General features: G+C 35.9%; 53 protein-coding genes and 1 riboswitch (1 of these 54 running past the window's edge). Of the genes, 42 read left to right on the forward strand and 11 right to left on the reverse strand.

Annotation, left to right across the window (positions count from 1 at the left end):
* Window positions 1–84 precede the first annotated feature (84 nt).
* Window positions 85–735 carry a YesK family protein gene (locus H9632_RS06700; protein WP_191703343.1) on the forward strand — a complete coding sequence of 217 codons (651 nt, stop codon included), beginning with the start codon at window positions 85–87 and terminating at the stop codon, window positions 733–735.
* A gap of 125 nt (window positions 736–860) precedes the next feature.
* On the opposite strand, the gene H9632_RS06705 is transcribed toward H9632_RS06700, so the two are convergent.
* The gene (locus H9632_RS06705) at window positions 861–1,097 is read right to left on the reverse strand and encodes a DUF2651 family protein (RefSeq protein WP_191703344.1); all 237 of its coding nucleotides are present in this window, start codon (window positions 1,095–1,097) and stop codon (window positions 861–863) included.
* A 317-nt stretch (window positions 1,098–1,414) separates the two neighbouring features.
* Here H9632_RS06705 and H9632_RS06710 point away from each other — a divergent pair, with 317 nt between their 5' ends.
* From H9632_RS06710 to H9632_RS06755, 10 genes are all read left to right on the forward strand, one after another.
* Window positions 1,415–2,935: a transglycosylase SLT domain-containing protein gene (locus H9632_RS06710; protein WP_191703345.1), complete on the forward strand. Its 1,521-nt coding sequence runs from the start codon at window positions 1,415–1,417 to the stop codon at window positions 2,933–2,935.
* 87 nt (window positions 2,936–3,022) lie between these two features.
* Window positions 3,023–3,385 carry a hypothetical protein gene (locus tag H9632_RS06715; protein ID WP_191703346.1) on the forward strand — a complete coding sequence of 121 codons (363 nt, stop codon included), beginning with the start codon at window positions 3,023–3,025 and terminating at the stop codon, window positions 3,383–3,385.
* A gap of 27 nt (window positions 3,386–3,412) precedes the next feature.
* Complete coding sequence (locus H9632_RS06720; RefSeq protein WP_191703347.1) at window positions 3,413–4,348, forward strand: hypothetical protein; 936 nt, start codon at window positions 3,413–3,415, stop codon at window positions 4,346–4,348.
* 287 nt (window positions 4,349–4,635) lie between these two features.
* Window positions 4,636–5,184, forward strand: a complete 549-nt coding sequence (locus H9632_RS06725; protein WP_191703348.1) for a DUF2179 domain-containing protein — start codon at window positions 4,636–4,638, stop codon at window positions 5,182–5,184.
* 225 nt (window positions 5,185–5,409) lie between these two features.
* Window positions 5,410–5,871, forward strand: coding sequence for an RND transporter (locus H9632_RS06730; protein ID WP_191703349.1), 462 nt, complete (start codon window positions 5,410–5,412; stop codon window positions 5,869–5,871).
* Window positions 5,872–6,100: 229 nt separating this feature from the next.
* Entirely contained in the window at window positions 6,101–6,949 is an 849-nt protein-coding gene (locus H9632_RS06735) for a DUF6612 family protein (protein WP_191703350.1), read from the forward strand.
* Window positions 6,950–7,116: 167 nt separating this feature from the next.
* Window positions 7,117–8,619 carry a lmo1851 family serine protease gene (locus H9632_RS06740; protein WP_191703351.1) on the forward strand — a complete coding sequence of 501 codons (1,503 nt, stop codon included), beginning with the start codon at window positions 7,117–7,119 and terminating at the stop codon, window positions 8,617–8,619.
* Window positions 8,620–8,688: 69 nt separating this feature from the next.
* Window positions 8,689–9,588: a CobW family GTP-binding protein gene (locus H9632_RS06745; RefSeq protein WP_191703352.1), complete on the forward strand. Its 900-nt coding sequence runs from the start codon at window positions 8,689–8,691 to the stop codon at window positions 9,586–9,588.
* Between the two features lie 178 nt (window positions 9,589–9,766).
* Window positions 9,767–10,468 (forward strand): CAP domain-containing protein, encoded by a 702-nt coding sequence (locus H9632_RS06750; protein WP_191703353.1) that lies wholly within the window; start codon window positions 9,767–9,769, stop codon window positions 10,466–10,468.
* Window positions 10,469–10,969: 501 nt separating this feature from the next.
* Complete coding sequence (locus H9632_RS06755) at window positions 10,970–12,046, forward strand: undecaprenyldiphospho-muramoylpentapeptide beta-N-acetylglucosaminyltransferase (RefSeq protein WP_191703354.1); 1,077 nt, start codon at window positions 10,970–10,972, stop codon at window positions 12,044–12,046.
* 73 nt (window positions 12,047–12,119) lie between these two features.
* On the opposite strand, the gene H9632_RS06760 is transcribed toward H9632_RS06755, so the two are convergent.
* Window positions 12,120–12,668, reverse strand: a complete 549-nt coding sequence (locus tag H9632_RS06760; RefSeq protein ID WP_191703355.1) for a GNAT family N-acetyltransferase — start codon at window positions 12,666–12,668, stop codon at window positions 12,120–12,122.
* A gap of 384 nt (window positions 12,669–13,052) precedes the next feature.
* On the opposite strand from H9632_RS06760, the gene dapF reads away from it, so the two are divergent.
* The 9 genes from dapF to H9632_RS06805 all read left to right on the forward strand — a co-directional run bounded on the left by dapF (window position 13,053) and on the right by H9632_RS06805 (window position 25,617).
* A complete protein-coding gene (gene dapF / locus H9632_RS06765; RefSeq protein ID WP_191703356.1) occupies window positions 13,053–14,018 on the forward strand; it encodes a diaminopimelate epimerase in 966 nt (321 codons plus the stop codon).
* A 25-nt stretch (window positions 14,019–14,043) separates the two neighbouring features.
* A complete protein-coding gene (locus H9632_RS06770) occupies window positions 14,044–16,077 on the forward strand; it encodes a sensor domain-containing diguanylate cyclase (protein ID WP_191703357.1) in 2,034 nt (677 codons plus the stop codon).
* Between the two features lie 113 nt (window positions 16,078–16,190).
* Window positions 16,191–16,862, forward strand: a complete 672-nt coding sequence (locus tag H9632_RS06775) for a response regulator transcription factor (RefSeq protein WP_191703358.1) — start codon at window positions 16,191–16,193, stop codon at window positions 16,860–16,862.
* Window positions 16,859–18,265 (forward strand): sensor histidine kinase, encoded by a 1,407-nt coding sequence (locus tag H9632_RS06780; RefSeq protein WP_191703359.1) that lies wholly within the window; start codon window positions 16,859–16,861, stop codon window positions 18,263–18,265. Before H9632_RS06775 ends, H9632_RS06780 begins: the two co-directional genes overlap by 4 nt.
* A gap of 314 nt (window positions 18,266–18,579) precedes the next feature.
* Window positions 18,580–21,387, forward strand: a complete 2,808-nt coding sequence (locus tag H9632_RS06785) for a 2-oxoglutarate dehydrogenase E1 component (protein WP_191703360.1) — start codon at window positions 18,580–18,582, stop codon at window positions 21,385–21,387.
* A 96-nt stretch (window positions 21,388–21,483) separates the two neighbouring features.
* Entirely contained in the window at window positions 21,484–22,737 is a 1,254-nt protein-coding gene (gene odhB / locus H9632_RS06790) for a 2-oxoglutarate dehydrogenase complex dihydrolipoyllysine-residue succinyltransferase (RefSeq protein ID WP_191703361.1), read from the forward strand.
* Between the two features lie 140 nt (window positions 22,738–22,877).
* Window positions 22,878–23,063: riboswitch (Lysine riboswitch) on the forward strand.
* Window positions 23,064–23,180: 117 nt separating this feature from the next.
* On the forward strand, window positions 23,181–24,011 hold the full coding sequence (locus H9632_RS06795) for a transporter substrate-binding domain-containing protein (RefSeq protein ID WP_191703362.1): 831 nt from the start codon (window positions 23,181–23,183) through the stop codon (window positions 24,009–24,011).
* Between the two features lie 121 nt (window positions 24,012–24,132).
* Complete coding sequence (locus H9632_RS06800; protein ID WP_191703363.1) at window positions 24,133–24,879, forward strand: amino acid ABC transporter permease; 747 nt, start codon at window positions 24,133–24,135, stop codon at window positions 24,877–24,879.
* Between the two features lie 3 nt (window positions 24,880–24,882).
* Window positions 24,883–25,617, forward strand: a complete 735-nt coding sequence (locus H9632_RS06805; RefSeq protein ID WP_191703364.1) for an amino acid ABC transporter ATP-binding protein — start codon at window positions 24,883–24,885, stop codon at window positions 25,615–25,617.
* Window positions 25,618–25,731: 114 nt separating this feature from the next.
* Here H9632_RS06805 and H9632_RS18955 read toward each other — a convergent pair whose 3' ends face one another.
* The gene (locus tag H9632_RS18955; RefSeq protein ID WP_263618315.1) at window positions 25,732–25,857 is read right to left on the reverse strand and encodes a hypothetical protein; all 126 of its coding nucleotides are present in this window, start codon (window positions 25,855–25,857) and stop codon (window positions 25,732–25,734) included.
* Window positions 25,858–25,978: 121 nt separating this feature from the next.
* Between H9632_RS18955 and H9632_RS06810 the strand changes: the two genes are divergently transcribed.
* Window positions 25,979–26,176 carry a DUF6501 family protein gene (locus tag H9632_RS06810; protein WP_191698974.1) on the forward strand — a complete coding sequence of 66 codons (198 nt, stop codon included), beginning with the start codon at window positions 25,979–25,981 and terminating at the stop codon, window positions 26,174–26,176.
* Between the two features lie 48 nt (window positions 26,177–26,224).
* On the opposite strand, the gene H9632_RS06815 is transcribed toward H9632_RS06810, so the two are convergent.
* Both H9632_RS06815 and H9632_RS06820 read right to left on the reverse strand, forming a co-directional pair.
* Window positions 26,225–27,337, reverse strand: a complete 1,113-nt coding sequence (locus H9632_RS06815; protein WP_191703365.1) for a toxic anion resistance protein — start codon at window positions 27,335–27,337, stop codon at window positions 26,225–26,227.
* 3 nt (window positions 27,338–27,340) lie between these two features.
* Window positions 27,341–27,988, reverse strand: coding sequence for a 5-bromo-4-chloroindolyl phosphate hydrolysis family protein (locus tag H9632_RS06820; protein ID WP_191703366.1), 648 nt, complete (start codon window positions 27,986–27,988; stop codon window positions 27,341–27,343).
* A gap of 313 nt (window positions 27,989–28,301) precedes the next feature.
* On the opposite strand from H9632_RS06820, the gene H9632_RS06825 reads away from it, so the two are divergent.
* Both H9632_RS06825 and H9632_RS06830 read left to right on the forward strand, forming a co-directional pair.
* On the forward strand, window positions 28,302–28,592 hold the full coding sequence (locus H9632_RS06825; RefSeq protein ID WP_191703367.1) for a DUF1033 family protein: 291 nt from the start codon (window positions 28,302–28,304) through the stop codon (window positions 28,590–28,592).
* Between the two features lie 210 nt (window positions 28,593–28,802).
* Window positions 28,803–29,003 carry a cold-shock protein gene (locus tag H9632_RS06830; RefSeq protein ID WP_191703368.1) on the forward strand — a complete coding sequence of 67 codons (201 nt, stop codon included), beginning with the start codon at window positions 28,803–28,805 and terminating at the stop codon, window positions 29,001–29,003.
* 149 nt (window positions 29,004–29,152) lie between these two features.
* Here the strand turns inward: H9632_RS06830 and H9632_RS06835 are convergent, their stop codons facing one another.
* The gene (locus tag H9632_RS06835; RefSeq protein WP_191703369.1) at window positions 29,153–30,757 is read right to left on the reverse strand and encodes an ABC-F family ATP-binding cassette domain-containing protein; all 1,605 of its coding nucleotides are present in this window, start codon (window positions 30,755–30,757) and stop codon (window positions 29,153–29,155) included.
* A 219-nt stretch (window positions 30,758–30,976) separates the two neighbouring features.
* Here H9632_RS06835 and H9632_RS06840 point away from each other — a divergent pair, with 219 nt between their 5' ends.
* From H9632_RS06840 to H9632_RS06855, 4 genes are all read left to right on the forward strand, one after another.
* A complete protein-coding gene (locus H9632_RS06840; protein WP_191703370.1) occupies window positions 30,977–32,158 on the forward strand; it encodes an MFS transporter in 1,182 nt (393 codons plus the stop codon).
* Window positions 32,159–32,245: 87 nt separating this feature from the next.
* On the forward strand, window positions 32,246–33,370 hold the full coding sequence (locus tag H9632_RS06845) for a hypothetical protein (protein WP_191703371.1): 1,125 nt from the start codon (window positions 32,246–32,248) through the stop codon (window positions 33,368–33,370).
* 262 nt (window positions 33,371–33,632) lie between these two features.
* Window positions 33,633–35,396: a DNA helicase RecQ gene (recQ, locus tag H9632_RS06850; RefSeq protein ID WP_191703372.1), complete on the forward strand. Its 1,764-nt coding sequence runs from the start codon at window positions 33,633–33,635 to the stop codon at window positions 35,394–35,396.
* Window positions 35,397–35,672: 276 nt separating this feature from the next.
* Window positions 35,673–36,920 (forward strand): helix-turn-helix domain-containing protein, encoded by a 1,248-nt coding sequence (locus H9632_RS06855; RefSeq protein ID WP_191703373.1) that lies wholly within the window; start codon window positions 35,673–35,675, stop codon window positions 36,918–36,920.
* A gap of 92 nt (window positions 36,921–37,012) precedes the next feature.
* Here the strand turns inward: H9632_RS06855 and msrA are convergent, their stop codons facing one another.
* Window positions 37,013–37,534 carry a peptide-methionine (S)-S-oxide reductase MsrA gene (gene msrA / locus H9632_RS06860; RefSeq protein WP_191703374.1) on the reverse strand — a complete coding sequence of 174 codons (522 nt, stop codon included), beginning with the start codon at window positions 37,532–37,534 and terminating at the stop codon, window positions 37,013–37,015.
* A 231-nt stretch (window positions 37,535–37,765) separates the two neighbouring features.
* Here msrA and H9632_RS06865 point away from each other — a divergent pair, with 231 nt between their 5' ends.
* The 3 genes from H9632_RS06865 (at window position 37,766) to H9632_RS06875 (ending at window position 40,481) form a co-directional block, all read left to right on the forward strand.
* Window positions 37,766–38,704 (forward strand): LCP family protein, encoded by a 939-nt coding sequence (locus H9632_RS06865; protein WP_191703375.1) that lies wholly within the window; start codon window positions 37,766–37,768, stop codon window positions 38,702–38,704.
* Between the two features lie 74 nt (window positions 38,705–38,778).
* Window positions 38,779–40,008, forward strand: a complete 1,230-nt coding sequence (locus H9632_RS06870) for an AI-2E family transporter (protein ID WP_191703376.1) — start codon at window positions 38,779–38,781, stop codon at window positions 40,006–40,008.
* A gap of 83 nt (window positions 40,009–40,091) precedes the next feature.
* Entirely contained in the window at window positions 40,092–40,481 is a 390-nt protein-coding gene (locus H9632_RS06875; RefSeq protein ID WP_191703377.1) for a cysteine synthase, read from the forward strand.
* A 352-nt stretch (window positions 40,482–40,833) separates the two neighbouring features.
* Here the strand turns inward: H9632_RS06875 and H9632_RS06880 are convergent, their stop codons facing one another.
* Window positions 40,834–41,997, reverse strand: coding sequence for an aminotransferase class I/II-fold pyridoxal phosphate-dependent enzyme (locus H9632_RS06880; protein ID WP_404829010.1), 1,164 nt, complete (start codon window positions 41,995–41,997; stop codon window positions 40,834–40,836).
* 162 nt (window positions 41,998–42,159) lie between these two features.
* Here H9632_RS06880 and H9632_RS06885 point away from each other — a divergent pair, with 162 nt between their 5' ends.
* From H9632_RS06885 to H9632_RS19055, 6 genes are all read left to right on the forward strand, one after another.
* Window positions 42,160–42,960 carry an ATP-binding protein gene (locus tag H9632_RS06885; RefSeq protein WP_191703378.1) on the forward strand — a complete coding sequence of 267 codons (801 nt, stop codon included), beginning with the start codon at window positions 42,160–42,162 and terminating at the stop codon, window positions 42,958–42,960.
* 170 nt (window positions 42,961–43,130) lie between these two features.
* Window positions 43,131–44,495: an FAD-binding oxidoreductase gene (locus H9632_RS06890; RefSeq protein ID WP_191703379.1), complete on the forward strand. Its 1,365-nt coding sequence runs from the start codon at window positions 43,131–43,133 to the stop codon at window positions 44,493–44,495.
* 11 nt (window positions 44,496–44,506) lie between these two features.
* Window positions 44,507–45,487 carry a TRAP transporter substrate-binding protein gene (locus H9632_RS06895; protein ID WP_191703380.1) on the forward strand — a complete coding sequence of 327 codons (981 nt, stop codon included), beginning with the start codon at window positions 44,507–44,509 and terminating at the stop codon, window positions 45,485–45,487.
* A 15-nt stretch (window positions 45,488–45,502) separates the two neighbouring features.
* Entirely contained in the window at window positions 45,503–45,970 is a 468-nt protein-coding gene (locus H9632_RS06900) for a TRAP transporter small permease (protein ID WP_191703381.1), read from the forward strand.
* Window positions 45,970–47,238, forward strand: coding sequence for a TRAP transporter large permease (locus tag H9632_RS06905; protein WP_191703382.1), 1,269 nt, complete (start codon window positions 45,970–45,972; stop codon window positions 47,236–47,238). The genes H9632_RS06900 and H9632_RS06905 overlap by 1 nt, the downstream gene beginning before the upstream one ends.
* 16 nt (window positions 47,239–47,254) lie before the next feature.
* Complete coding sequence (locus tag H9632_RS19055) at window positions 47,255–47,959, forward strand: FadR/GntR family transcriptional regulator (protein WP_191703383.1); 705 nt, start codon at window positions 47,255–47,257, stop codon at window positions 47,957–47,959.
* A gap of 64 nt (window positions 47,960–48,023) precedes the next feature.
* Here H9632_RS19055 and H9632_RS06915 read toward each other — a convergent pair whose 3' ends face one another.
* Entirely contained in the window at window positions 48,024–48,824 is an 801-nt protein-coding gene (locus H9632_RS06915; protein WP_191703384.1) for an enoyl-CoA hydratase/isomerase family protein, read from the reverse strand.
* A 170-nt stretch (window positions 48,825–48,994) separates the two neighbouring features.
* Between H9632_RS06915 and H9632_RS06920 the strand changes: the two genes are divergently transcribed.
* Together H9632_RS06920 and H9632_RS06925 are read left to right on the forward strand one after the other, a co-directional pair.
* On the forward strand, window positions 48,995–49,858 hold the full coding sequence (locus tag H9632_RS06920; protein ID WP_225223722.1) for a tyrosine-type recombinase/integrase: 864 nt from the start codon (window positions 48,995–48,997) through the stop codon (window positions 49,856–49,858).
* Between the two features lie 79 nt (window positions 49,859–49,937).
* Entirely contained in the window at window positions 49,938–50,342 is a 405-nt protein-coding gene (locus tag H9632_RS06925; RefSeq protein WP_191703386.1) for a hypothetical protein, read from the forward strand.
* Window positions 50,343–50,535: 193 nt separating this feature from the next.
* Here the strand turns inward: H9632_RS06925 and H9632_RS06930 are convergent, their stop codons facing one another.
* The gene (locus tag H9632_RS06930) at window positions 50,536–51,948 is read right to left on the reverse strand and encodes a magnesium transporter CorA family protein (protein ID WP_191703387.1); all 1,413 of its coding nucleotides are present in this window, start codon (window positions 51,946–51,948) and stop codon (window positions 50,536–50,538) included.
* Window positions 51,949–52,222: 274 nt separating this feature from the next.
* On the opposite strand from H9632_RS06930, the gene H9632_RS06935 reads away from it, so the two are divergent.
* The 3 genes from H9632_RS06935 (at window position 52,223) to H9632_RS06945 (ending at window position 55,558) form a co-directional block, all read left to right on the forward strand.
* A complete protein-coding gene (locus H9632_RS06935; protein WP_191703388.1) occupies window positions 52,223–53,164 on the forward strand; it encodes a tyrosine recombinase XerC in 942 nt (313 codons plus the stop codon).
* A gap of 148 nt (window positions 53,165–53,312) precedes the next feature.
* On the forward strand, window positions 53,313–53,465 hold the full coding sequence (locus H9632_RS06940; RefSeq protein ID WP_191703389.1) for a transcriptional regulator: 153 nt from the start codon (window positions 53,313–53,315) through the stop codon (window positions 53,463–53,465).
* Window positions 53,466–53,857: 392 nt separating this feature from the next.
* A complete protein-coding gene (locus tag H9632_RS06945; RefSeq protein ID WP_191703390.1) occupies window positions 53,858–55,558 on the forward strand; it encodes a putative bifunctional diguanylate cyclase/phosphodiesterase in 1,701 nt (566 codons plus the stop codon).
* Window positions 55,559–55,625: 67 nt separating this feature from the next.
* Here H9632_RS06945 and H9632_RS06950 read toward each other — a convergent pair whose 3' ends face one another.
* Window positions 55,626–57,002: a nucleoside-diphosphate sugar epimerase gene (locus tag H9632_RS06950; RefSeq protein WP_191703391.1), complete on the reverse strand. Its 1,377-nt coding sequence runs from the start codon at window positions 57,000–57,002 to the stop codon at window positions 55,626–55,628.
* 507 nt (window positions 57,003–57,509) lie between these two features.
* Between H9632_RS06950 and H9632_RS06955 the strand changes: the two genes are divergently transcribed.
* A protein-coding gene (locus H9632_RS06955) for an rRNA methyltransferase (RefSeq protein WP_191703392.1) crosses the window boundary here: on the forward strand, window positions 57,510–57,671 show its 5' portion. It continues 213 nt past the right edge of the window; 162 of the gene's 375 nt are visible here — the first part of the coding sequence; it begins with the start codon at window positions 57,510–57,512; its stop codon lies beyond the right edge, outside the window.

Below are 57,671 nucleotides of genomic sequence, written 5' to 3' on the forward strand. Positions count from 1 at the left end.
ATATACATTTCGAAAAAAATTTTTTGGCACTCAAAAATGGCGTGAGCCATTGATATATCAACATTTATAGAGGGAGGTGTTAAATTGATCTATTTAGTCATGTTGGTTGGATTGTTTTTAGGTATTATATTTTTTGCGTTTGTTTTTATTGCTTCAAAAAGGAGCGGCAAATATTATTTAGCACCAGTCATCACTTTTCTTTTTTCGGGAATGATTGTGGCATACAGCCTATTCTTGGTTGGAGGATTCGAAGGAATGGGTTATTTATTTTTAGCAGTAGGATTTCTTGTAGTTAGTATTGCAGGAACATTGCTGTTACCGTTATTAATCCCGAAGATTAAATCAAAATCTCTTAATAGAAAAGATAAAATTAGTTTGTTCCTTTTACCTATCCTATTTTTTGCAACAATCGGGATAGCCATATTTTCAGAAGATGGCTATTGGATTATTGAACAGGCAAGCGCTGCTCCTGTAGACAAAGAAGGTTACCGAATTTCCACTATCTCTGAAGGAAGCAAAGCAATCACTTTACAATTAGGGGGAAAATACCTCGGAAAAGAAATTGAAGTGGAAAATGTAAGTAAACGAGGGGCGACAGAAATAATTTTGAAATTTGTAGATGGAGGGGATGATGATAAAGTTCCTTTTATACAGATAGGACTATATGAAATAAACGAACCATTGAAAGTACAAACAACGGATGGCGATATTTTTGAATCAATAGGGAGTCCTTGAAAATAAAGTTTTCCAATATAGAATAGAATCTATGGTATATAGTAGTAAGTTAAAGAGTAAGCCAACCCAAATAATGGTGCTTAATGTACGCCAGGATGATAGAGTAAAAGGACTTGTATGTAGCGTTATGCACGAGTCCTTTTACTTTTTTTAGTGTTCATAATACTAGTGATAATCGAGAAAATCGTAAAAATAATCACCCAAAAGAAGAATGTTTCACCAAATGTTGTAAACGTAAGTATTGTTAATACGCTAAATACTATTAATGGAGCGATGAACCATTTTTTAAATAACAAATAACTTATTGATGAAACAGTATATATGATAATAGGTAAAATTAAAAATACTAATAGAAATTCCATACTATCCTCCTAAAACATCAGCTTTTGATAAAACTATGTTAATACTTTTTCGCGTTAAAATTGTAACATAGGAAGTTAATGGTTTATATAGATGTATACTTTTAATGAAAAAATTAACAGTATACAAAGGACAAATTGATCGAATGAAAGCTTTACTCTTTTTTTGTTGAATAGTATCAAATTTTGATAGGAAACATTCAGTGTATCGAGTAACAGAAAAATCGCTGAATTTTCATACTATCTCGAATAGGGTATTTATGGTAACATGTAACTGAATCTTTCAAGTTAGAAAATAAAAGGAAGTGTAATAATCACATATGAAAAAGATATTGAAACCATTGATTAGTGTTGTTGCAATTGGTGCACTCTCCCTATCTATCAATATAAATCAAAATGTATTTGCGGATACATGTGAGTATGATACATCATCAAAGGTAAACCCAGACTATTCCACAATGAACTGTTTGTTAACCGAAACAGCACTGAGATATAATGTGCCTCCTGAAATTGTGAAGGCGGTAGCGGAAGGTGAAAGTGGAAATTGGCGACATTTTGATCAGAATGGCAAAGCGATTGTGACGGCTGATAATGGAATTGGTCTTATGCAAATTACCAATCAAGCGCGCTACGATCAAGAGAAGCTAAAAAGTGATCTTGTCTATAATATTCAGGCTGGCGTAGAGACGCTGGATAAAATGTTTAATCGCAAGGATTTGCCTAGCATCAACGGTGGGGAAAGAGATGTATTGGAACATTGGTATTTCGCTATCATGGCTTATAACGGGACTAAGCCAGTAAATAGTCCAATTGTACAAGCAACTGGTGAAAGAAATGTTAATGCCTATCAAGAAAAAATTCTTGGAATTGTTAAGAAATCAGAATTAATAAACTTAAAGGAACTGCCATTTAAACGCGAACATTTCCAATATGACTCTAACAGCAAGGAAAATATTAAATTTTCAGCTCTGAATTATAAATTTGATTTACCATTAACTGAATCAAAGTATTTTTTTAAAACGAATCAAAAAGTAAGTGCAACAGCTAATCCAAAATTTAGGTCAACACCTACTACGAATAATGATAATATTAAGGGTACTTTAAATAAAGGCGAAATGGTTACCATTACTGGTCCATTTGTATATGATGAAGTTTCAACGAAGAAAAACCATTTTGTTTGGTATCCAGTAAAAAGAAGTGACGGGTCAGAGGGGTATGTAGCTTCAAGTTATTTAGAGTACCCGGAAATGACAACATTACCAATACCGTCTCCAGCAGAGGTAACAAAACCGGACTACGCTGCTTATACTAAAAAGTATGCTGATTTCAACCCTACAGCCTGGTGGAAAGATGATATGATTTGGGCAATCGATCGAGGCTTAATTAAAGGATACAATGATGAATGGAACGCAAAAACTAAGAAATACGAAACCCAGCTACAACCGAACAGACATTTAACGGAAGCTCACTTCTTAACAATCTTCTTCCGTTATGCTCAAAAAGATGAATTAGCAAATGTAAAAGGCACTTCGTCTTGGAGCAGAAGTGGTATATACAACATGGCGGAAAAATACAAAATGCCTGTACTGGCAAATGAAAAGTCCAAAGAATCTAGAGCTCAAGCTGAGAATGGCATTAAACGTGGTAAATTAGCGCAATTGATCGTATCATACCATTTAGGTAAACAAGTAAGTGAAAACGAAGCTATTCAATTTTTCATAGATAATGGAATTACTACTGCTACATCAATCGTTGAATATAAGCCTAACCAAATTTTAACTCGTGCTCATATATCAGCGTTTATTCAAAGATATGAATCATTCGAATTAAAGCAAAAATAATTGAACTAAAAAAACGGTTGCGTTCTTGCAATCGTTTTTCTAATTTTACGGCGGAGGAAATGCATTAGAAAGAGGAGGATAGGTTGCATGGAACCAAAATGGCTATACAGATTAGAGAGTACCATTCCAACGCTAGGGCTTTGGTATAACGAAAAAGGGGACTTCGTTTTAACCCTCGCCGAAATTGAAAACTGTAAAACGAAAGATCTGCCAATGGGGTTTGACGAAAGATATAAACAAGGTGGTAAAGACTGGTTTAGTAGTTGTTCCAATATTGAAGATTTAACGCATTGGTATTCAATTGAAAATGCGAAAGATTTAATTAAGAAAGGCTTTAGGTTTTCGAAATATCTTGCTACTGATTACGTTGAATACGACAAAGAAACCGTTTTTTTAAAAGAGACTTGTTTGGAGAGAGTTACACTAAAGATTGAAGAAATTTTTAAATGAGAAAGTTTGGAATCGGGGTTGTGAAAAATGGATATGGATAATACTCAATACATTGAGCAGTGTATGATAAATTATGAAAAGATTATAAATAAAACAAAAGTAGCAACTAAAGAAAATAACGAAGTATTAGCAAAGCTTATCAAATCAATGTCATATGGACTCATCAAAACCAATTACGATAATTGGCTGGAAGAGTGCTTATTACAGGAAGACTGGCAAAAATTGAATGATTTAATTTTCCAGCAAATGCGTTATCAATTACTTCCGGGATCCAGTGGAGGGTACGACCATTGCCGAAACACTTTACATATTTTAGAGGCATTCGCTTGCGGGGACAATGAGGTAATGGAGCGCATTCTTCCAAATGAGCTGGGTTTAACTAAAAATGGTTACCCGTTTTATGTTGTGATAAGCAATCTCTTAATGGCAATGTGGTATAAAGATGAAACACTAATGAAAAAAGCCCTTGATGCTGCAGAAAAATTTGTTGGTACAAAGAAACCGCAATGGGAGCGTTCGGGAGCTGCATTTCTCATTGCTTTACAAGATGAAGATGTAGAAGCAATGGGAAAACATTTACAAGATTTCTGTTCGGGATATATGCGCGCAGATTTTAATAAGGCGATAAAACGGTTATGTGTACCTGCACATGGTCTTTATTGTTTGGCAAAAAACATATTGCCCTTAGAGCTATTTCAACAGATTAAAATGCCGGAACACAAGAACTTTTCTCAAGAATTCGCTAAGTGGAGAAATGATAATCCGCACCCTAGCTTAAATATATATTTTGAATATCCATCTCCTTTGGAAATCCTTAATCAAATAATTATGGCACCAGTAGCTAAAAGCATTATTTCCCAACCTTATCTTCAGAACGATAATCCACATCATTCACCGCAATTAAAGAAAAAATGGTTTCTTGATGAAGAGGCAATGTTAATGGCCTTTGTTGAAAATATGTAATCTTATTATTTAGATTCACATGTGTTGATCAATTAAATCCTTCCTGTAAAAAAAAGGCAATCTCAGTATTAAAACTGAGGTTGCCTTTTATTAATATATTGCATAAGTGATAAATAATATTAAATTTAGGTAAGTCTCGTTGATAATCAAAGTACTGATTACCAACGTTACATATATCTTTTACGCAATTTATTATGTTTTTTCTGCTACGCTATTAAAATTATATGAGTATAAAAATTATATTGGGGTAGAAGTATAGAAAATATTTAATTGAAAGAGGCGTTAACATGCAAGAAATACTTCTAATTTTGGCAATACAACTTGTTTATGTACCATTAATGACATTGCGAACGATTTTCCTAGTAAAAAATATGAGACTTCTAGCTTCAATTTTTGGGGTTTTAGAAGTGCTAATTAATGTATTTGCTTTATCCATCATCTTCAGTGGTGATCAAAACTTCATAGCGATGCTTGTCTATGCACTCGGTTTTGGACTTGGGATACCATTAGGAACAATGATTGAAGGTAAGCTGGCAGTTGGTTATGTTTCTGTTACGATTAATACGCAAGAAAAAAATCAGGAATTGATCGACATGTTAAGAGATAATGGATTTGCTATTACGACATATATTAGTCAAGGGCGTGACAGCGACCGATTTAAATACGAAATTTTGGCAAAACGAAATCGTGAAAAAGAACTGTTCAATCTTGTAGAATCAATTGAACCGAAAGCATTTATTATTTCGTATGAACCTAAATCATTTAGAGGCGGCTTCCTAGTCGACCGAATGCGCAATAAAAAGTTTAAACTAAAAAAGAAGACAGGAGAAAATTGATTTTCTATTGTGTCTTGAATCGCTAAAATTCAGCAAAAAAATAATAATAAATTCAGGATAGTTGGCAATACTAGTTATTGATGGTCGGTTAGCCATCGAATGATTTCGGCGCAGAAGGTTTCATCCTTCGCGCCTTTTTTATGTTTATACATTATCGCATTTTTTTGAAATTGATGTTATGGAAATCCCCTTTTCTTCAAATAATGAATGAAAAGGGGTGATAAGATGAGTAAAGAAGTTGGGAAGATTTTTGTACAGAGATTGATGAATAATAGTGATCCATTATCAAACATCGTTACAGTGCACCTTTTTTGTGAAAATGCGATAAATAGTTTAATTAAGGCTAAAGCTTTTGGCGTCGAGGATTTCTCGAAAAAGAATAAGGGGGAAACATATATCCCTATTCTTGATTCCAATTATTCAACGAAATTGTATTTTGTCTATTCGATGGGTTTAATCGAACAAAAATTATATGAAAATTTAAGACTGCTTAACCATTGGAGAAATAAAGCTGCCCATAATATCCATGAAGACTTAAAAAAATTACCTATCAATTTTCATATTTATAATGAAAACCATTCGATAACAGCAGGGGCCGATGAAAATGAAATCGTTTTAGGTGTTGCCTTTGCAACTTATGTTGAATTACATAAGTTTATCGAAGAACAATATGAAATAAAAATTTGAAACAAGTCGTTAAGCTTCGATATCAACACAAAGAGAGTTGGGGATGGACATTTCCAACTCTTTAATTATGACATTTAATTGATATTTACCCAATCGTATTCGGTTCTTATTTCACATTTTTGTAATTAAATGATGGTCAAATGTACCGAATATCCATAATATCCGCTAAAAATGTTTAAATAAGGGTAAATACTGTAAGTAGTTTATTTTTTTAAAGGGGATGGACAATTTGAAAAAGAGATATTTTTTGGCTATGAGTACACTATCAATTGCAGTGGTGGCAGGTTGTGGAGATACAGCGGAACCAGTAGAAGGAACTAAAGATGAAGCAAGCTTAACTTTGCAGCAAGTATATGAAAAAGCAATGGAACGCCAGCAAAATTTAAAAAGTGTCCATGCTGAAACAACGATGGACCAAGTAACGAATTTAAAGATGGACAGCGAAACAATGCAACTGACAAGTTCATCTAATTTAGCAATGGACATCGAACAAAACCCTATGGCAATGTATACAAAAGGTACTATTGATATGGATATGGGTGGCGAAAAATTCGAAATGCCAATGGAGATGTACATGACTGAGGAAGATGGCTTTTACATGTTGAATGGCGAAACAAATGAATGGATTAAGCTGCCGGATGAACAATATGAACAAATCATGGCACAGGCTGGGGCACAGGCAAATTCAACAGAACAATTAGAACAATTACAGCAATTCATAGATGAGTTTACATTTGAACAAGATGATGAAAATTACTTATTAACCTTAAATATTCAGGGGGATGAGTTTAAACAATTTATTCTATCTCAAATGGGTGCAAGTTTAGGTGAATCCATGGACATGTCAGGTGATATTTTAGAGAACATGAAGTTTGAAGATTCCCAGTATAATATAGTAGTTGCAAAAGATACATTTGATACGAAGGAAATCGATCTAGACTTAAAGATTATTACTAATATAGAAGGTCAGGAAACAACGATCGAAAGTGATGTTAATGTTATTTACTCGAAGTTTGATGAGGTAGATACAATCAAAATCCCGGATGAAGTATTAAAAGAAGCGACAATAGCTGAATAAAGTGCAAGCAGTGGAAGCGCATTTTCGCGTTACCCACTGTTTTTTTTATATTATATAGGAAACAAAATAAAAAAATTATCGTCTGTCCTTTTCTAGTCGCCTCTAAACTGATATTATTGATATAGTGTGACATCAGTCAGTGTAAAAATGAGAGTGGTGAAATTGAAATGGATGAACAAAAAAGAGATGAAGAACAAACAGAACAAAGTGAGCAGCAAGTCAAATCTGAAAAGCCTGCTGGTAAATATTTACGTATGAAACCATTTGCTTTCATTATGCTCATTTTCCTAACAATTATATGTACTGCTGGTTTAACTATCTTTGCATTAACGTTCGGTGAGCAAAAGGTTGTGGAAGTGAAGACTGAGGAACGTCCAGAATTCAAAAAGTTATATGATGCATATGATGCTCTTCAACAAAAATATTTTGAAGACGTAAATGAAGAAGAAGTAGTATATGGTGCAATAAACGGAATGTTTGATGCATTGGGTGACCCTTATTCAGATTACATGAATAAAGAAGAGGCTAGCTCGTTTAACGAAAACCTTTCTTCAAGCTTCCAAGGTATTGGTGCAGAAATTCAAGAGAGAAATGGCTATATTATGATTGTCTCTCCAATTAAAAATACACCGGCTGAAAAAGCAGGTTTGCAACCAAAAGATATGGTGCTTGCAGTTGACGGCAAAAGTGTAAAAGGAATGAGCTCTACTGAAGCTGTACTCCTGATTCGTGGAGAAAAAGGCACAGAGGTGACATTAACAATTCAACGTGGAGAAGCGGATAGCTTTGACCTGACGCTGGTACGTGATGATATTCCTGTGGAAACCGTATATGGTGATTTGGATGAATCAGGGATTGCTCACCTTCAAATTACGTCATTTAGTGAAAACACTGCTGTAGAGCTTGAAAAACTATTGATTGAATTTGAAAAAGAAGGAATGAAGGGAATCGTTTTAGATGTTCGCCAAAATCCTGGTGGGTATTTAAAAGCAGCTATCGACATTTCGAACTTATTCGTTGAGCAAGGCAAAACAATCGTACAAATCCAAGAGCGCAATTTAGAGCCTCAAATTGTGATGGCCGATAATCGCTCTAAATATAAGCTGCCTGTAACTGTTTTAATCGATGAAGGAAGTGCCTCGGCCTCAGAAATTTTGGCAGGAGCATTAAAAGAATCGGCAAATGCTAAAATCATCGGCTTAAAATCATTCGGTAAAGGGACAATGCAAGAAGTTATCTACATGGAAGATGGCGCTAACTTAAAATTCACAACGGGTAAATGGCTGACACCGGATGGAAACTGGATTAATGAAAAAGGTATCTCTCCTGATGTGAAAGTGGATTATCCAGATTATGCGTCACTGCCATATATTGACCCAAATCAAACTTATGAATTAGGTACTGAGCATGTAGTGGTAGAAACAGCAAAACGTATTCTAGAAGTATTGGGTTATGACCCAGGCGAAGTGAACACTGTGTTTGATGAAACGACTGAAGCGGCATTAAAAGCGTATCAGGAAGAAAATGAGCTTGAAATTACGGGGATCTTAACTGGGGATACAACTTATGCATTAATGGATGCCATTAGTGAAAAGCTGAAAACTGAAGATCCGCAAATTTTAAAAGCGAAAGAACTTTTAGGTGTAACGCCTGAAGCAACAACAGACTAATACAAAAGATGGGCTAGTAAAAAGTGGAACTCACTTTATTGCTAGCCCATTACTATAGGAAGTGAAAATATGAAAGATGTTTATTTATTTAGTGGCTTTTTAGGCAGTGGCAAAACTTCCATGTTAACAGATGTAATCCGTCAATTGAAGGAAGCCGGATTAAAACCAGCCGTAATTATGAATGAGTTGGGCAAGTTGCCTTTTGACTCACAAGCCGTAGAATCCGATGTCCCATTAAAGGAAATGCTAGAAGGCTGCATTTGCTGTAGTGGTGCAGAAAAGACCGAGGCGCAAATTCAATCGCTTTTACATGATCAACAATTTGATGTGTTAATTATTGAAACAACAGGCGCTGCGCATCCTGTAGAAGCACTTGATGCCGTATATTCACCATTATTTGCAGAACAGTTGAATATAAAAGGAATTGTTACAGTTGCTGATAGCCGATTATGGTTAGATCGCGCTGTCTTAACTCCACAAGTGCGCTCGTTGTTTATGGAGCAAATTCGCCATGCACACTTAATATTAGCGAATAAAACAGATTTACTGACAGATTCTGAACAAGCTCAAGTTGTATATGAGCTGCAAAGTTTTAATTCTAAAGCGTTCATCTTACAAACAACGAATGGTCGTGTTCCACTTAACTTATTGCAAAATATGCAATCGACAGCCCGTGTTTCAAAGGATGACATAGTATCGGCACGCATTGGTGAAAGCTTCAATTTAGGCTCTAGATTAGTACATTTTGATACTAGTTTCACTCAGGAACAGTTTGAAGATTGGATTCGGGAATTGCCGGAAACGGTTTACCGCATGAAGGGGTATGTGCCGATTGAAGGGATTAAAAACCCGATGCTGTTTCAATATGCGTACGGTATGGTGCAATGGCTGCCGGAATACGTGAAGATGGCACCAAGACTCGTAATAATCGGAGAGAATATAAAAGACGTGGAAATTATTGGACAATAACTCGTCAATACCTTTTCCAATGCAATGTTTGAGGGAATTGGATAAATTTATAGGAAAAATGAAGTGAGATTTAAGATTATAAGGCTTATAAATTGGTAGATGGACAACTTACCAATTTATAGGCCATTTTTTTATAATTTTTTCATTTACGATGGGATTACGAAAGGAGGCGTACAAAATGAAAAAATTAATATTACCATTTTGTGCAGTAATACTTTTTGCAACACAAGCACCCGTTGCGAATGCTAACGCAAACGAAGGGGGCAAAACAACTACAGGAATCAACTACTATCAATCAGCAGCAGAATATAAATTGAAGCTGAATCAAAAATATAACTCTCAAAAAAAGACACCTCAAAAACAAGAGGTATCATCAAATACAGTTAAAAATACATCTGTTAAAGAAGTAAAGAAAGAGCAAACGTCAAATGTTCCTTCTACTAATGTAACGCCGTCAAAAGCAGAACAAGCAACAACAACAACGAATGCTACAACTAATCAAGTATCGGCATTTGAAGAGAAAGTAGTAGAATTAACAAATGTTGAGCGTACTAAAAATGGTTTAAATGCTTTACAAATAGACAGACCATTAATGGCAGCAGCTCGCGAGAAATCACAGGACATGAAAAACAATAACTATTTCTCTCATACTTCACCGACATTTGGCAGCCCATTTGATCGTTTAAAAGCATTGAATATTTCGTACAAAGCTGCAGGTGAAAATATCGCAAAAGGTCAAAAATCACCAGAGCAAGTTGTAGAAGCTTGGATGAACTCAGCAGGACATCGTGCAAATATTCTAGATAAAAATTTCACGCATATTGGTGTAGGCTATGTTAAAGATGGCCACATTTGGACACAGCAGTTTATTAAAAAGTAAACACAATAAATATATCTTGAATTATTAGTACATCACTTATATAAAGTGATGTACTTTTTTGTTCTTATAACATGTATAAGTTCCAAGAAACCAAAATGGATTTTTAGTAACGCTGGCATCGTAATAATAGTTTATGTGAATAATAATTATTTTAAATTATACATACTGAATTAGGGTGATATATGTTTAACTTTAACGCAAATATTTTATATAGGCTTCAATTGTGCTACAATTAACGGTATACTTATATTTGCTTTAAAATAAAGCGGTGCAAAATCGTTATATAAGTTGTGGTGAATTCCCAAAAAATACTTTTCGAGAATAATGATAATAAATGGGATATATGAATATACGTTGAGAATACGTATAAAAAAACTATTTTAAGAAAAAATTAACGTAAATTAAATGGCAGACTAAATAATATGATATTTATCGAAGCATGTTGAAATGTCTTGATGCATAAAATATAAAAAATGACATTTGCTTTGTTAGGAGAAAATTATGAACGAAAAATCAATTATTTTAACAGGTGGGGGAACAGCCGGTCACGTATCATTAAATGAGGCAATCATTCCATCATTATTAGAAGCAGGATATAAAGTACATTATATTGGTTCGCAGGCAGGTATAGAAAAAGAACTTATAGGAAATGCATTTCCAACATTGCCTTATCACAGTATTGCAAGTGGGAAGCTACGCCGTTACTTTTCAATGCAGAACTTTACAGATCCGTTCAAAGTGTTGGTAGGGGTCACACAGGCTTTTACTATTATTAAGCGAGTAAAACCGACTGTAATCTTCTCAAAAGGTGGTTTTGTGTCGGTTCCGGTAGTCATAGCAGCAAAACTGGCGAATATTCCGGTCGTTGTACACGAATCTGACGTTACACCAGGTTTGGCAAATAAAATTTCATTGCCATTCGCATCTCATATTTTTACCGTATTTAAAGAGACTATGAAACATTTACCGAGCGATAAAGCGACATGTACCGGCTCGATTATCCGCCAACAACTTTTTGAAGGTAACCGCGAACGTGGTTTAGCCTTATGCAATTTTACTTCGGATAAAAAGGTACTTCTTGTTATGGGGGGCAGCTTAGGTTCTGTCGTAATAAATGATGCGCTTCGAAGCAACTTGCCGACATTGCTCGAAAATTATCAAATCATTCACCTTTGTGGCAAGGGGAATAAGGATACGTCATTTGATAATCTGGAGGGCTATTGCCAATTTGAATATGTGACGAATGAATTGCCGGACTTGTTATATGCAACAGATTATGTCGTATCGAGAGCAGGCTCTAATTCAATATTCGAATTTTTAACATTGCATAAGCCGATGCTTCTTATTCCTCTATCAGCTGCAAAAAGTCGTGGGGATCAAATATTAAATGCAAATCTGTTTAAAAAACAGGGTTTCGCACAAGTATTAGATGAAGAGAAATTGACAAAAGAATCGTTTTTACAAGCCATCAATCACCTTTCTGCAATGGCAGATGAAATGATTGACCATATGGCTGAGGTTGAACATCCTAAAACACCGAAGGAAATGGTCGGATTAATTACACAATACGAAAAATAAAAAGCGAGAGGCGTCCCAACAATGTGGAGAATGCCTTTCGCTTTAAGTTTATAGGTTAGTGTAAAGAATTGCTTTACATTGCTTGTTCTTCTGCTTCCTCTTGAGTGTGAGCAGTTGTTAAGTAGAACAGGTCTTTTGGTATTTTAAATAAACGGAATTTAGTAGGACCTTGATTGATTTCTTCAAAAAGCAGGGGATTTGTATCCTCAGCATCAATTACATAAGGTAATTTTGATGCTGCTGCCTGCGATCGGCCATTTTCTTCCCGTACACGTAAAAATACTGTATGGAAATCGTAATCAAAAAACAACTCATTTAAAAATGCCAGCTTTGCTTTTTGATTGTAGCCTACTCCTTGAAATGGTTTGCCAATCCAAGTACCTAAAAATCCGGCACCATCCTGAATATCAAAGATGCTAATTGTACCGATTGGAGCGCCCCATTCATCGACGATTGTGCGTGAGATTGTTTGGCCATTTTGCTCTTCTTCGATTAATTGTTTTGTCATAAATAAATACTCCTCAGCGGAAGTTGCTTTTTGACGAACGAACGGAAACACAGACGGATGACGTAATAACTCGTATAATTCTGCAGTTTCTTGAAGATCTCTTTGTTTTAACATGTGAAACGCCTCCTTTTAAGAAGAAAATGGTAGAGCCTGTAGAAAAGAAATTAGTGTAAATAATCTTCTAATGCTAAAAGGTTCTTTATCATAAGGCAGTAGTCATTTCGAACTTGATCTTACCTAAAAGAATTTGACGTTAAACTATGGAACATAATTTGCCGGTCTCGCTCTATCCTAGACAAATAAAACAATATCGAAATAAGAATTATATCTACATTTTATTATAATATATTCTCTTGACGCAACTTTCAAGCTCGAAAAAAACATTTTTTTCTACTATTAGTCTATATATTCTGAATGTTCTAATTAATAATAATATTGATGACAATTTGTTTTTTGTCAAAGTATAATATAGTAATTATGAGAAGGTGAGGCGAAAGAATGAAAGTACAATTAGTTAAAGTTCACGGTTCAGGAAATACATTTTATTTATACGAAGCATTATATGACGATAAGCTTGATTTTGTGAACATGGCTAAGCAATTATGTGATCCTTCTATAAATGGAGGAGCAGATGGACTGTTGCTCGTTTTGCCCTCCGATATTGCCGATGCAAAAATGCGTGTAATAAACGCGGATGGTTCGGAAGCTTCCATGTGCGGCAATGGCTTACGCTGTGTTGCGCGCCATGTATGTGAAAAATTGGAAGTCGATGAAGCGCTTATCGAAACGATGCATGCTTGTTTAGCAGTTAAAAAAGAGGCTCCTATTTTTGAGCAGCTACCAACTTATTCAGTAGAGATTTCCCCAATTTCTTTTGAATTATCATCTTTGCCAATGTTCTTAGAGGATAAGCTAGAATTGCACCATGAACGAATCCCGGCATTTTCTGAAGAAATACCTTTTACAGCTGTTTCTGTTCCCAATCCACATTTAATTGGAATTGTGGACAAAAAATATATTGAAAATACATCCCATCAACAGCAGCTAGCTGCATTTTTAAATTCGGATAATGACTATTGCCCGGATGGTGTAAATGTCAGCTATGTGCTACCTATATCAAACAATGAAATTTTCGTTCGCACGTATGAGCGTGGTGTAGGTTTTACAAATGCATGTGGAACTGCAATGACTGCTTCAGCATTAATTTCTATAATGGAGAACATTGTTTCGGATAATTTAATTACGGTTTATAATCCGGGTGGCTTCGTTCAGTGTTCGGTTACACAATATAATGATAAATGGACACTTGCTCTTATAGGAAATGCTACTATTGTAGGGTATTATGATATTGAATATATTGGTAATAAAATAGAGTTTATTAATTGTGTTATGTCAGAAGAGCAAGTACAATATGATAAATGTAATATTTTTGCAGAAAACAAGTTAATAAGTATTACAAAGTGAAAAGTGCTATAGGGGGATGCAAGCAATGAACGCCATTTTTTCCGTAAATCAATTGGATTTGTTATTCAAGAATAGTAGTGATGCGGTTTTCTTTATGGAAAGAGTAAATGATGGGTACCGCTATATTTTTGTTAACGAAACGGCTATAGATTTAATTAACGTTAATCCTACCGGCAAGTTATTAGAACAAGTCGTCCCTTCCCATTTAGCGAAAACGATTATTCAAAACTACAATTTGACTTTACAAAATCAAAAACAAATGGAATACGAAGATTATACGTATGATAAAATGGAAGTTCGAAAGCAGCGTACGACATCAATACCTGTATTTTTGAATGAAAAAACTTATATTTTGGCAATTACAAAAGAAGTTTCCCTCGGCCGTGACTTAGAAGACAAATATCTTTTCATGCGCTCATTACATTCCAGTTCATTTATATCAACACTTTTAGTATCCAATGACATGCATTTGCTCGAAGCAAATCCTACTTTTATTCATGAATTTAGTATTTGTATGGAAGAAGCTCATAGTCAATCCTTGTTTGATATGAAATTTATGGATAGTAAAAGTGTAAAAACTCTCAAAAAATATATAAATCGGGTTCAAAACGGGGAAAGTATTCAATCGAAGATGCTATATTTTATTGATAAAAATAATGAGCGTCGATGTTTTACTGCTTCCTTCTCCTCCCTGACAAGTAATGATGAGACAATAGCTGTATTTATTATGCTGCACGAAATCACAGAGTTTATTAAACAAGAGCAAGCTTTGCGTACAGCATCACATGGTTTGGAAATGTTTAAAAATGCAATCAGTACCGTAGCGGATGTTATTTTTACCGATGTGAATGGCGTAATCACTGATATTAATGAACGTGTCATAAAAAATACAGGCTATAGTCGTGAAGAGATTATTGGGAATACACATCATATTTTCAATTCTGGCACCCATAACAAAGAGTTTTTCACAAATTTATGGAACACTGTTAAAGAGGGAAATGTGTGGCGGGATGAAGTTTGTAATCGTAAGAAAAACGGGGAAATATATTGGGTCGATTCCACAATCGTGCCATTAAAAAATGAACTAGGGAAAATCGAACAATTTTTCACTGTGCAATATAACATTACATCGGAAAAACAACTGCTGTCCGAGTTATACAAAATCGAACACATTTTCCGTGCTATTACAGACAATACGAACGACTTTATCGTAGTTACGGATAGTTTTGGGAAAATCAAATATGCGTCACCATCATATTTGAGGAAACTAGGTTACGAAGAGGTTGAATTAATTGGCACTCCGTACGAAGATTTGCTAATGCCTGAAAGTATGGGGATATGGCAAGAAGCGTTAAACCCAAAAGAAATTGATTTAGTAAAAGAACTGAAAATCGAGCTGCTACTACATAAAAAGGATAATAGTCCAATTTGGACTGAGGGCAGTTATACGATGTCTCTCGATTTATCGCAGCATGAAATTTCGGAAATCGTGATGGTATCCAGAGAAATTACCGAGCGCAAAGAACTGGAAGATAAGTTGACCTATTTAGCTTATCATGATAGTTTAACGCAACTTGGCAATCGCAGAAAACTTTATAAAGACTTCCCTATGATTCAAAATGAGGCAATTCTATCCGATACGAGCATTGCAATCTTTTATCTCGACGGCGACAACTTCAAACAAGTAAATGATTTACATGGACATGATGTAGGAGATGAGTTTTTAAAACAGTTTGGCAAATCTCTCGTAAAAAGTGTTCGACAAGAAGATTTAGTCGTTAGATTAGGCGGTGATGAATTTTTAATCGTCTTTACAGGTTTATCAAATTCCGAAACAGAGCGTGTTATTCAAATCGAACAAATAATGAATCGAATTAAAGAAAATCTGGATATCGGATGGAGAATAAGAGGGGTCCATTTCTCTCCAACTGTTTCAATTGGGATCTCCATTTACCCGCAGCATAGTGAATGCCTGGATGATCTCATAGATTTGGCAGACCAGGCATTATATCAGGCAAAACAGTCCTCACAATATCAATATTGTATAAGCGACGTCTAACATAATAGCTAAAGGTGGTACGGAATATTATTCCGTATCTTTTTTTTATCTCAAATACAAATGGTACACTAGATAGTAATAATAGATTTTATTTGATTGAAAGAGGGAAAGGCATGAGTCAAAAAATATTAATTGTTGAAGACGAAAAGAATATCGCTCGTTTTTTGGAGCTAGAACTTCAGCACGAACAATTTGAAACGATGGTCGCATATGATGGGAGAACTGGTCTTGAATTAGCGCAAAGTGAAATGTTTAATTGTATTTTACTAGATGTGATGTTACCTCAGTTAAATGGGATTGAAGTATGCCGCAGAATAAGAAAGACAAGTGATGTACCGATTCTTTTAATTACTGCACGTGACGAAGTGATGGACCGAGTTGCAGGACTTGATGCGGGGGCGGATGATTATATTGTGAAGCCTTTTGCCATTGAGGAGTTACTTGCTAGGATTCGTTCTATATTAAGAAGGGTAAAGCATACTCATGCTTCCAAAACATTGATTGTCCGTGATTTGGAGATTGATGTGAACGCTTATGAAGTGGTATTTGAAAAGAATAAGATCGAGTTAACTCGGAAGGAATTTGATTTATTAAAGCTCCTTGTGGAAAATAAAAATCATGTATGTACTCGTGAGCTCATTTTAGAAACCGTTTGGGGCTTTGATTCAGAAGTAGAAACGAATGTGGTCGATGTATATATTCGGCATTTACGTACGAAACTTCAATCAAACAATGACCCGTATATCGAAACTGTTCGTGGGGTAGGATATGTGATGCGCGGATGAAAAAAAGGTATATAAAACAATTACATCTATCATTAAAAACAAAGTGGATGCTTGCTGTAGGAGTAACAATTTTCATCAGCTACGCACTAATCTCAATTGTACTGTATATTGCATTACAAACTTGGCTTATAAACAATGAAGAGAAAAATGCAATCCGTACGATAGATGATATGTCCACTTTTTTTGAAGCACAGGAGAACACTGTTACAATACAGAAACTGCAAAATAATTCTGCTTTAATGAAAGCAATATTGACCCAAGAACAAACTGTACGTATTTTTAATTTGGATGGTATTGAAATTATGCGTATAAATGATGTAACACCTGCTGCACATTTTCCGGTTGAAGAAATGAATTATTTTTCAACTATTATAGAGAAACAATCAATTGACGGTACAGAAGGATATGTCATCCACAGGGCCGTTCAGATCGGACAATTTCAAGGAATCATGCAGCTCATTCATCCATTGACGACATTCAATTCTATGATGAACTATATACTGACAACAATCCTAATCATCGGATTGGGTGCAATGCTTTTTTCTGTTACGATCAGTTATTATTTAGCCAATATATTAGTAAAACCGATTGTCCAACTTAGGGATGCAATGCATTTAGTGAGAAATAATGGGTTTAAAGCACAGCCACAATTCGATTACTCAGCACATGATGAAATAGGGGAATTGCTTCAGATGTATCGTACGTTGATGAATGAGCTTGAAATATCGTTTACAAAGCAGCAACAATTCGTTGCAGATGCATCCCATGAACTCCGGACACCTATTCAAGTTATCGAAGGACATTTATCTTTAATTAAACGGTGGGGAAAAGACGACCCGGAAATTATGATGGAATCATTAAATACATCTTTAACCGAAATTACGCGGATGAAAAAGATGATTGAAGAATTATTGCAATTGGCTCGCCGGGAAGATGCTGACGAATCTGCGGCAGCTAATATAGAAGAAGTTTATGAACAGGTGAAAGAAGAATTGCTACAACTCTATCCGAATGTACAATTCGATTTATCTGTTGTAGGACAGAGGGCGGATGCTGCAGTAACGGAACATGCGCTAGCGCAAATCTTTAGAAATATTATGAGTAATAGTATACGATATAATAGCAATGCACCAATTATTCAAATAAGCATTCTTTATAGCGATACGGACTCAACAATATTAGTTACTATAGAAGATAATGGGCTCGGGATTTCTAAGGAGCATTTACCGTATATTTTTGATCGTTTTTATCGAGTCGATGAATCACGTACAAATGAAGTTGCTGGTACAGGGCTCGGCCTAAGCATTACGAAAATGCTTGTCGATAAGTATCGAATCGTGATGAAGGTGGAGAGTACTTTACAAAAAGGCACTATTTTTTCCCTGAAATTCCACAAAAAATAGAATAATTTTAGTCAATCTATTTATTATTTCAATAGTTCAAGAAAAAATATGCTTAATTTTATAAAAAGAGTTGTATTTTTTGTGAAGAGTAGTAAGATTGAGATGGAAAAAACGTTCTTCCCCCTTTTATAATGTGCTTTTAGTCTGTGTGGAAGAGTGGTAAAATATTATTTGATTTATTTTGGTAGATAAAAAAGTGATACTTTATTATCAACATAGGGAAGATAATAATTTTAATATTGTGGTATATAAAATTATTTCTTCCTAAGTAAATTATTGGAACAGCCATAAGGCAAAATTTGGAGGTTATTTTCATGTCGAACAATGTATTACCTGCAGGTTCTCCATGGTCTGCGTTCTCTGGTCCTAACTTAGGTTATGTATTAGAGCAATACGACTTATTCCTGCAATCTCCTGAAGAAGTTGAACCGGAATTAGTACAGTTATTCCAAGCTTACGGTGGTCCTGTATTCGCGGATGGTCAACAACCAGCTGCAACAGCAGCTGTAGCAGGTACTGGAGACTACAAAAAAGTATTAGCAGCAGTTAAATTGGCAGAATCTATTCGTGAATATGGTCATTTAGCAGCAGATTTGTACCCATTAAAAAATCGTCAATTAGATACTTCACGCATTGAAGAAAGCGTATTCAATTTAACAGCAGCAGATCTTCAGGCCATTCCTGCATCAGTATTTTTTGCAAATGTCCCTGTAGGCGTTACTAACGGTAAAGAGGCAATTGATTACTTGAAATCTGTTTATACAGACAAAGTAGGGGTAGAAGTTGCACATTTACAAAACCCGGAAGAGCGTGCTTGGATCGAAGCACAAATTGAAGGAGGAGCTTTTAAAGCGTCTCTAACTTCAGATGAAAAGAAAGCCGTGTTAGAACGTTTAACACGTATTGAAAACTTTGAAAAATTCATCCATAAAACATTCGTTGGTCAAAAGCGCTTCTCTGGAGAAGGTTTAGACACACAAATCATTTTATTAGATGAAATCATTAAAGCTTCTGAATCAAATGGTGTTAAAAATGTACGAATCGGTATGGCTCACCGTGGTCGTTTAAATGTACTGACTCACGTACTGAAAAAACCATACGATATGATGTTTTCAGATTTCGCACACGTTTCGAATGATCTTTTCTTACCAGAAGACGGCCGTTTACAAATTACAAAAGGCTGGACAGGTGACGTTAAGTATCATATGGGTGCATCTTACACACATGATTCTGGCTTGAATGTGAAATTAGCATACAATCCATCTCACTTAGAAGTAGGAAATCCACTTGTTATTGGTTCTGTGCGTGCTGCACAAGATGATACTTCTGAACCGGGTGTTGCTAAGCACGATCCATCTTCTGCAATGGGTATTATTCTTCACGGAGATGCAGCATTTGCAGGTCAAGGGATTGTAACAGAAGGCTTTAACTTCTCTCAAACAGCAGGCTTTAAAACTGGTGGTACTGTACAGATTATCGCGAACAACATGATCGGTTTCACAACTGAATTGCATGATTCTCGTTCATCAAACTACTCATCAGATCCAGCTAAAGGGTATGATATTCCTGTAATCCATGTGAATGCAGATAGCCCTGAAACAGTAGCAGCTGTAGGTCGTTTTGTAGCGGCATACCGTGCTAAGTTTAAAAAAGATATCGTTATTGACTTGATTGGGTACCGTCGCTACGGACATAATGAAACGGATGATCCGACAGTAACAAACCCTGAAACATATAAATTAGTAGCAAAACATGAGCCAATCCGTGCATTATATGGTGCACAGTTAGCTGAAGCAGGTATTTTATCTGCAGACGAAGTAAAGGCATTGGATTCAAGCATTTATGCTGAAATGCAAGCTGCTTACGATCATGTTAAGGCAATGGCAGAAAAAGACGAGCACTTATCGACTGAAATGCCTGAAGAATTAAAAATTGAATTCCCTGAGATTGACACGAAAGTTGATGCAGATCGTTTAGCTAAAGTGAACGAAGATTTACTTTTATTTGGTGACGGTTTTGAACCACAAAACAAATTAGGTAAGATTTTAGCAAAACGTCGTGATGCATTTACTGAAGGTAAAATTGACTGGGGTCATGCTGAAACATTAGCATATGCAACAATTACACAAGACGGCACACCGGTTCGTTTTACTGGTCAGGATGCACAGCGTGGTACGTTCTCTCAACGTCACTTAGTATTACACGATAAAAACAATGGCGCTGAGTTCACACCATTACACCATGTTGAAGGTGCAAAAGCTTCATTCACAGTTTACAACTCACCACTTACAGAAGCGGGTGTTGTAGGATTTGAATATGGTTATAATTTAGAAAACGAAAACGTACTATCTGTATGGGAAGCGCAATTCGGTGACTTCGCAAACATGGCACAAGTAATGTTTGATAACTTCATCTCAAGTGCACGCTCTAAATGGGGACAAAAATCTGGTTTCGTACTTCTATTACCACATGGTTATGAAGGTCAAGGTCCAGAGCACTCATCTAGCCGTATGGAACGTTTCCTACAATTATCAGCTGAAAATAACTGGTTCGTAGCAAACTGCTCTAACGCAGGTAACTACTACCACTTATTGCGTCGTCAAGCTGCTTTATTAGGTACTGAAGGTGTACGCCCATTAATAGTGGTATCTCCAAAATCACTACTACGCCACCCATTAGCTGCAGCGACAGCTGAACAACTAGCTACTGGTCGATTCCAGGAAGTTATTGAACAGCCAGGTTTAGGTAAAAATCCTAAGTCTGTAGAAAAAGTAGTACTTGGAACAGGTAAAGTAATGATAGATTTAGCAGAGCGTGTAAAAGATGGCGAAGGTTTTGACCACCTGCACATCGTTCGTGTTGAACAAATTTACCCATTCCCTGCACAACAAGTGAAAGATATTATCGCTCGCTTCCCGAATGTGAAGGAAATTGTATGGGTACAGGAAGAGCCGAAAAACCAAGGCTCATGGACTTATGTTCTTGAAACATTATATGATATTGCTGAAGGCAAAAAAGTTCGCTATGTAGGTCGCCCTGCAATGAGCTCAACTTCTGAAGGTGATGGCGATTCACATAAAGCAGCTCAAGCGAAATTAGTAAATGAAGCACTTGAAAAATAATATAATCGATTGATTGATACCCAAGCTACTTCTATATAAGGTAGGGGTAGCTTGCTATACAATAACTGTATAGCGTAATAAAAGGAGGATATGAACGTGGCTGAAATTAAAGTCCCTGAATTAGCAGAATCAATTACTGAAGGCACAATTGCCCAGTGGGTTAAAAAAGTTGGAGATCGCGTAGAAAAAGGCGAATTCATCGTAGAATTAGAAACAGATAAAGTAAACGCTGAAATCATCTCTGAAGAAGCAGGCGTATTAACTCAAATTTTAGCTGAAGAAGGCGATACTGTATTAGTTGGACAAGTAATCGCGGTAGTTGAAGCTGGCGAAGGCGCAGCTCCAGCACCTGCAGCAAAAGAGGAAGCACCAGCACCTGCTGCACCTGCAAAAGAAGAAGCTCCTAAAGCAGCAGCACCAGCTCCAGTAGCAGTTGAAGAAACTTCAGGTGAGCGAGTAATTGCTTCACCAGCAGCTCGTAAATTAGCTCGTGAAAAAGGCATTGACTTAGCAGCGATCTCTCCAGTAGATCCTCAAGGTCGTGTACGTGTTCAAGACGTAGCAGCTCATGGCACAGCGCCTGCAGCACCTGCTCAAGCAGCAGCTCCAGCTGGAAATGGTCCAATGATCTTCACACCAGCAGCTGACACTGATCGTGTAACTGTTGAAAAAATGAGCCGTCGTCGTCAAACAATTGCAAAACGTTTATTAGAAGTTAAACAATCAACTGCAATGTTAACTACATTCAACGAAATCGACATGACTAACATCATGGCATTACGTAAACGTAAACAAGAACAATTCGTGAAAGCAAACGACATCAAATTAGGTTTCATGTCATTCTTCACAAAAGCAGTAGTTGCAGCACTTAAAAAATATCCATACGTTAACGCTCAAATTAACGGTGACGAAATTCACTTAAACAACTTCTTCGATATCGGGATCGCGGTATCAACTGAAGAAGGTTTAGTAGTACCAGTAGTTCGTGATGCTAACGCTAAGAACTTCGCTGAAATCGAGAAAAACATCGCTGAGCTTGCAGGTAAAGCTCGCGACAAAAAATTAGGCTTAAACGACATGGCTGGTGGATCTTTCACAATCACAAACGGTGGTGTATTCGGTTCATTAATGTCAACGCCTATCATGAACGGTACACAAGCTGGTATTTTAGGTATGCACTCAATCGTTAACCGTCCAGTAGCTGTTAACGGTGAAGTTCAAATCCGCCCAATGATGTACGTGGCATTATCTTATGACCACCGTATCATCGATGGTAAAGATTCTGTTGGCTTCTTAAAAACAGTTAAAGAAATGATTGAAAACCCAGAAGATTTATTATTAAATTCATAATTAAAACTTTGAAAGCTAATTCGTAATTTATATTGCGAATTAGCTTTTTTTTATTTAAATTTCAGAAAAATGAGTGTTGACGGAAAAGTTGGAATAATGTTAAACTTAGACTATTAATTTAATAACAAAACCTCACAGCTTAGTGAGGTAGAGGTGCGGTATTTAATAGTTTTGTATGGAGTCATTGAGCTGACAGTGAAGTATAAAAGAAGGAAATATCGCCGAAGTGTTGTTTTAGCTCGATTTAACAGCGCTGGGTCTGTAATAAATAATTGCAGGACTGTCTCAATCTTCTTCCCGGATGATTGAGGTGTGCTATCTCATATTGGGAACTGTAGAGGATTTGGGCTAATCGTGAATGTAAACGACCTAAGGATATCCTTTTAGGTTGTTTTTTTTCATTTCTAAAAGCCGGAAATATATTTAATAAGGAGAGAATTGACTTGAAAAAGAAACTATTAATGGTAATTACTGCAATGATGACGATTTTTGTACTTGCAGCATGTGGTACAGATGATGAAAAATCAACTGGTTCAGACAAGAAAGTATTAAAGGTTGGTATGGAAGCCGGTTATGCACCATTTAACTGGTCACAAAAAGGTGATTCAAACGGTGGAGTACCGATTGATGGTTCTAAAGAATACGCAGCAGGCTATGATGTGGAAATCGCGAAAAAAATTGCTGAAGGCTTAGATATGGAATTAAAAGTTGTGAAAACAGACTGGGATGGGTTAATTCCTTCATTGCAATCAGGCGCAATTGATTTAGTAATTGCAGGAATGTCGCCAATGCCGGATCGTAAGGAAGCAATCGATTTTACAGAAAACTATTATACAAGTGATTATGTAATCGTAGTTAAAGAAGATGGTCCATATGCTAATGCAACATCATTATCTGATTTCTCGGGTGCAAAAATTACAGGTCAGCAAGCGACAACACACTATGATGTAATTGACCAAATCGAAGGTGTAAATAAGCAGGTAGCAGCAACTGACTTTGGTGCAATGCGCGTGCAATTACAATCAGGTGCAATCGATGGCTACGTTTCTGAGCGACCTGAGGGTATTTCTGCTGAAATGGCATTAAACAACATTAAGTATATCGTTCCAGAACCAAACTTCGAAGCAGATGAAGCGTCTACAGCTGTAGCAGTAGGGTTGAAAAAGGGATCTGATTTACGTGAACAAATTAACAAAGTATTAGCTGAAATTTCGGAAGAAGAGCGTCAACAATTAATGGAAGACGCTATTGCAAATCAACCAGCAGCACAGTAAACCGTGCAGCAATGATGTTTTAATTAAGGTTGTCTTGCCGGCAAACGGGAGACAACCTTTTTCTATTATCATCACCCAATACATATAGAATATTAATAAGAAAGAATTGGAGGACAAGGCTATGGCATTTTTGGAATCATCATGGAACTTGTTTACGAACAACTGGGATTTATTCGTACGTGGAGCTTGGACTGCACTTCTATTGGCAATTATCGGAACTATTTGTGGAACACTAATCGGATTTTTTATCGGAATTATGCATACGATTCCTAAACGTAAAAAGAATGTAAAATCAATGCTTTTAAAAGTATTCAATTTCATATTAACCGCATATGTGGAAATATTTAGGGGAACGCCAATGATGGTTCAAGCCATGGTTGTGTTTTACGGTCTTGTTTATTTAGGAATTGATATTGACCGCTTTTTAGCAGCTTCTCTCGTTATAAGCTTAAACACAGGAGCCTATATGGCGGAATATGTGCGTGGGGGTATTGTATCGATTGATAAAGGGCAATTTGAGGCAGCTCAGGCAATCGGGATGAATCATCTTCAAACAATGATTCATATCGTCATACCACAAGTAGCACGAAATATCTTACCTGCTACAGGTAACCAATTCGTTATGAATATTAAAGACTCTTCGGTTTTAAGTGTTATTTCCGTAGTAGAACTATTCTTTACAGCGAACTCGATTGCCGGTAGTAACTATAAATATATCGAAGCATTCTTTATTGCAACGGTATTGTACTTCATTATGACATTTACCGTAACGCGGTTCTTATTACTGTTTGAGAAGAAGATGGATGGACCCGCTTCCTATAAAGTGGAGCTCATTACAGGCAATAAGCTAGAAAAGGATGGTAAATAAACTATGACAGTTGTAATTGACATTAACCATTTAAATAAAAAATTCGGTGATCATGAAGTATTAAAAGATGTTAATTTCCAGGTAAATAAAGGAGAGGTTGTTACATTAATCGGTTCTTCTGGATCGGGGAAATCTACATTGTTACGATGCATTAACCTTCTAGAAACACCTACAGCTGGGGAAATCATATACAACGGCGAAAATATACTAAATGATGGTCATCATATAGAAAAGTACCGCACACATTTAGGTATGGTTTTCCAGCAGTTTAATTTGTTCAATAATTTGGATGTACTTAATAACTGTATGGTCGGTCAAATAAAAGTACTGAAGCGTACAAAAGAAGAAGCACAGCAAAATGCGTTCAAATATTTAGAACTGGTTGGCATGAGTGCTTATAAAAATGCGAAGCCAAAACATTTATCAGGTGGTCAAAAGCAACGTGTGGCAATAGCGCGTGCATTAGCGATGGACCCGGATGTGATGTTGTTCGATGAACCGACGTCTGCACTCGATCCGGAAATGGTGGGGGAAGTATTGAAAGTAATGCGTCATCTCGCAGATCAGGGAAATACAATGCTGATTGTCACACATGAGATGGAATTTGCAAAGGAAGTATCCGACCGCATCGTTTTTATGGATAAAGGAGTAATTGTAGAAGAAGGTCCTCCTGAAGCAATACTTGTAAATCCAAGTCACGAACGGACGAAGGAATTTTTAAAACGTACATTGCGCTAAAAATAGCATTAGGAGAAAAAGTAGCTACAAAAGTAACTTTATCGCAATAAAAAACAAGGAGGTTCCCGAAAAATTCATTTTCGGAACACGCCCTTGTTTTTCTTTTGCCAATCTTTATTTTCTTGAGTTCCATTCACTTATAAGTATAAAGACAACAGCAAATGCAATTGCTATTGCAAAAAACCACATAGGAACACTACCAAATGCCATAAATTCCACCTCTGTTTGTGAGTTTACCATGTACTATTGCTTCTATCAATTATTGGCACTTGTCGTTTTTTATACGATCGAGGCTTTCCTAGAACGGAAAAATCATATAAAATAGAAGGGTATAGATATTTGTTAAAAGTGAGGGAACAGCATGCTACATTTAAAATGGAAAGATGCACCTACGATTCGTACAGTAAAGTGTGTACATACGGATGCATCAAAGTATTTAGTATCAAATGTTTTAACAGTTGGTAAGGAATATGAAGTGAAGAATGAGACAGAAGAATTCATTTTTGTTATCGATAACACAGGTGAAGTTGGCGGATTCTACAAAGAGTATTTTGCATAAAAATTATGGGTACGTAAAAGGTTGTTATGACTTTTACGTACCCGTTTTTTATTTTTGTTCTAAAATGATGTGTTCGATCTCATGGCGCTTTTCGTCTGTTTTCACGTGCATACGTAACGTGTCTTCGATATCATGCAATAGTTGAAGCTGAGTTTGTTTAAAACGGTCGACATCGTTATGGGATAGTGCTTGACGTTTTGCTGCCTTACTGGAAGCCTCCAGCATCTTTCCGTTTTTCCGCATTAATTGTTCTGATGCAGTCATGAGACGCTCCTGTGATTGCATAGCACGACGTTGATTGTTCATATTCAATAACATCGCAATTTGCGATTGCCATAGAGGAATTGTCGTCATGATGGAACTTTGGATTTTTTCGATTAACATTTGATTTGTTTGTTGAATCATACGGATTTGGGGTGCATATTGGATGGCAACTTCCCGCGAAAGCTCTAAATCATACATACGACGGTCAATCCATTCAATTTGCATTTCTAAATCTTTCAGGTCATGCTGTTTAAAAGGGTTTTGACCTTCTACTACCTCCTGTTGAAGGGCAGGCAACACAACATCCCTCATATGCTGTTTTTTTACTTCAAGAGTCGCAATATAAACATTGATTTCCTGAAAGTATTCCTCATTCATTGCATATAATTTATTTAAAAACTGGTAATCATTCAGTAGAGCACTTTGATTATATTCTAATTGAATACTTAATCGGTCTATTCTTTTACTTAATTTATTATAATGAGTCATTATTTCCTGAATAGATTGCTTGGAACGGCTAAATAACTTAGCAAAAAAACCTTTCTCCTGTTCAATTAAGGCATCTGGATCAATCATTTCTAAGTGTTGCATTAAATCCGAGAGTACTTCACCGACTTTTCGGACATCTTTACGCTGGATATATTGAAGCATTTGGGAAGTGAATTTCTTTAAGGCTTCCTGAGCGGGCAGGCCGAATGAAAGAACATCTTCATATTGTTTCGGTTCAAGATTTTGCGCTAATTGTAAAACCTTTTGTTTCATTTGATTTGATAATGATGCGAAAAGCGGTGAGGCTGCATTGTTAGCAACATTCACCGCAAATTGTTCTTTACTTACTTGTAAGTCAGTATTCTCACTCGTTGTAAAGGCATCAAATGGATTATTCGTCATATTCATTTGTTACTCACCGCCGATTTTTAATCGATCTCTTCGTTTTTCATTCGACATTTTTGCAAAGTCAAGTTCGATTTTCAAGTTTTCGATATCCGATGATAGAGCACTCTTCAAATCGGATTCCATCGTTATTTGAAGCTCCTTCAAGGTTTTGCGTGTATCTTCCAGAGCTAAATGTACATCCGTACCAGGAACTTGTTCTTTCGTTAATAATGTATATTTATCCGACAGCTCAACAGCTGAAGGTAAGTGTGCATAGAAGAAATCTTCTACTGCATAAAACTTTTGGGGGTTAGTCTGTACAATATTGATGATGCGTTTTGATAATTTAGACATTTCATTTATTTGTTTAAATGAGCGTACAGAACGTACACGGATATATTGCTGGTTTAATGCCTGAATATGTGCACGGGCCTGTTTAATTTGTGCTTCGATTAAATTGTATTCGGATTTGGACAGTCCCAGCCTTTTACTTTGAGTAGTTTTCTGTATAGCCAATGTCACTTTGTTGCTAATGAAATAGGCACCTACTCCAAGAGGTAGTGCAAGCATCGTCGCTATACCCGATAAATTTACAAAAGTAAGTGTTAGAGCAGTTGAGAAGACTAAAAAGTTTATTAAGTGTCTTGTAAGAAAATTTATAGGACCAAGCATTTTCGTACCTCCTTTACTCGATACTATTGATACGTTTGAAATGAAAAAAAGTTTCAGACAATAAATCTTTCATAAAAAAAATGAAAGTCTCTTATCTAATCGTATCAATTTTTAGTTTAAAAAACAAAGTAAAACGATTTGGAAATGGGGAAGCCACTCAGAAATATTCTGTGCAGTTTGTAAGGAAAGTAGCCAACTCCCATTAATAAATTTAACGATTCTTTTACCCACGCTCTATCATATGAAAATATGCATTATTAGACATATTCATGTTCTCTGTATAGAATGGACTTATAAAGAAAGGATAATGTTTATGTATCAAATTATTTATATGAAAGCAGATTATGAGCCTTGGTGGCAATTTGACGGGTGGGAAGAACATATTGTATCTGTTGAAAAATTTGAGACAGAACAACAATTCCTAATAGCATTTAATCAGTTACTTGCACAATTCCGCGAAAAATATGAGTTTGAAGCATACAAAAATGACCGTTTTTATGCATTTTGGTCTGAAGAAGAATGTGAGTTTTGTGAAGCATGTGACGAAGATACCCAAATTTATCACGGTATTATAATACTAACTCCTGAAGTAATTTCTACTTAAATCAAAATTTTTATAATTTAAACAATTCTAATTGACAGGAAATAACGCCGAATATATACTGTATTTAACAATTGAAATGTTTGACCGAATACAATGGATTCACATATTACAAACAGTAATCGAGTTAGTTGATCGGTGCTCTTGTAATGTGTGTTTTTTTATTTATAGGCGCATTGAAATTGTTAACTTTTATTTTCGGAGGTATTCAATATGAAACAAGGTACAGTAAAATGGTTTAATTCAGAAAAAGGTTTTGGCTTTATCGAAGTAGAAGGGGAAAATGATGTATTCGTGCATTTCTCTGCTATTCAAGGTGACGGTTTCAAAACATTAGACGAAGGTCAACAAGTGGAATTCGACGTTGTAGATGGCAACCGCGGACCACAAGCAGAGAACGTTACAAAACTATAATCTTGAAAATCCTAAGCTGCGTATCATGATGCGCAGCTTTTTTTATTTTTCAACACATTTTTATATATAATGATATCAATTTGACTATAAGGTCTTTACAGTTAAAAAAAAAGAAGTGCAGAGCTCTGCACTTCTTCTTTTTGATTTTCTTAGCTTAAGCCTTGTGCATCTTTCCACTCTAGATACTCATCATATGTTAATGGCTTATCTAAAATTGAACCGTCTTCACGAATTTCAATTACGCGATTAGCAATTGTTTGAATGAACTGGTGGTCATGTGATGTAAAGATCATCGCGCCTTTAAAGCGGATTAAACCTTCATTCAGTGCTTGAATTGATTCTAAGTCTAAGTGGTTCGTTGGTTCATCCAATAATAATACGTTCGAATTTGAAAGCATCATTTTTGAAAGCATACAGCGAACTTTCTCTCCACCTGAAAGTACAGCAGGAGATTTCTTCACTTCTTCACCAGAGAATAACATACGGCCTAAGAAACCACGTAAGAACGATTCAGTTTCATCTTCCGGAGAATAAGGGCGTAACCATTCAACTAATGACTTTTCATTGCCGCCGAAGTATTGGTCATGGTCCATTTCGAAGTAGCTTTGAGATGTTGTGACACCCCATTTATACGTACCAGCATCTGCTTGTTTACGATCCATTAAAATATCCATAAATGCAGATTTTGCATTTGGTGAACCTAAAAGGATAATTTTATCTTCTTTGTTCATTGAGAAGCGGATGTCTTTAAATAATGTTTCGCCATCTTGTGAAGCTGTTAAGCCATCAACTGTTAATACGTCATTCCCGATTTCACGACCAGCTTGGAAGTTGATGAACGGGTACTTACGGCTTGAAGGACGGATGTCATCCAGCTCAATTTTATCAAGCATTTTTTTACGAGACGTTGCTTGAGAAGATTTCGATGCGTTTGCAGAGAAACGTGCAACGAATTCTTTTAATTCTTTAATTTTCTCTTCTTTTTTCTTGTTTTGGTCTGCCATCATTTTTTGCGCTAATTGACTTGACTCATACCAGAAATCGTAGTTCCCAACATAAAGCTGAATTTTACCAAAGTCTAAGTCAGCAATATGTGTACATACTTTATTTAGGAAGTGACGGTCATGGGATACAACGATTACAGTGTTTTCGAAGTTAATTAAAAACTCTTCAAGCCATTTAATCGCTTTTAAGTCCAAGTGGTTCGTAGGCTCATCCAGAAGTAAAACATCCGGTTTACCGAATAGTGCCTGTGCAAGTAAAACTTTTACTTTGTCAGAACCTTCTAAGTCAGCCATCATCATATAGTGCAGGTCGTCGCCGATACCTAGACCGTTTAAAAGAGTGGCAGCATCAGATTCTGCTTCCCATCCGTTCATGTCAGCGAATTCGCCTTCAAGTTCAGCTGCACGCATACCATCTTCGTCTGTCATTTCAGGTTTCATATAGATTGCGTCTTTTTCAGCTTTTACTTCCCAAAGACGTTTATTACCCATAACAACCGTATCTAATACATTAAATTCATCGTACTCGAAGTGGTTTTGCTTTAATACTGAAAGACGTGCATCTTTACCCATTGATACGTGGCCTTCTTGTGCCTCAATATCACCAGATAAAATTTTTAAAAATGTTGATTTACCAGCACCGTTTGCACCGATTAGGCCATAACAGTTACCTGGATTGAATTTAATATTTACATCGTCAAATAATTTACGGTCACCATAACGTAGACCTACACCTGATACTTGAATCATGCAGGTACCTCCTTGAATTGTTTCGTTGTATTTTGGATTGCTAAAAAAAGAGAATTCTCTTTTGCACACAATGTTTCTATTATAGCATGTCTTAGTGCTAAATTAAATAACAGCGCTTATGAAAATCTACAATTCCATCGATTGAAAAAAAATTAAGTTGGCAGAATTTTTATTTTATGGTTTACTTGCTACGAATGTATAGAGAAACGGGGAAGTTACATGAATCAAAGATCAAAGTGGAGTGCCGGTCTTATAATTTTCGCTATTTTTCTTGTTTCAATAAATTTACGGCCTGCTGTTACGTCAGTTGGACCAATTTTATCAACTATTAGGGAATCGTTACATGTATCAAGCACTCAGATGAGCTTATTAACGTCAATTCCTGTATTTTGTATGGGATTATTCGCACCTTTAGCAGTACCTATGCAAAAAAAGTATGGGTATCGGCTGTCAATAACAGTATTGACAGGCTTAATAGGACTTGCAACCGTTACGCGTATTGTATTTTCAAGCTATAGTGCGCTTCTTATTACAAGCTTTTTAGCTGGTTTTGCTATTGCTATCATTAGTCCAATTATTAATGCATATATAAAACAAAAATTCCCTACAAGAATGGAACCGGTTATTGGGATTTATTCTTTTGCAATGGGATTCGGTGCAGCAATCAGTGCGGGCTTCACGGGTATTTTCTACAAGAGCTTCGACGGCAATTGGGCTTTATCACTCAGCATTTGGGGTTTTTTGGCAATTTTCGCGATGATTAGCTGGTTTGCAATTGTAAAAGATGGACCGGTGCGGAAGGTTGGAACTCATCAGACTGATCAAGCAAGAAATCCATGGAAGAATAAATTAGCTTGGACGATTCTTATTTATTTCGGTTTCCAAACTTCTTTATTTTTTAGTTTAACAACTTGGCTAACTTCTGTGGCGTTAGAGCAGGGGATGACATTACTAACAGCAGGATCTGTTTTGACGCTGATGACAATTGTCCAATTAGTCGGCAATATATTGATTCCATCCTTAGTAAATCGTTATCCGAATCGATTGATTTGGTTACAGAGTTTAATTTTCATCGGTGTTGTCGGGTCAGCGATATTTTTTATCGATTCAACATGGGCTATATGGATAAGCGCGGTTATCTTCGGATTGGTGCTAAGCGGATTGTTCCCGATTGGCCTCATGCTACCGTTGGATGAAGCTGTAAATAATCGAGAAGCAAATGAGTGGAGTTCAATGGTATTATCAGGTGGATTTATGATGAGTGCTTTTGCACCGCTTACAATCGGCTTTGTATATGATTGGACAGCTACACATTATTTTACGAAGTGGATTATCGTTATTTTGTTTATACTTATGTCATTATCAGTATTTATAATGCAAAAACAAAAGAAATCAGTATAATGGAAGAAGTGTCTGAATAAATCAGCCGCTTCTTTTTTTATAATGGATAGCTAGTTTACATAATATAATTATTTGTTAGGAGATCGTATGCGAAAGTTATTTTTACTAATGGTGTTGTTTTTAGCAGGCTGTGCAGATCCAGCCGAGGAGAGTAAGTGGGTGGGAGAAGCGTTACCAAATGAACCACTTGAGGAAATAAAGGTGCAAGAAAGCAAAGTCCCGATATATACTCCTACTTCAAATACAGTGGGATATGTAATTAAGCAACAAAAACGGGATAAATGGTTATTGGTAAATGCAGAGCAGGTGGCCAGTCATCCTTATTCACTTGTTCATCATGACCTTTTAAATTTAGGTGAGACTTATGCCATTGACGTAGAACATAATATTGCAATTATTCATATTAGAAACAGCTATGATTATTTGATAGAGGATATTTCAACTTATGAAACTAAGTTGAACGAAAAAGATATCATTGCAGAAAAACAACATATTGATGCATTATTGAAAAAGGCTATCACCGAGAAAATGGACTGGCAGGAGCGCCTGCAAAAAAATAAACAGCTGCTGGACGTTTCCAATCAACAGCCAATCGAAAATTTCACAGATTACTATAATAAAAATATTTTCACATATAATGTCGATGACCTGAGAGCTTCAGCCGTAAACTTGATCGAAAAACTCAACAAATATATCGACGAACGGGATGAAGCCTTGATAACTGATCTCATACGATCTGATGATATATTAAAGGAAATACAATATTTAACAAAATCAATTAATGGATTTGAAATAAAGGAAGCCCGTAAGGATGGCTTTTACTATTATGTAAATGGTGCTGATGATCAAAAAAATGACATTAGACTAACATTAATTAAAGAGGGGCAGCGGTATAAATTAATTGGTGCGAATTTCTTATCTGACGAATTTTTAAATGAAGAAAAAATTCCTCATATCCAATTTGATGAGAAAGCGACATACGATTCATTACCAGGACTACAAATGTTTGTAAACAATAATCTTCCTGCTATAAAAATAACTGTAGATAAGCTTACATGGTCTTTAAAGCATGAGGATAAAAAAGTAGCCGTATCAAATGGAACTGCTAACTTCAACTGTGCAAAAGTAACAGTCATTGAAAACGATTTAATTTTAAATAGCTGCGAAAACACAAAAAATAAAAATTATATTATCGCATCTTTCAAAGAATAGGGATTATCTATGTAGTCCCTATTTTTATATTACTACATATTATCCGACGCTATATAGGAAAAAATTAATTTAAGAAAAGTCTATAAGAAATAACAGGCGATAAAGAAATTTTCAACAAAAAGCTCCCTATTTCATATAAAATAGAGTAAGGAAAGATAAAAAAAGATTAATTTTATAATTATATTATGTAAACTAGATATTTTATATTTTAAATAATAAGACACTATATATTGTAAATAACTAATTTAATCCAGGAGGCGCTATGTTACAGGAAGCTATTAAACATTTAAATACTTATTTTGGTTATAGTTCTTTTCGAACAGGTCAGTCACAAATTATTGAAAATGTACTAAAGAAGCAAGATACGCTAGTTATAATGCCTACTGGTGGGGGGAAATCAGTCTGTTATCAAATTCCTGCCCTTTGTTTACAAGGCACAACAGTCGTTATTTCACCTTTGATTTCACTAATGAAAGATCAAGTTGATATGCTCGTTTCCAGCGGAATAAAAGCTGCATATATTAATAGTTCGCTTAGCTATGATGAAGTGCAGGATGTGATGTATGCAGTGCGCAACGGGGAAGTTAAGCTTCTTTATATTGCACCGGAACGTCTAGAAAATGAACGCTTCTGTGCGGAGCTTGCCCAAATACAGGTACCACTTTTAGCAATTGATGAAGCACATTGTATTTCCCAATGGGGGCATGATTTCCGTCCAAGTTATCGCTCCATCCAGCAGTTGCTACACTTATGGGCTGACAAACCAACCGTAATTGCTTTAACAGCCACGGCAACTGAGGAAGTAAGCGCCGATATACAAAAGCTATTATCGATTGATAAGACTAATACTTTCGTTACAGGTTTTGCGCGGGAAAATTTAGCTTTTTCAGTACTTCTTGGTGAAAATAAAGAGGCTTATATTAAAAAGTATGTAAAGGCAAATGAGTCGGAAGCCGGCATTATTTATGCTGCTACTCGGAAAGCTGTAGAATCGGTATATGAAATGCTACATAAAGCCGGATTTGCGGTAGCTAAGTATCATGGGGGAATGTTTGAAGAAGACCGGACTTATGAGCAAAACCGCTTTTTAAATGATGAAGTTCAAATAATGGTCGCAACCAATGCATTTGGCATGGGAATTAATAAAACGAACGTGCGTTACGTCCTTCACTATAATATGCCGAGAAATATGGAAAGCTATTATCAAGAGGCAGGACGTGCGGGGCGAGATGGACTTAATAGTGAGTGTATTTTGCTTTACAGCTCCTCAGATGAACAAACACAGCGATTCTTAATTGATCAGGCTCAAGATCGTTCGCGCATTCCTTTTGAACTTGAAAAGCTACATGCGATGATAGATTACTGCCATACAGAGCGCTGTTTACAAAGTTATATAATAGATTATTTTGGTGACCAGGCTGAACAAGATTGCGGACGTTGTGCCAACTGTACAGATGATCGCCCTCAACAAAATGTGACGACAGATGCTCAAAAAGTTTTATCGTGCATAGTCCGAATGGGACAGAAATTTGGGAAGCAACTGACTGCCTCTGTATTAGCCGGTTCACGAAGCAAAAAAGTATTGGAATTCAATTTTCATAAACTGCCTACTTACGGTATATTACGCGCGATGAATGCTAAGGAAATTTCGAGCTTTATTGAATTTTTGATTTCGGAAAAACTCATTACCGTACACAACGGCCAGTTTCCAACGATTTCGATATCGGACTTAGGAAAAGAAGTGTTGTTGGGCAATAAGCAAGTATTCAGAAAAGAAGCTCGTATTGTTCAAACTACGGTAGAGTCGAATGATCCATTATTCGAAACTTTAAGGAAAGTTCGGAAAGAGATTGCTGACCGTGAAAAAGTACCACCATTTGTTGTATTTTCGGATAAAACTTTAAAGGAAATGTGTATTCGCCGTCCTAAAAACAGTAGCCAGTTTTTAGAGGTAAGTGGTGTAGGGGAAAGTAAACTAGAGAAATATGGCAAAACTTTCATTGATGCAATAATTTCACAATCTTAATAATTTGTTTAGTATACTTCATTAAACAATACTATATAATTTTAAAAATTATTTATTATATTAATTGTAACAAAAGTACAATATTTCCCTTAATTTGTAATGGAAATGTTATTTCACTTTAATTAAAAGGATGCTATGATCTCGCTTAGCATTCTTTTTTTATGATTTTGCAGTTTAAATCATTAAACTTTTAGTTAAGATATTGTAAAAAATCTGTATTCATAGTTTAATTAGAATATTCAGTCGAATATTTAGGTAAGAAGTGTGGGTGAAAAAGTGAATATATTAGGAGAGCGTATAAAAAAGCTAAGAAAAGAAAAAAAATTAACACAAACTGAAGTCGTTGGTGAGCGCTTAACAAAAGGAATGCTCAGTTTAATTGAAAACGGAAAAGCACAGCCATCAATGGAGAGTCTTTGCTTTATCGCAAAGCAGCTTAATGTGGACGTAAGCTACCTACTTGATGATGGGACAATGACAGCTCTTCGAAACTTATATACGGATATTGAGGAAGATGTAGAGCGCAGAAAGCTAATTCGTGATCCAGATGAACTTCAATCATTAACAATTAAAATGATTGAAAAAATCGAACCATTTTTAACTGAAATCCAAGGAACGAACTATGAACAAATTAGATTAAGAGAAGTCTATTTCTTAATGAATCGTACAATCAATAAGGCAAAATCATTGGATGAGTATTGGAAATTCATTGATCAATACGAAGAGATCCATGCATACAGCCGCATGTTACGTTGTTATTTCTATCTATGTCTATCATCAATCGAACAACGTAATTATAGTGAAGCTCTAAGTATTTTAAAACAAGGTGAAGAAAAAGTAGCGCCATATGAGCTAATGATTGATCCGATGGTTAGAATCGACTTATACTATAATTTAACTATTTCATACTCGGCAGTCGATGATGTCCGAATGTCCGAACATTATTTACAAAAGGCATTGGAAATGGCTAAGAAATTGCAAATTTTTTATCGTATGGACCGCTTTTATCACTTGCTGTTTATCCAATCGATTGCTGGTGAAGATTATGAGAGAAGTAGGGAATACATAGAAAAATTGAGACTTTTATCCGAATTCGCAGAAGAACCTACAATATCCATCCTCTTTTTATATAGTAAATTACACTACTTAAATAATGTTGAAAAAAACTACAGGCAAATAGCTCCTGAAATTCAGCATTACAAGGTAAAGCTTCATAATTATTTATTCCTATTTAAAAATCCAATATTCATCGGGGAAGAAATGTATGCGGAGTTTAAACTGAAAAACTATACAAATGTCATTCGAATAGGGGAGTCTTTAATTATTCCGAGTTATCTTCACCATCCAATAGATTTGGCTAAATATTATCGCTTCTTCGCGGTGCGTGCTTTAGCTTATTATTATGAAAATGACGAAGTGGCTGCTAAGCGCGACATTATATTTGCCAAAAATGGGGTGGAGGATTTCCCTTCAACGATCTATAAAAAATTCATTTATGAAGCATTTAATGAAATCTTCATGTGAAAAATGAACACGAATTAAAATAAAAAGCCGTTCAAACTTTACAAATAGTAAAGTTTGAACGGCTGTTATGTCCTAGCCTTTTTAAGGTTAAGTTATTCTTTATCCCAGTAGTTATTTAAAAACTCATCTCGACCTGATTTTGCACGGTCTTCTTTATAAAGAGCTTCTTCTTTTTTATAATAATCTTGGTGATGCTCTTCTGCTGGCCAGAATGCAGAAGCTTGTCTAATTTCAGTCACGATTGGCTTTTTAAATCGGCCACTTTCAGCTAATTTTTGCTTTGACTGTAATGCTGCTTCGTGCTGAACGCTATTATGTGTAAAAATTACGGATTTGTATGACTCGCCGCGATCATGGAACTGGCCTCCCGCGTCAGTAGGGTCTATTTGCATCCAATAGATTTCCAACAGTTTTTCATAGCTGAATACTTCCGGGTTAAATATGATTTGAACTGCTTCAACATGACCGGAATTACCCTGCTTTACATCTTCATATGTTGGATTTTCTACATGACCACCCATATAGCCACTTGTCACTTTTTCAATGCCATCCCATTGATCGAATGGTTTGACCATACACCAAAAACATCCACCTGCAAATGTTGCCTTTTCCATTATGTAACACTCCTTGTGCTGCCGAATTTATATACATCGGAGCTGAATATAGAACAAATTTCATAAGTAGTTAATTGTTGTATTCTATCATGTATATGTATGTCAATCAATGATTACAATTGATATTAAACAGAAAGCTGTGTGCTTTAAATGGTATAATCATGATAATTTGAAACTAAATATAATTATAAATCGTCTAAACTTCACGTAATTAGAAAGGAAGTAGTATCAATGGAAGAACAGACGCGTCAAACCCGTTATAAAAAGAAAAAAATCCGAAAAGGCAGGGTAATTTTTTTAATCCTCTTTTTAGTCATTATTGGCTCAATTGGTTATAGTTATGTTCAGTTTCAAAATGGCCGTGATTTAGCAAGTGACAACAAAATTCCAGTCGAGGGCTTTGAACCGGATGATAACCACCCGACTGTTGAAAATTACCTAGTTTTAGGGGTTGATACACGGGGGGAGGAAAAATCACGTACCGATACGATGATGTTGCTATCCTGGAACCGTGATACCAATGATATGAAGCTCGTTTCCTTCATGAGAGATATTTATGCAGAAATTCCAGGCTATCAATCATATAAACTTAATACCGCCTATTACTTAGATGGTGTTTCATTACTACAAAAAACACTAAACAATATGTTCGATATTCCTATTCATCACTATGCGATGATTGATTTTAGAAGCTTCGAAACATTAATTGATATTTTAGCGCCAAATGGAATCGAGATGGACGTTGAAAAGGACATGGGCGGATTAATATATGTGGAACTGAAGAAAGGTGTCCACAATTTGAACGGAAAAGAATTACTTGGGTATGCTCGTTTCCGTGCAGATGCCGAAGGGGATTTTGGACGAGTTGCACGACAACAAAAAGTAATTGAAGCCCTAAAAGATGAATTATTATCACCAAGAAATGTAGCCAATATGCCCAAATTTGTTGGTGCAATGCAAGGCTATATTACAACTGATTTAACAAGTAAGGATCAATTAGCTACCGTTTTAAAAGCCGTTGCAGGCGGCAAGGTAAATATTGAAAAATTAACGATTCCTGCTGAAGGAACATACAAATTTGCTAAGTACCGTCACGCGGGTGAAGTAATTGAAATCGATAAGGAAAAAAATAAACAAATATTGCATGATTTTTTAAATTTAAGCGAGTAAGCATTAGATGTAATTTTCTAATTCATGCTAAAATGAACATATAGTAAATTTTGTCGATATATTGGGGTGGTCTTTTGGAGAAAAAAGTAGAAGAAAAAAGTAACAATCAAGTACCGCAAGAAAAATCTAATTTTTTCTCATCGATCTTTATTCGTTTTCTAGGCGGAAAAAATTTATTGTTCTTATTAGTGGTCATCTTATTAATCGGTTGTACAGTATTCATCTACGATAAAATTGCGTTTGTTTTTGAACCATTGCATGTACTATTCGAAGTGATCATTTTACCGGGTGTGTTAGGGGTAATTTTATTTTACCTATTACGTCCTCCGTTAAAGCTGTTAGTGAGATGGAAAGTACCACGCGGGTTGGCAATTTTGATTTTGTACATTGTAGCAATTGCATTAATCACTTTGCTTGTTGTTCTTGTATTCCCGTTTTTGCGAGACCAGTTTACAAACTTAGTACAGGAATTTCCTGTAGTGCTTATGTCTCTTGCCAATGATTTATTAGTCTTTTTAAATAACTCTCAATTCAATGAGTATTTTGAGAAAATCAATTTTGATTACAATAAATTATTGACTGATTTTACCGGCAGCTTTATTGAAACAGTGAAAGATACATTGACAAGTGTTGCGTCAGGCGTAGCGTCAGGAATTACGGGACTTGTATCTACAATAACAGGAATCGTTTTATCACTCGTCATCGTTCCTTTTATTACGTTTTATCTATTATATGAAGGTGAAAAGATGCCTCGTTTTATTTTACGTCTTTTTCCACCTCGTATGCGCCTACGTATGGGGGAAGTCCTGCATGACATGGACAAACAAATCAGCTCTTATATTCAAGGTCAAATTTTAGTGTCATTTTGTATTGGCGTCATGATGACAATCGGGTTTTTAATCATTGGCATGCCTTATGCATTACTATTAGGTTTCATAGCCATGATAACAAGTGTAGTCCCATACTTAGGTCCAGCAATTGCCGCAACACCAGCAGCGATTATTGCCATTGTAAATTCACCATGGTTGTTATTGAAGTTAATTATCGTATGGACAATTGTACAATTAATCGAAGGGAAGTTTATATCTCCTCAAATTATGGGTAAATCATTAAGTATTCATCCGATTACGATTATTTTTGTATTATTAACATCCGGTTCTCTATTTGGTGTAGCTGGTGTCGTGTTAGGTCTTCCTGGCTATGCTCTAATTAAAGTTCTTATTACACATACGTATCGAATATTTAAAGAGCGCTATAATCGCTTTCAAACAGACGAAACGAATTTGTATGAAGATTTAAAATAAAGAACATGGGGGTGTCCTGAAATATTCAGGGCACTTCCTTTTAAAATCATTCGGTTGATTTCTTATTTTATGGGGGAATTCACATGTTAAGTAAATGGTTAACAACAGTAGAAGAAAACGGCGTGAGAGTAGAAACAGTTATTGAAAAAACAGACCTTGTTGAAGGTGATGTGCTTAATGGTTCTGTTTACATTACGCCACTTACAGATGATGAAGATGATAAAATTGACTACATTTCATTAAAAGTTCTTTGCGAACAGGCAAACGGAGAAATATCCGTTATTGGTAAACATTCCTTTGAAGTGGTCGGCACTATTCGATCAAAAGATGCGGAAATTATGCCTTTTGAAATTATGCCAGATGAGCGTTGGGTATGTGGAGTAGATGAACGACTTATTTTCCAGACGACTGTAATATTTTTAGATGGAACAGAAGTCGAAGAAGTTGGTTATATTTCTTATGATACTGAGTAAGCATATAGAGGCCGGGACAAAACCCACCTCAAAATAAACAGCCGTTCAAATTTTACGATAAGTAAAGTTTGAACGGCTTTATTTTTGTATCTACTTCGTAGCCGTTGTTCTCCGTTACGGCGGACGCTTTCCTGGGGGCACGAGGCCAACACGATGTTGGTCACAAAAGCGTTGCCACAGGACGTGGCGTTTTTAGCTTTTGTTCCTTTCGCTCTCCCTCGTGCTCCTGCGATTACTCGTCGCAAAGTAAACTTTGCTTGTTCCCCTGGGAGTCGCCGCCTTCACTCCGAACAACTATTTTTCCCTCTATATCAAGTAAATCCCTACATAATTTTTGTCCCAGCTTAATTCTTTAGACACGAATTGTTTTTAACTTTTCCACGGCTTTCTCAAGTAATTCGACTGGTTGTACTAATGCTAAACGCATGTATCCTTCACCTGCTGAACCAAAGACCGTGCCAGGTACCATAACAACGCCAATTTGTTCAATTGCTTTAAAGGCAAAGTCAATGCAATTTATATCGTAAGGGTATTTTGCCCAAACGAACATTCCTCCATCACTAGGTGCAACTTCCCAGCCTAATGATGTCAAACCTTCCATCAATGTTTTATGACGCTTCGAAAAAGTCTTTCTTAATTCGTCTGTAATTTCCTCAGAGTTGTCTAACGCTAATGCTGCAACTTGTTGAATCGGTTCAAAAATACCGAAATCTAAATTGGATTTTAACTGCTTCATTATTTCAACTAATTGTGCATTACCTACAATGTAGGCAATTCGGGTACCAGCTAGGCTAAAGCTTTTTGATAAGGAATTGATTTCCAATCCAACTTCTTTTGCTCCTGGTGTTGCAAGGAAGCTAATCGGTGCATTGCCTTTGAAGTAAAACTCTGAATAGGCTGCATCATGTAATACAATGATATTGTATTGCTTCGCGAATTCAACAACTTCTTTAAAATATTCCAGAGATGGCATTGCAGGTACTGGATTACCTGGTAAATTCAATATTAGTAATTTTGCCTTTTGTAGAACTTCTTCAGGAACAGCTTTTAAATCGGGTAAATAATCGTTCTCTTTTGTTAAAGGCATATAGTAGGGTGTTGCACCCGCTAAATGTATCCCGGCATCATAGGCAACATAAGCTGGATTTGTTGTTAATACGACGTCTCCTGGATCACAAAAAGCAACAGGCAGATGTACCAAGCCTTCTTGAGAACCGATTGTTTGTACTACTTCAGTTTCTGCATTTAATTCAACACCGTTTACTCGTTTATAGTAGTTACATACTGCTTCATTAAATGTTTGAATACCCGTTAATGTATAGCCATATGAAGAAGAAAGTGCCGTAAGCTCCGACATTTTTTTGCGTAAATTTTCAGCTGGAGGGATATCTGGACTGCCTAAGCTTAAATCAATCAATTCCATCCCATTTTGCTGTTGGCTTTTTGCATGTTTTTTTAAATCCCCAAATATTGCTGGGGCAAATAAAGACATTTTTTTTGACGGTTGGATATTCAATATGTAACACTCCTTAAAACTTTCAAATGTAAGCACCATTTTATCATACTCATCACGTATAATGGGGAGGAAATCAGAAAATAGAGTTATCTTCATACACAAAAGCATTAAATTGAAATAGAGTAGCTATTTTTTACTGTATAGATAGAAGGGAAGAGACTGATGATCATCTATTCTTTAAGTGGGCCGAGTGGAACTGGTAAAAGTACAAGTGCGCTACAATTTGCTCACGAACAAAATATTCAGGCAATTATTGATGATGGGTTATTTATTGTAAATGGTGAAAAGGTAGCCGGTACGTCAGCAAAATTTGAGAAAAATACATTAAAGGCAGTGCGTCGCGCAATTTTCGATGATGATGTACACAAAGAGGAGATTTTAAAGGCTATTCAATCCTATGAAGTGAAATCAATCTTAATTATAGGAACATCGGATAAAATGACTAAAAAAATAGCCGCGCGTTTAGAGATTGGCGAAATTAACCATTTTTATTATGTACAGGATATTCGAACAGAAAAAGAAATCCGTATCGCTAAATATATTAGAGAAGTACAAGGAAAGCATGTTATGCCGGTACCTTACAAACAAGTAGAACAAAATTTCTTTAAACGTCTAGTTCAGCGTGGGAAAGAGATTTTCTCTTCTACTCAAGTGAAACTAGGGGAAACGACGATTGTACAACCTGACTTCCATCAAAATAGTGTGTATATAGCACGTTCAGTTTATCTAGATGTTTTGGAACATGTACTCGAGCAGCAGAATCAAATCACAAAATTTGAAGTGCCGAATTTACAAATTGAAGGAGTTCCGCAGATGAACATTAATATTTATTTAAGATTACCTGTCCACTATCATGTTCCCACTTATTTATACGAAGTTCAAAAAGATATTGCCGATGTATTTTCCCATCAATTCGGCATAGAACCGGAAAAAATTAATTTACAGTTAAGAGGAATTAAATAACCGTTAAAAAGGGCTGACATTAATACGTCAGTTCTTTTTTTAAATTATTAACATATAAATCTTAAAAATTAATTGTATTTTTAGAAAAATAAATATATTCTAAATATTAAGAAGTATTGGTTGGACCAAATGATTGTTGGTATAACCAAAAATCAAAAAGGGGATGCATTATGAATTATATTGAACAATTACAGGATTTATTATCACATGAACAAGTGACAACAAATGATGTTTTACGTGAACAGCATGGGAGAGATGAATCTTACCATGAACCTCACTTACCAGATGTGGTCGTTTATCCAAAATCAGTAGAAGAAGTGAGTGCGGTTTTAGCCTTCGCAAATGCGCAGCTTATACCAGTTGTACCATTTGGTTTAGGTACAAGTCTTGAAGGACATGTCATTCCAACAAAAGGCGGGATCTCACTTGATTTGTCACTTATGAATGCTGTGCTTGAAGTACGGTCAGAAGATTTTTTAGTAAAGGTCCAACCTGGTGTTACACGTAGTCAATTAAATAAGGAACTAAAAAAACACGGCATGTTCTTTTCTGTTGATCCAGGGGCAGATGCAACACTGGGAGGTATGGCTGCTACGAATGCAAGCGGGACTACTTCTGTGCGCTATGGGATTATGCGCGATCAAGTTCGTGATTTAGAAGTCGTTTTAGCGAATGGCGACATTATCCACACAGGCGGGCTAGCTGCCAAGTCATCATCTGGCTATCATCTAAACGGGCTTATGATAGGTTCAGAAGGTACACTTGGTGTCATTACGGAGTTAACATTACGAGTTTACGGTATTCCGGAAAAAATAGTGGCAGGACGTGCAACATTTAATACTGTCCAAGAAGCCGTCAATTCAGTTGTTGCATTAAAGCAGGCCGGGATTCCAATGGCACGCATTGAGCTTGTTGATAAAAATAGTATTGAACAGGTTAATCATGCTTCGGGTACTAGTTTTATAGAAATGCCTACGTTATTTTTGGAATTTCACGGCAATGAATCTGGTTTACAGTCCGATGTTGTCTTTGCAACAGAACTATTGAATGATAATGGCTGTACGGGTCTAGCTTTTGAACAAGATGAACGAGCTCGTAATCAGCTATGGGAATTGCGTCATAATCTGGCCTACACTTACATCCATTCAGCACCAGGAAAACGCTTAATGTCTACCGATGTAGTAGTTCCGATCAATTCATTGCCGGAAGCGATCGAAAATTCCCGCAAAAAAATTGAGAGCATGAATATCAACGCCGGAATTGTCGGACATGTTGGTGATGGGAACTATCATATTTTACTCATGGTTGATATGAATGATCCACACGATATATTGCAGGCAAAAGAGCTTAATGAGCATGTTGTGGAATTCGCATTATCATTGGGTGGTACTTGTACAGGTGAACATGGTGTCGGTAGCGGCAAAGCAAAATACCAACGACTTGAGCATGGGTTAGCATACGACTGGATGAAACAGATTAAACAAATATTTGATCCAAACAACATTATGAATCCAGGTAAAATATTCATTGATTAGGGGAATTGGAGATGAAAAAATTCGTTTGCATAGTGGGGCTTGTATTGAGTTTTGCACTTTTATCGGCTTGCACAAGTTCAAATGAAAGAGAGCAGTATGTTTTATACGCAGGACATTCACTTGCAGCAGATCATCCGTTCGAGTTGTCGATGCAAGAGTTAAAGCAACGGGTTGAAGAGCGTACAGACGGGAGAGTCATTATTGAAACATTTCCTTTAAGTCAGCTCGGAGCCGAACGTGAGCTGATTGAAGGAGCTATGCTCGGTTCAGTAGACATGGTTGTCTCAACATCAGGACCGATTATGAATTTCGTTTCAGATTTTGCTGTACTTGACTTGCCATTTTTATTTAACGACCGAGAAACAGCAGTAAACATTTTGGAAGGTGAGATTGGGGATGAGATGTTTGAGCAATTACGGGATATTGGGATTATCGGGTTATCTTGGGGAGAAAATGGTTTCCGCCATGTGACAAACAGTATCAAGCCAATCGAAACACCTGATGATTTAAAAGGGTTATCCATGCGTGTGCAGGAAAACAAAGTATTTATCTCTGCATTTAAGGAGCTTGGTGTTACTCCTTCTCCTATGGCTTGGACTGAAGCGTTAACTGCGCTTCAGTCAGGTGTAGTAGACGGGCAGGAAAACCCAATCTTAGTTATAGATAGCTACAAATTATACGATGCCAATCAAAAACATATGACGCTAACAGGACATGCCTATTCTTCGGCAGTGTTTATGATGAGTGAACATGCATATAACCGTTTACCGGAAGATCTACGCCAAATTGTATTGGAAGAAGGTCAAAAAATCGGTGCATATGAACGACAACTCGTTATTGATATGGAACAAAAGGCACTCGCTAGACTTGAAGAACAAGGAATGGAAGTTGTAGATACTATTGAAGTGAATGCATTCCGCGAGAAAATTATGTCTGTCTATGATAGTGCAAAAAACCAAAAGCTATTACAGCGTATTTTAAATGAGCAGTAGGATAGGAGAAAGACAATGGTGAGATTAGTAGAAGGGGTAAATAAAGTTGTACATGGTATTTTAATTGCCTTGATGGTGGTACTTGTTATTTCGGTATTTTGTCAAATTACGTTCCGCTTTTTTGACTATTCTATTGCCTGGACAGAAGAACTATCACGGTATTCCATGATTTGGATGACATTTTTAGGGGCGGCCTATGCAGTAGCAGCCCGTGCGCATATTGGCATGGAATTATTAGTTGACCGGATGGAAGGCCTTATTAAGAAAGCTTTTATCGTGCTAAGCGCAGCAGTTTGTCTAGTGTTTTTTGTACTCATGGTCGTTAAAGGCTTTGAACTATCCATGCGTGTAATGAATCAGCCGTCAGCAGTATTGCAAATACCGATGGGGATTGTCTATTCAGTCATTCCTATTAGTGGGCTAATTCTTGTGATGAATTTATTCTATATCACCACAAAACAACTGAAAGGAGAGCTATCTTAATGGCAGATATTATTCTTTTCGTTGTATTGCTCATATTAATTTTTATTAATGTTCCAATTGCAATTGCTCTAGCGATGGCAGCAACGACATTTTTCGTAATACAAAGTGAAATGCCCATTGTAGCAATCTTCCAACGTATGTTTAACTCGATAGACTCTTTTCCATTACTTGCAGTTCCTTTTTTCCTGCTTGCCGGTAAGTTAATGGAGTCAGGTGGAATTTCCCGTAGATTAATTCATTTAGCGGAAGTAATGCTTGGACGTGTACGCGGTGGATTGGCATTAGTATCAATTATTTCATGTGCCTTTTTCGCTGCATTATCCGGCTCTGCTGCTGCGACAACAGCGGCGGTTGGTGCCATTATGATTCCTGCTATGGTGAAAAAAGGCTATGATAAAAGCTTCTCCACTGCTATTCAGGCTGCAGGAGGAACAATCGGAGTCATTATCCCTCCAAGTGTCCCACTTGTATTGTTCGGCGTCACAGCAAGTGTTTCAATAAGCGATCTATTTTTAGCTGGAATAATTCCCGGTATATTTGTAACGTTTGCTTTACTTGTACTGGTTTACATCGTTTCGATTCTCCAAGGTTACGGCGGGGGAGAGAAATATGATTTCAAAGAATTTTTCTTAGCTTTAAAGGATTCTATTTTAGCTCTAATGATGCCTGTCATTATTTTAGGCGGTATTTACAGTGGGTTTTTTACCGCTACAGAAGCGGCTTTAGTTGCGGTAGTATATGGGTTAATCGTAGGAGTATTTATTTACCGCGAAATTACTTTAAAAGATTTGTATCACATATTTTCATCAGCAACTGTCATGAGTGCATCCATTTTATTTATCATTGCTGGCGCATCTGTTTTTGCCTATTACTTAACGCGCGAACGCATTCCGATGCAAATTACAGAAGCTTTATTAAGTGTGACGGACAACTGGATTTTTGCATTGCTTATCATTAATTTCATATTACTGATTGTCGGAACATTTATGGAAACAGCGGCAGCTATTTTAATTTTAACGCCAATATTAGCGCCTGTTGCGACTGCACTTGGTATTGACCTTGTTCATTTTGGAATTATAATGATTGTTAATTTAGCGATTGGATACATAACACCACCAGTTGGGTTAAACTTATTCGTAGCCAATAAAATAGCCGGAACGAAACTTGAAGGTGTAATGCGTGCGATCATACCATTTATACTTGTCATGATAATTTGTGTATTAATCATCTCATTCGTTCCAGCACTTAGTTTATTTTTAGTGAAATAGTGAAGGTGTGAATCCGGTGACTTCAACAAACAAACAAAAGGTTTATGAAATCATATTCCAAAAAATCCAACATGAAATTGCTGCTGGTCATTTAAAGATTGGCGATAAATTGCCTCCTGAACGGGAACTTGCCGCGCTCTACAGTGTAAGTCGCACGTCGATACGAGAAGCACTACGGTTATTGGAAGTCAGTGATGTAGTGGAAATCCGACAAGGTGATGGGACATTTATCAAAAATAAATCCCTTCATCAAGTACAGGACCCATTATCAAATGTACTATTAAAAACTGATAAAGTCGTTTTATATGAGATGCTTGAATTAAGGCTGATTCTGGAATCTCAGTGTGCAGCACTTGCTGCATTACGAGCAGATGGTCATGACCTTGAAAAAATTGCGCAATCAATTGAAGCGATGAAAGCAGCTGAGGATAATGAAGAGGCTGGGCTACAGGCAGACTTCGACTTCCATATGGCAATCGCAAAATCGACCCATAACAGCGTACTTGAACAAATGATCGCGTCTTTGGAACCGCACATGCAAAATACAATTGAAGCAACGCGCAAACATCGATTATCATCAAAAGCAAATATCACGCGTACATTTGATGAGCATAAAGCGATTTACCTAGCTATTAGCCGAGGGGAAAGCGAAAAGGCGAAGTTACTTATGGAAGACCATATTCGGACAATTCGTGAAGAAATCTCGGAATTATCGTTTTAAAAATCTCATCACTTAATGAAGAACGCCGCAAATTTTGAAATCTAATTTGCGGCGTTTTACTATTTTATTTACGTTGTTGTCTGGAAAAAGCAGGTTGGCGTTTTTCAACAAAGGCACGTACACCTTCAGCAAAATCGGTTTGAGAAACGAACGATGAAGAGCCTTCCCATAGTGCTGGCGTTGAATCAACACACTCTTTTACAGAACGCTTAACAGCAAGAAGTGAATCCGGTGACATCCCGGCTACTAGTTTTCCCATGCGAATGGCAAAGCGATTCAAATCCTTTTCCGAAACTAAATAGTTTAACATTCCTGCTTTATATGCCTCATCTGCTTTATACATACGACCAGTAAATACAAAGTCTTTCGTTGCAGAAGGCCCCACTAAATCAACTAAACGCTTAGCAAATTTATTATTTAATGTGATACCAAGCTTTCCAACGGGAATCCCCATTTTCGCTTTATCCGAACCAATGCGGATGTCACATGCAAGTGCAAGCTCTAACCCAGCACCCATTGCCGGTCCATTAATGACACCGATAACAGGCAATGGTAAATTTTCAATTGTAGAAATTGTTTTTTCCATATGTACAAAAGCTTCTTCGGCTTTTTCCAAGGAAATTGAATTGAATTCTTTAATATCAGAACCCGCAGTAAAGTTCTCTCCAGAACCTCGTAAAAGCAACACTTTATTTTTAGGATTTTCCAACGTCTTTAGTGCAATGTTTGCTAATTGATCCCACATATTTGCCGTCAACGCATTTTTAAGCTGAGGTCGATGAATTGTGATAATGGCAATTCCAGCTGTCTCCTGATAAATAATTTTTGCTTCTTCAGCTTCAAGCCTTGTAGTACGCACTTGCATAAATATCCCCCTTAAATCATTTATACCAATTATTATAGACGATTATTAAATCATTAACATTTAATTAAGAATTTTCAAGAAAAATGTTAATATGTTAAGCAAATCTATACTCATATCTTGTTAAATTTATTTAAGAGAATGGTACAATATGGTTGAAGGGAGCCATGTTTATGTATGACACATATGTGAAAGCTTTCGAAACCTATTTAATGTCAATCAATAAATCGTTTTATACGAAAAAACAATATACGTTGGATGCAAAGCAGTTTGCTGAAATAATTCAGCATACCGAGCACATAAATGAAGCGTTGCAACATTATGCAAAGGAAATTCAAGAAACCTATCAAAAGGTGAATACAATAAATCGGAAATTCGCGTCAATTCGTCAATTTTTAACTTTTTTACAATTAAGGGGTGTTATAACAGCGTATAATGAAGCATTGATTCAACCTTTAGAAAAGCTAGATACAGAACTTGACGTTTTAAAAGAAAAGCAATTTAAACGAGCACTGTCCTATTGGCCCTATCAATATGACATCGCACAAAACGCTGAACATGAATGGCTGGCATTAAGAAATGCGGCAATTGTTTTCACGGTAGCGGAGCTTGGCATTAAACCTGCAGAGCTTGTTCGTATGGAATGGAAGCATATTAATAAACAAACAAAAGAGGTCATTGTCCTTGCTTCCAAAACTTTCAGGTCATTGCCTATTTCCACAAGACTATTGGAATTATTAGATGACTATAAAAGATTTACTGAACAATTTATGCCCCTCACTGATTTCTCACCATACGTCTGGCTTGGCGTAGGGAACAAGATGGGAGAGCCATTAACTGTAAAAACCATTGAAAGAATATTCAAATCGATGTCAGAGCAGATGGAATTTAAAATAACCGCTACAAATCTAAGATATTACACCATCCAAAAGGAATTAATTCAACAGCAGGAAACAGAATCCTTATTTGAGCAATTTGGTTATGCAAGAAAGGGCGTTTTAACCGAACGAGAGCAGCGTTTCCCTAAAAACTATTGAAACTTATGCTACAATAGCAAATAGACGGACACAATTTGATATTTAAAGAAAGAAAATGATATTAAGAGGGGGAAAGGCCTTGGCAATTTCAATGATGGAAGCATATACAATTGAAGTATTAAAAGCACATCCATACACATACGAACAAGTTAGACAGTATATCGAAAATGATCAAGTTCACATTTTAAAAGATGATTACAACATGGACTTTGAACCAATCATGACATTGCTAAATGAAGATACAAATCTTCTACAGCAAGCATTTGAAGGGAATTATAAAGTGAAGTTTATGACAATTAATGGACTAAAAAATTTGCTGCGGATGCGTTTTCAAATTACAGAGGATCAGTATGAGCTTTTAGAAGCTGGAAATGGCTTAGCGCAATTAAATGTATCAGCAGATACAGAACAGGAAATCCGCAATATGTTGTCATCAAACTGGAAGGTAAAGCGTAACGGTGAAACGATTACGCTATTTGTATAAAAGATGGATTGGCTTACTATTATCTTATTTATCGGGGCATTCCTGCTTTTTGTCAAACTATTTAAAGGCGTACTGAAACTAGTCTTGTTTTTAATTATAGTTTTTTTCTTGTATCGTTTTTTTATGATGTAACAATAAAAAAGATGGGATAGAGTAGAGTCTTTATGACTTTTACTTTATCCCATCTTTTAATTTACCGCTGTCGTTTTCTTCGTACTTTTCCGTATATGCTAGTTGTAAAGTTGAACAGCTGATTGATGATTAAAGCTGCCATTGTGAATAACCCCAGCATAGCTAGTATTAATGCTATCCATTCAAATAAAGTGAAGTCCACTATATCGGACAGTTGGATAGGTTCTCCCAACATTTCAATGACTAGGTTCATTCCATATATACCGGAAATCATACTGAAAATAGTTAAAATAAAAATTAGCTTGTTTAATCTATCAGCGGATCGATCTTCCTGAATCCGATAAAGTTCATCTAGCGTTTCCTTCGTTTCATGATACAGCCCGTCTATACGAAACACCTTCCGGAAATACTGCGAAATTTCTTTCCCTTCAGTACGTACAGAGACTTCCGTAAAGTAATACCTAGAGGCGAACTTTGTTATTTGTTCAATTAATTCCTCGACTATATCTTTATCCTTTGAAAATTTTAATTCACTATGTTCAAATATTAACTTCAATAGCATGAGCTTATAAAAATAATGAATAAGTAAAGTGTAATAGGAAATCGAATGAAAACTCCCGAGATATTTCTTCATACTTTCTTCATCGACATTTGTTAATTGGATTTGGCCTTGCAATGTCGTAATTGTATAAAATCTCGGTGCCCAGCGTTGGTAAGTATGTTCATCAATAAAACGCTTTATATATTCTTCATTCGTACTGGATATATAGGGATCTCCATTACGATCACGCCCATTCAGCTGCCCGGCGCGGTATAGTAGAAATTCATCGATTTTTGTATTTTCATCAAAATGAAAAAAAGCACTTACATACATGCGCTCATCTTCAAAAAACGGTATTTTGCTAATATTTTTATGAATGGCTGAATAATCAACAAAAAAATCTTCTAAAAATGGTGCAATCTTCTTAAATAATAATTCCTCCGTATTTTCAAACGTAAAATCCTCATATTGGATAGTTACGCCGAGTTCTTCATCAATTTTCGGCTGTAGTACGCGAAAGTAATGCCCAAATGACAACGCAGCATTTACATCAATATCGTCTTCCAATTGTATTCTTATAGCTGCAATACCAATACCGAATGGACATAAATTGACATCTGCACTCAATAAGGTAAAAGGAATTTCATCGAATTGTGTTACCATCACGCCTTGCCCCTGTATCTTTTTCGAGTAGCGATTAAAGTGGAGATGAGAGACGTCATCATTTAATAGCTTTTCTTCTATAAAGGGGTAATAAAATTGCTTTAATAATTGGTGAGAAACTTCGACATCTTCTCCGTAAAGAGTATCTTCATAACCCATTTTAAAATGATAAAAATGATGCTGCTTTAATAGCTGCTCAAATTTTCCAAAATGATATTGACGATAATTAAATGGATAGTAAAAGACGTAATGGGTTTTAAGCGAATTCATCGTTTCACCTCCTAGATTCTACATTCCCGAAAACCAAAATTTCTAACCTAAATGCTCATTTTCAAAAACGCTCTCAGACGATTTGAGATGGACAACTATACACAACATTAAATTTCACTGCGTCTGAGAGCGAAATCACATTTAAGGAACGTTTGTTCTGTTTTTAGGTACAAATGATGCTAATTATGCGATTTTATCCAATAATGTTCCCAAATATAAATTTGGGAACATTATTTATGCTATAATAATAGAGAAGAGAGGATGAAATTGGGAAATGCCACTACCTAAATTTTTGCGGGATTTTTTAATCTACTTAACAACAATTACGGGCAAGTCCCCAAGAACCCGTAAAGAGTATGAATATGATTTAGTTTTATTTATGCGCTTTTTAAAAGCCATTGAACACGATATACAATTGGATTTAATACATACGATAGATATTTCAGATGTAACAATAGATATGATTAAGGAAGTTTCCTTGGAAGATTTATATTTATTTATGGAGTACTGTGAAGTGCAGCGTGGAAATTCTTCTTCTGCCCGCGCACGTAAAGTCGCGACATTGAAAGCTTTTTTCAAATATTTAAAAGGAAAGCGCCGACTTGTTGATGAGAACCCAGCCGAACATCTAGAAACACCAAAAATCGGTAAAAGATCGCCGGTTTATTTAAATTATAATGAAGCAAAGGAATTTATCGGTGCAGTCCAAGGACAGTACTATAGTACACGCGACGAATGCATGATGGTATTTTTCTTAAACCTGGGGATACGGGTTTCGGAATTGTGCTCTCTAAATATAGATTCTATTCATGACCGTAAGTTAACCGTAATCGGTAAAGGGAACAAAGAGCGCCAAGTATACTTAAATGATGCTTGTATGAAAGCTTTGGAAAAATATTTACTAGAACGTAATACATATAAAGGTGATGGGAAAGAACCATTATTCGTTTCACAAAAGGGAACTCGGTTTGCCAGACAATCCATTGCCCGCATCGTAAAAGCTATTAATGCAAATAGCGAATCACCAAAAGACCGATTAACACCGCATAAGCTGCGTCATACTTCTGCAACGATGATGTATAAAGCGGGGGCAGATATACGAAGCCTACAGCACATATTGGGGCACTCAAGTGTTGCGACCACTCAAATTTATACACATATAGAAGATGAGCAAATACAGGAAGTACTAAAAAACAATCCTTTCAATAATTTATAATAATTATATTATGTCAACTAAACTACAAGATCTTTATTGTAGTTTTTTTATTTGCTTAAATTGAGAAAATTCGTTGACATTAATAACTAATCTGTTATATAGTTAATTCATAAATCAAAAACTGTTATAGTACAAAGGAGGATGGATTATGATCCATTATGAAGAAGGTTATTCCGTATATGTAGAGAAGTGTGAGCAGTTTGGACTTGAGCCAGTAAATTTCCATTATTTTGTAAATATGCTTTCGCCACAGCAATTACTTGCATATTATAACTACGCAATTGAACAGGAGATGAAATAATATCTTACAGGCAGCGTCGAACTACCTTCACCTTCCATTAGTAAAAGAATTGCTAATCACCACAATGACAAAATCATTATGTAACAATTTAATAGCACCCAATAAATCAGTCTATCCTTATATATAGATTGATTTATTTTTTTGTATTATTATTCCAATATAAATATATTTATCTATTGGCAGATTCAATTGTGTTACTATAGTATCAATGAAATTTACTAGAAGAGAAAATTTAAGTCTATTTAATTATGATAAATTTGTGAATTATGTATAATTTACTATCTTTAAAATGATTACATTTACATAAAAAGTTAGCTAAATATATTATTTAGATTTATAATTTTATCAATAGAAAATATAGTTATTCTAAAGAACAGAATGGAGAGGTTTCTATGCATGGAGCATTGGACTCTAAAGCACTAACTTCGATTGATTTTACATATGAGCAACTTGTTGATTTAAAAGCCGCATTGGATAAAACAGCAATTGTAGCGGTAACCGATCAGCGGGGTATTATACAAAAAGTTAACGATCAGTTTTGCGAGATTTCCAAATATTCTCGGGAAGAATTAATCGGAGAAGACCATCGGATTTTAAATTCCGGTTTCCATGCAAAATCTTTTTTCAAAGAAATGTGGCGAACAATAGGAAATGGCGGTACATGGCAGGGCGAGGTATGTAATCGTGCAAAAGACGGTTCATTATATTGGGTAAAGACTACTATTGTTCCATTTGTGGGGGAGAACGGGAAACCCGAACGGTATATTTCTATTCGTACAGACATTACTGCCCAAAAGAACATCAAAAAGATTGCGCATATTGCATATCATGATGATTTAACAGGTTTACCAAATCGTCGTAGCCTGACGAAACGAATCGAACATGAAATTTCAACGAGTTTGCGTCATAATAAACAATTTGCTGTATGTTTTTTTGATGTTAATCGTTTTAAAAACATAAATGATAGTTTAGGACACAAAATCGGGGATTTGTTTTTAATAGAATTAGCAAGTCGTTTAAAGGAAATCGATATACAGTCCAATTCGTTTTATCGAATGAATGGAGACGAGTTTTTCTATATTTTAGAAGATGTTACATTAGTACATGAAATGGCTGCAAAAATATTAAATGTATTTAAAGACAGTTTCATTTTAGAGGATTACGAGTTTTATGCAAGTGTAAGTTTAGGCATCAGCATTTATCCTGAAGATGGGGAAAGCGCTGCAAAATTACTGAAAACTGCCGACATTGCGATGTATGCTGCAAAAGCTAAAAAAGGAAACAATTATATAGTCTATAAAAAAGAAATGCCGAATACGAATGATCAGTTTTTAGTTCTGGAAACAAAACTGCATAAAGCATTGCGTGAAAATAAATTCGTTTTGCATTATGATCCCATTTACCAATTACATAAAAATGATATAATCGGGGCTGAAGTGATTGTTCATTGGGTTGATGAAGAGATTGGCGTTATGAAGCAGGAAGAAATCTTACCCTTTGCATTGCAATGTGGCTTACTCCCACAAATAGAACAATGGGTATTGCGAAATGCTATCATGCAACTTGTGGAATTTAAGCCCTTTGTAGATGACAGCTTCAAAATCGCTATCAATCTTTCTATCGAGACGATTAAAGAACCAAATTTCATTACCGATTTGACACTAATGCTTGAACAATCAAATTTAGCACCGAATTATTTAGAAATTGAAATATCAGAACTCGGTATGCTCGATAAAGATATCCAGCTCATCGATATAATTAACCAACTTCATGATAGAGGTATTACGATTTCAATAGATGATTTCGGTACAGGGTATTCATCTTTAAACTATTTAAGAGAGATTCCAATTAGTACTTTAAAAATAGATCGCTCATTTACACATGAATTAAATTTAGTACCGGCAAATGCGAAAATGGTAGCTGCCATTATTTCCTTAGCAAGTGTCCTGGAATTAGAGGTAGTAGCTAATAATATAGAAAATGGGGAAGATTTTGCTATTTTAAAGGAGCTTAATTGTCAGTATGGGCAGGGGCTTTATTTTAATAATCTATTAAACTACAAAGACTTCACGAAACAAATTCAAAATGTATAGCAATAAAACGGAGGTGGATAAAAGTCAATTAACTTTTATCCACCCCCTAATTTTATGAATCTATCTTCTAATAGTCGATTAAATAATTTTCAATCCTTAAAAATTCCTCTTCATCGATACAATCCATATATTTGTACAGTAAATCAATATCAACTTTAATCTCATCTTTATGTGTTAAATAAAACTGCTCAGTTAAATGACAAATAATTAACGGTACCGCTTTTTGATGGTTAAAACGGTGTAAATACGTAGATAAGAATTCGACGTTAACTGCAATATCTGTATTAAGCCCTAGTGCGTCAAAATCAATATATTGAATATGGGCAGTTAAAAACTGTTCATTTAAATGTACATTATATTGGCAAATGTATGACCAATCCAGCTCATTCCGGTATTTGTTTAACCAGTGAGGTTCGGCAATGGCCATAAATAATTGCTTTTGCTGTGCATTATAGGACTTTAATTTTTTGTCCATTTCAGTATTTGTTAAACGTTTATCACCGTAGCAATTATACTGCTGGCTCACAAGCGACGGAATACCTTTTACGAGGTGTTCACTACCAGGCCATTTATACGGTCCGCGGTCATATTCGAAATACTGTAAATCCATATCCGGAATCTCATCAGCCTCCGGAAGGTATACGACATCATAGGAGCTGTAAAAAGCATTGCTTTCAATAAAATCATCCAATTGATCGACAAAATCAGGGTGAATGCGCTTTTTATTTTCCATTAAAGTCGTTATTAAATAACGTTTAAATGACATCGTAAGCCTTGCAAGTACTGGCTTATTATATTGAAGTGCTTCCAAATCAACTTCTGGTAAATAATCGATTAAAAATTGCTCTGATAACAAAGCATTGCTGTAACAAATATAAGAAAATGGTAGGTATTGCAAATAGGCTGTCAGTTTAGAAGGATGCTTTTGCACCGCTAATCGGCACCATTCTAAATAGGTTTCCAGAAATGAACGGTCATAAGGCAGCTCTTCATAAAGTGTTTCATCATGCGATTCGATTTTTTTTAACACTGAAATATTATTAAAATCCGTTACCGAAAAATCAGCCGGAAAATTGATAGACTCGAAAGCATCTTTAACATGTATGAGCTTCTTTGGCTTTGTTGAAACAAAGCTGTAGGTTCCGATTGCTCCACGCTCTTCCAATAGTAAATAAGCAAGTTCCTGGCGCTCGTCGCGAGTTAAATTACAGTCTTTCGGAAATTTTACTGCTGCAAAATATTGAGCTTTTGCTAAATCATAAAAAAACTTATAGTCGCCTTCTTTGGTATATAGTTCTTCGGATTGATTTTGCTGCCAGTAGAGGAGGGCACCATGAATTGGATTTCGGTTTGAAAAAGTAATATTAGCAATAGAAAATATATTTTGTGCCAATGCATCATCATAAAGCACTTTCATAAATTCTATTTTCTTTATTTTAATCATTATAAGACACCCCCGTTCATTCATTATATACTCGAAACACCAAAAAATTGAAAGAAAAAGTGTCAAAAAGAGGTTTAATTATTTATATCGGTGGTATATTACTAACAAGTAAAGTTGCGATCATCGAAAAGAAGAGTAAATTATTAACCACTAGTTTAGATTAGATAATATTATGATTTCTATTACCTTCGTTGTATGCGTTTTTTAGTAATATTTACAAAAGTGTTACTGGCAATTAATGTACCAAATGCTTTAACGAAGATTCTCGAAAGATGCCAACCAGATTTAAGCGAGCGAAATGCATACGCGAATTGAGATATACCATTGAAAATTTCGGCTCACACGTAGTATTTAAAGTTAAACTATCGTAAGTAAACCTTTACAACTTAATATGCATTATCCGATCGCAACTTTACGTTCTACACTCCTTATCATATAAGGGGTGTTTTATTTTGCCCAGCATTGGATATAATATAAATATCTATATAATTCGATAGGAGAATGACAATGTGGAAGTTACATAATGGTAAGCTCATGCAAACAACGGATGAAACAAGAGTTCGATATAAAACACGTATAAGCGCGGAAATTTTAAATAACTTAAAACAATTGGCCGAAAAATACGATACCCACATTGGCTATTTACTCGAAAATGGTTATAGCAATATA

The organism is Solibacillus merdavium (assembly GCF_014836935.1).
Taxonomy (GTDB): Bacteria; Bacillota; Bacilli; order Bacillales_A; family Planococcaceae; genus Solibacillus; species Solibacillus ferritrahens.

Bases quoted from the DNA above. Each gene is read 5' to 3' on its own strand.
- H9632_RS06830 (WP_191703368.1), top strand. From the start codon at position 28,803: ATGAAACAAGGTACAGTAAAATGGTTTAATTCAGAAAAAGGTTTTGGC.
- H9632_RS06945 (WP_191703390.1), top strand. From the start codon at position 53,858: ATGCATGGAGCATTGGACTCTAAAGCACTAACTTCGATTGATTTTACA.
- H9632_RS06930 (WP_191703387.1), bottom strand. From the start codon at position 51,948: ATGAATTCGCTTAAAACCCATTACGTCTTTTACTATCCATTTAATTAT.
- H9632_RS06875 (WP_191703377.1), top strand. From the start codon at position 40,092: ATGTTAAGTAAATGGTTAACAACAGTAGAAGAAAACGGCGTGAGAGTA.
- H9632_RS06810 (WP_191698974.1), top strand. From the start codon at position 25,979: ATGCTACATTTAAAATGGAAAGATGCACCTACGATTCGTACAGTAAAG.
- H9632_RS06720 (WP_191703347.1), top strand. From the start codon at position 3,413: ATGGATATGGATAATACTCAATACATTGAGCAGTGTATGATAAATTAT.
- H9632_RS06920 (WP_225223722.1), top strand. From the start codon at position 48,995: ATGTATGACACATATGTGAAAGCTTTCGAAACCTATTTAATGTCAATC.
- H9632_RS06890 (WP_191703379.1), top strand. From the start codon at position 43,131: ATGAATTATATTGAACAATTACAGGATTTATTATCACATGAACAAGTG.
- H9632_RS06805 (WP_191703364.1), top strand. From the start codon at position 24,883: ATGACAGTTGTAATTGACATTAACCATTTAAATAAAAAATTCGGTGAT.
- H9632_RS06715 (WP_191703346.1), top strand. From the start codon at position 3,023: ATGGAACCAAAATGGCTATACAGATTAGAGAGTACCATTCCAACGCTA.
- H9632_RS06825 (WP_191703367.1), top strand. From the start codon at position 28,302: ATGTATCAAATTATTTATATGAAAGCAGATTATGAGCCTTGGTGGCAA.
- H9632_RS06815 (WP_191703365.1), bottom strand. From the start codon at position 27,337: ATGAATATGACGAATAATCCATTTGATGCCTTTACAACGAGTGAGAAT.
- H9632_RS18955 (WP_263618315.1), bottom strand. From the start codon at position 25,857: ATGGTAAACTCACAAACAGAGGTGGAATTTATGGCATTTGGTAGTGTT.
- H9632_RS06770 (WP_191703357.1), top strand. From the start codon at position 14,044: ATGAACGCCATTTTTTCCGTAAATCAATTGGATTTGTTATTCAAGAAT.
- recQ (WP_191703372.1), top strand. From the start codon at position 33,633: ATGTTACAGGAAGCTATTAAACATTTAAATACTTATTTTGGTTATAGT.
- H9632_RS06705 (WP_191703344.1), bottom strand. From the start codon at position 1,097: ATGGAATTTCTATTAGTATTTTTAATTTTACCTATTATCATATATACT.
- H9632_RS06940 (WP_191703389.1), top strand. From the start codon at position 53,313: ATGATCCATTATGAAGAAGGTTATTCCGTATATGTAGAGAAGTGTGAG.
- H9632_RS06820 (WP_191703366.1), bottom strand. From the start codon at position 27,988: ATGCTTGGTCCTATAAATTTTCTTACAAGACACTTAATAAACTTTTTA.
- msrA (WP_191703374.1), bottom strand. From the start codon at position 37,534: ATGGAAAAGGCAACATTTGCAGGTGGATGTTTTTGGTGTATGGTCAAA.
- H9632_RS06835 (WP_191703369.1), bottom strand. From the start codon at position 30,757: ATGATTCAAGTATCAGGTGTAGGTCTACGTTATGGTGACCGTAAATTA.
- H9632_RS06760 (WP_191703355.1), bottom strand. From the start codon at position 12,668: ATGTTAAAACAAAGAGATCTTCAAGAAACTGCAGAATTATACGAGTTA.
- H9632_RS06780 (WP_191703359.1), top strand. From the start codon at position 16,859: ATGAAAAAAAGGTATATAAAACAATTACATCTATCATTAAAAACAAAG.
- H9632_RS06740 (WP_191703351.1), top strand. From the start codon at position 7,117: ATGGATGAACAAAAAAGAGATGAAGAACAAACAGAACAAAGTGAGCAG.
- dapF (WP_191703356.1), top strand. From the start codon at position 13,053: ATGAAAGTACAATTAGTTAAAGTTCACGGTTCAGGAAATACATTTTAT.
- H9632_RS06915 (WP_191703384.1), bottom strand. From the start codon at position 48,824: ATGCAAGTGCGTACTACAAGGCTTGAAGCTGAAGAAGCAAAAATTATT.
- H9632_RS06725 (WP_191703348.1), top strand. From the start codon at position 4,636: ATGCAAGAAATACTTCTAATTTTGGCAATACAACTTGTTTATGTACCA.
- H9632_RS06895 (WP_191703380.1), top strand. From the start codon at position 44,507: ATGAAAAAATTCGTTTGCATAGTGGGGCTTGTATTGAGTTTTGCACTT.
- H9632_RS06935 (WP_191703388.1), top strand. From the start codon at position 52,223: ATGCCACTACCTAAATTTTTGCGGGATTTTTTAATCTACTTAACAACA.
- H9632_RS06900 (WP_191703381.1), top strand. From the start codon at position 45,503: ATGGTGAGATTAGTAGAAGGGGTAAATAAAGTTGTACATGGTATTTTA.
- H9632_RS06950 (WP_191703391.1), bottom strand. From the start codon at position 57,002: ATGATTAAAATAAAGAAAATAGAATTTATGAAAGTGCTTTATGATGAT.
- H9632_RS06750 (WP_191703353.1), top strand. From the start codon at position 9,767: ATGAAAAAATTAATATTACCATTTTGTGCAGTAATACTTTTTGCAACA.
- H9632_RS06865 (WP_191703375.1), top strand. From the start codon at position 37,766: ATGGAAGAACAGACGCGTCAAACCCGTTATAAAAAGAAAAAAATCCGA.
- H9632_RS06800 (WP_191703363.1), top strand. From the start codon at position 24,133: ATGGCATTTTTGGAATCATCATGGAACTTGTTTACGAACAACTGGGAT.
- H9632_RS06730 (WP_191703349.1), top strand. From the start codon at position 5,410: ATGAGTAAAGAAGTTGGGAAGATTTTTGTACAGAGATTGATGAATAAT.
- H9632_RS06745 (WP_191703352.1), top strand. From the start codon at position 8,689: ATGAAAGATGTTTATTTATTTAGTGGCTTTTTAGGCAGTGGCAAAACT.
- H9632_RS06885 (WP_191703378.1), top strand. From the start codon at position 42,160: ATGATCATCTATTCTTTAAGTGGGCCGAGTGGAACTGGTAAAAGTACA.
- H9632_RS06710 (WP_191703345.1), top strand. From the start codon at position 1,415: ATGAAAAAGATATTGAAACCATTGATTAGTGTTGTTGCAATTGGTGCA.
- H9632_RS06755 (WP_191703354.1), top strand. From the start codon at position 10,970: ATGAACGAAAAATCAATTATTTTAACAGGTGGGGGAACAGCCGGTCAC.
- H9632_RS06845 (WP_191703371.1), top strand. From the start codon at position 32,246: ATGCGAAAGTTATTTTTACTAATGGTGTTGTTTTTAGCAGGCTGTGCA.
- H9632_RS06785 (WP_191703360.1), top strand. From the start codon at position 18,580: ATGTCGAACAATGTATTACCTGCAGGTTCTCCATGGTCTGCGTTCTCT.
- H9632_RS06775 (WP_191703358.1), top strand. From the start codon at position 16,191: ATGAGTCAAAAAATATTAATTGTTGAAGACGAAAAGAATATCGCTCGT.
- H9632_RS06905 (WP_191703382.1), top strand. From the start codon at position 45,970: ATGGCAGATATTATTCTTTTCGTTGTATTGCTCATATTAATTTTTATT.
- H9632_RS06840 (WP_191703370.1), top strand. From the start codon at position 30,977: ATGAATCAAAGATCAAAGTGGAGTGCCGGTCTTATAATTTTCGCTATT.